Annotated in this window: 54 protein-coding genes (2 of these 54 only partly in view); 29 read left to right on the top strand and 25 right to left on the bottom strand. The window is 48.5% G+C overall.

Going from position 1 to position 57671, the window contains the following annotated elements; all coding sequences use genetic code 11:
* The 5 genes from mutL to DZK30_RS02485 all read left to right on the top strand — a co-directional run.
* On the top strand, positions 1 to 281 hold the 3' portion of the coding sequence (gene mutL / locus DZK30_RS02505) for a DNA mismatch repair endonuclease MutL (protein ID WP_118973375.1). 1549 nt of this gene lie to the left of the window's left edge; only the last 281 of its 1830 coding nucleotides appear in the window; its start codon lies off the left edge, out of view; its stop codon occupies positions 279 to 281.
* 178 nt (positions 282 to 459) lie between these two features.
* Complete coding sequence (locus DZK30_RS02500) at positions 460 to 1305, top strand: MotA/TolQ/ExbB proton channel family protein (protein WP_118972500.1); 846 nt, start codon at positions 460 to 462, stop codon at positions 1303 to 1305.
* A 60-nt stretch (positions 1306 to 1365) separates the two neighbouring features.
* Positions 1366 to 2031 (top strand): ExbD/TolR family protein, encoded by a 666-nt coding sequence (locus DZK30_RS02495; protein WP_118972499.1) that lies wholly within the window; start codon positions 1366 to 1368, stop codon positions 2029 to 2031.
* Between the two features lie 43 nt (positions 2032 to 2074).
* Complete coding sequence (locus DZK30_RS02490) at positions 2075 to 2629, top strand: ExbD/TolR family protein (RefSeq protein WP_118972498.1); 555 nt, start codon at positions 2075 to 2077, stop codon at positions 2627 to 2629.
* A 64-nt stretch (positions 2630 to 2693) separates the two neighbouring features.
* Positions 2694 to 3503, top strand: a complete 810-nt coding sequence (locus DZK30_RS02485; RefSeq protein ID WP_118972497.1) for an energy transducer TonB — start codon at positions 2694 to 2696, stop codon at positions 3501 to 3503.
* A 67-nt stretch (positions 3504 to 3570) separates the two neighbouring features.
* On the opposite strand, the gene DZK30_RS02480 is transcribed toward DZK30_RS02485, so the two are convergent.
* Positions 3571 to 3807, bottom strand: a complete 237-nt coding sequence (locus DZK30_RS02480; protein WP_118972496.1) for a hypothetical protein — start codon at positions 3805 to 3807, stop codon at positions 3571 to 3573.
* Between the two features lie 197 nt (positions 3808 to 4004).
* Between DZK30_RS02480 and DZK30_RS02475 the strand changes: the two genes are divergently transcribed.
* The 4 genes from DZK30_RS02475 to DZK30_RS02465 all read left to right on the top strand — a co-directional run bounded on the left by DZK30_RS02475 (position 4005) and on the right by DZK30_RS02465 (position 6205).
* A complete protein-coding gene (locus DZK30_RS02475) occupies positions 4005 to 4643 on the top strand; it encodes an OmpH family outer membrane protein (RefSeq protein ID WP_118972495.1) in 639 nt (212 codons plus the stop codon).
* A gap of 179 nt (positions 4644 to 4822) precedes the next feature.
* Entirely contained in the window at positions 4823 to 5365 is a 543-nt protein-coding gene (locus tag DZK30_RS02470) for a C40 family peptidase (RefSeq protein WP_118972494.1), read from the top strand.
* A gap of 282 nt (positions 5366 to 5647) precedes the next feature.
* A complete protein-coding gene (locus DZK30_RS26375) occupies positions 5648 to 5758 on the top strand; it encodes an ORF6N domain-containing protein (RefSeq protein WP_240432840.1) in 111 nt (36 codons plus the stop codon).
* A gap of 30 nt (positions 5759 to 5788) precedes the next feature.
* The gene (locus DZK30_RS02465; protein WP_240432839.1) at positions 5789 to 6205 is read left to right on the top strand and encodes an ORF6N domain-containing protein; all 417 of its coding nucleotides are present in this window, start codon (positions 5789 to 5791) and stop codon (positions 6203 to 6205) included.
* 184 nt (positions 6206 to 6389) lie between these two features.
* Here the strand turns inward: DZK30_RS02465 and purH are convergent, their stop codons facing one another.
* Positions 6390 to 7901 carry a bifunctional phosphoribosylaminoimidazolecarboxamide formyltransferase/IMP cyclohydrolase gene (purH, locus tag DZK30_RS02460; protein ID WP_118972493.1) on the bottom strand — a complete coding sequence of 504 codons (1512 nt, stop codon included), beginning with the start codon at positions 7899 to 7901 and terminating at the stop codon, positions 6390 to 6392.
* A gap of 194 nt (positions 7902 to 8095) precedes the next feature.
* Entirely contained in the window at positions 8096 to 9739 is a 1644-nt protein-coding gene (locus tag DZK30_RS02455) for a T9SS type A sorting domain-containing protein (protein WP_162902777.1), read from the bottom strand.
* 192 nt (positions 9740 to 9931) lie between these two features.
* Between DZK30_RS02455 and DZK30_RS02450 the strand changes: the two genes are divergently transcribed.
* The 6 genes from DZK30_RS02450 to DZK30_RS02425 all read left to right on the top strand — a co-directional run bounded on the left by DZK30_RS02450 (position 9932) and on the right by DZK30_RS02425 (position 16056).
* Entirely contained in the window at positions 9932 to 11158 is a 1227-nt protein-coding gene (locus DZK30_RS02450; protein WP_118972491.1) for an HD domain-containing protein, read from the top strand.
* A gap of 22 nt (positions 11159 to 11180) precedes the next feature.
* Positions 11181 to 11891, top strand: a complete 711-nt coding sequence (locus DZK30_RS02445) for a YqjF family protein (protein WP_118972490.1) — start codon at positions 11181 to 11183, stop codon at positions 11889 to 11891.
* Between the two features lie 12 nt (positions 11892 to 11903).
* The gene (gene lpxD / locus DZK30_RS02440) at positions 11904 to 12956 is read left to right on the top strand and encodes a UDP-3-O-(3-hydroxymyristoyl)glucosamine N-acyltransferase (RefSeq protein ID WP_118972489.1); all 1053 of its coding nucleotides are present in this window, start codon (positions 11904 to 11906) and stop codon (positions 12954 to 12956) included.
* Positions 12957 to 13013: 57 nt separating this feature from the next.
* Positions 13014 to 14543 carry a bifunctional UDP-3-O-[3-hydroxymyristoyl] N-acetylglucosamine deacetylase/3-hydroxyacyl-ACP dehydratase gene (locus DZK30_RS02435; protein WP_240432838.1) on the top strand — a complete coding sequence of 510 codons (1530 nt, stop codon included), beginning with the start codon at positions 13014 to 13016 and terminating at the stop codon, positions 14541 to 14543.
* A 102-nt stretch (positions 14544 to 14645) separates the two neighbouring features.
* The gene (gene lpxA, locus DZK30_RS02430; protein ID WP_118972488.1) at positions 14646 to 15449 is read left to right on the top strand and encodes an acyl-ACP--UDP-N-acetylglucosamine O-acyltransferase; all 804 of its coding nucleotides are present in this window, start codon (positions 14646 to 14648) and stop codon (positions 15447 to 15449) included.
* On the top strand, positions 15433 to 16056 hold the full coding sequence (locus DZK30_RS02425) for an ABC transporter ATP-binding protein (protein WP_118972487.1): 624 nt from the start codon (positions 15433 to 15435) through the stop codon (positions 16054 to 16056). Before lpxA ends, DZK30_RS02425 begins: the two co-directional genes overlap by 17 nt.
* Here the strand turns inward: DZK30_RS02425 and DZK30_RS02420 are convergent.
* The gene (locus DZK30_RS02420; protein WP_162902776.1) at positions 16053 to 17018 is read right to left on the bottom strand and encodes a hypothetical protein; all 966 of its coding nucleotides are present in this window, start codon (positions 17016 to 17018) and stop codon (positions 16053 to 16055) included. The two genes, DZK30_RS02425 and DZK30_RS02420, sit on opposite strands and share 4 nt — an antisense overlap.
* 227 nt (positions 17019 to 17245) lie before the next feature.
* On the opposite strand from DZK30_RS02420, the gene DZK30_RS02415 reads away from it, so the two are divergent.
* Complete coding sequence (locus DZK30_RS02415) at positions 17246 to 17455, top strand: class I lanthipeptide (protein ID WP_118972485.1); 210 nt, start codon at positions 17246 to 17248, stop codon at positions 17453 to 17455.
* 66 nt (positions 17456 to 17521) lie between these two features.
* Here DZK30_RS02415 and DZK30_RS02410 read toward each other — a convergent pair whose 3' ends face one another.
* From DZK30_RS02410 to DZK30_RS02385, 6 genes are all read right to left on the bottom strand, one after another.
* Entirely contained in the window at positions 17522 to 18262 is a 741-nt protein-coding gene (locus DZK30_RS02410; protein WP_162902775.1) for a GLPGLI family protein, read from the bottom strand.
* A gap of 33 nt (positions 18263 to 18295) precedes the next feature.
* Complete coding sequence (locus tag DZK30_RS02405) at positions 18296 to 21127, bottom strand: outer membrane beta-barrel family protein (RefSeq protein ID WP_162902774.1); 2832 nt, start codon at positions 21125 to 21127, stop codon at positions 18296 to 18298.
* Between the two features lie 128 nt (positions 21128 to 21255).
* Positions 21256 to 26055 (bottom strand): translocation/assembly module TamB domain-containing protein, encoded by a 4800-nt coding sequence (locus DZK30_RS02400; protein ID WP_162902773.1) that lies wholly within the window; start codon positions 26053 to 26055, stop codon positions 21256 to 21258.
* A 253-nt stretch (positions 26056 to 26308) separates the two neighbouring features.
* Complete coding sequence (locus tag DZK30_RS02395) at positions 26309 to 27889, bottom strand: vWA domain-containing protein (RefSeq protein WP_118972481.1); 1581 nt, start codon at positions 27887 to 27889, stop codon at positions 26309 to 26311.
* A 388-nt stretch (positions 27890 to 28277) separates the two neighbouring features.
* Positions 28278 to 28655, bottom strand: a complete 378-nt coding sequence (locus DZK30_RS02390) for a DUF779 domain-containing protein (protein ID WP_240432837.1) — start codon at positions 28653 to 28655, stop codon at positions 28278 to 28280.
* Between the two features lie 37 nt (positions 28656 to 28692).
* On the bottom strand, positions 28693 to 30237 hold the full coding sequence (locus tag DZK30_RS02385) for an aldehyde dehydrogenase family protein (RefSeq protein ID WP_118972480.1): 1545 nt from the start codon (positions 30235 to 30237) through the stop codon (positions 28693 to 28695).
* 193 nt (positions 30238 to 30430) lie between these two features.
* Here DZK30_RS02385 and DZK30_RS02380 point away from each other — a divergent pair, with 193 nt between their 5' ends.
* The 5 genes from DZK30_RS02380 (at position 30431) to DZK30_RS02360 (ending at position 34986) form a co-directional block, all read left to right on the top strand.
* A complete protein-coding gene (locus tag DZK30_RS02380) occupies positions 30431 to 31354 on the top strand; it encodes an AraC family transcriptional regulator (protein WP_118972479.1) in 924 nt (307 codons plus the stop codon).
* A gap of 409 nt (positions 31355 to 31763) precedes the next feature.
* Positions 31764 to 32924, top strand: a complete 1161-nt coding sequence (locus DZK30_RS02375) for an acyltransferase family protein (protein ID WP_118972478.1) — start codon at positions 31764 to 31766, stop codon at positions 32922 to 32924.
* A gap of 279 nt (positions 32925 to 33203) precedes the next feature.
* The gene (locus tag DZK30_RS02370) at positions 33204 to 33587 is read left to right on the top strand and encodes a hypothetical protein (protein WP_162902772.1); all 384 of its coding nucleotides are present in this window, start codon (positions 33204 to 33206) and stop codon (positions 33585 to 33587) included.
* Positions 33571 to 34260, top strand: a complete 690-nt coding sequence (locus DZK30_RS02365; RefSeq protein ID WP_162902771.1) for a hypothetical protein — start codon at positions 33571 to 33573, stop codon at positions 34258 to 34260. The genes DZK30_RS02370 and DZK30_RS02365 overlap by 17 nt, the downstream gene beginning before the upstream one ends.
* A gap of 180 nt (positions 34261 to 34440) precedes the next feature.
* A complete protein-coding gene (locus DZK30_RS02360) occupies positions 34441 to 34986 on the top strand; it encodes a DUF7935 family protein (RefSeq protein WP_118972475.1) in 546 nt (181 codons plus the stop codon).
* A gap of 288 nt (positions 34987 to 35274) precedes the next feature.
* Here the strand turns inward: DZK30_RS02360 and tamL are convergent, their stop codons facing one another.
* Positions 35275 to 37683: a translocation and assembly module lipoprotein TamL gene (gene tamL / locus DZK30_RS02355; RefSeq protein ID WP_118972474.1), complete on the bottom strand. Its 2409-nt coding sequence runs from the start codon at positions 37681 to 37683 to the stop codon at positions 35275 to 35277.
* 87 nt (positions 37684 to 37770) lie between these two features.
* Here tamL and DZK30_RS02350 point away from each other — a divergent pair, with 87 nt between their 5' ends.
* Positions 37771 to 38511, top strand: a complete 741-nt coding sequence (locus DZK30_RS02350) for a TrmH family RNA methyltransferase (protein ID WP_118972473.1) — start codon at positions 37771 to 37773, stop codon at positions 38509 to 38511.
* On the opposite strand, the gene DZK30_RS02345 is transcribed toward DZK30_RS02350, so the two are convergent.
* The 3 genes from DZK30_RS02345 to DZK30_RS02335 form a co-directional block, all read right to left on the bottom strand.
* Positions 38512 to 38760 carry a matrixin family metalloprotease gene (locus tag DZK30_RS02345; RefSeq protein ID WP_118972472.1) on the bottom strand — a complete coding sequence of 83 codons (249 nt, stop codon included), beginning with the start codon at positions 38758 to 38760 and terminating at the stop codon, positions 38512 to 38514.
* A gap of 357 nt (positions 38761 to 39117) precedes the next feature.
* Positions 39118 to 39501: a hypothetical protein gene (locus tag DZK30_RS02340; RefSeq protein ID WP_118972471.1), complete on the bottom strand. Its 384-nt coding sequence runs from the start codon at positions 39499 to 39501 to the stop codon at positions 39118 to 39120.
* Positions 39488 to 40495, bottom strand: coding sequence for an IS1595 family transposase (locus DZK30_RS02335; RefSeq protein ID WP_118972470.1), 1008 nt, complete (start codon positions 40493 to 40495; stop codon positions 39488 to 39490). Before DZK30_RS02335 ends, DZK30_RS02340 begins: the two co-directional genes overlap by 14 nt.
* Positions 40496 to 40806: 311 nt before the next feature.
* Between DZK30_RS02335 and DZK30_RS02330 the strand changes: the two genes are divergently transcribed.
* Genes DZK30_RS02330 through DZK30_RS02320 form a run of 3 tightly spaced genes read left to right on the top strand, consistent with a single transcriptional unit; the run spans position 40807 to position 42428 of the window.
* Positions 40807 to 41430, top strand: a complete 624-nt coding sequence (locus DZK30_RS02330) for a DUF4468 domain-containing protein (RefSeq protein WP_162902769.1) — start codon at positions 40807 to 40809, stop codon at positions 41428 to 41430.
* A complete protein-coding gene (locus tag DZK30_RS02325; RefSeq protein WP_118972468.1) occupies positions 41427 to 41879 on the top strand; it encodes a hypothetical protein in 453 nt (150 codons plus the stop codon). The genes DZK30_RS02330 and DZK30_RS02325 overlap by 4 nt, the downstream gene beginning before the upstream one ends.
* Positions 41880 to 41936: 57 nt before the next feature.
* On the top strand, positions 41937 to 42428 hold the full coding sequence (locus DZK30_RS02320) for a hypothetical protein (RefSeq protein ID WP_118972467.1): 492 nt from the start codon (positions 41937 to 41939) through the stop codon (positions 42426 to 42428).
* A gap of 244 nt (positions 42429 to 42672) precedes the next feature.
* On the opposite strand, the gene DZK30_RS02315 is transcribed toward DZK30_RS02320, so the two are convergent.
* Positions 42673 to 42927 carry a hypothetical protein gene (locus tag DZK30_RS02315; protein ID WP_162902768.1) on the bottom strand — a complete coding sequence of 85 codons (255 nt, stop codon included), beginning with the start codon at positions 42925 to 42927 and terminating at the stop codon, positions 42673 to 42675.
* A 255-nt stretch (positions 42928 to 43182) separates the two neighbouring features.
* Here DZK30_RS02315 and DZK30_RS02310 point away from each other — a divergent pair, with 255 nt between their 5' ends.
* Positions 43183 to 43401 carry a class I lanthipeptide gene (locus tag DZK30_RS02310; RefSeq protein WP_162902767.1) on the top strand — a complete coding sequence of 73 codons (219 nt, stop codon included), beginning with the start codon at positions 43183 to 43185 and terminating at the stop codon, positions 43399 to 43401.
* Positions 43402 to 43610: 209 nt separating this feature from the next.
* On the opposite strand, the gene DZK30_RS02305 is transcribed toward DZK30_RS02310, so the two are convergent.
* The 3 genes from DZK30_RS02305 to DZK30_RS02295 all read right to left on the bottom strand — a co-directional run bounded on the left by DZK30_RS02305 (position 43611) and on the right by DZK30_RS02295 (position 47255).
* Positions 43611 to 44441 carry a DUF4292 domain-containing protein gene (locus DZK30_RS02305; RefSeq protein ID WP_118972464.1) on the bottom strand — a complete coding sequence of 277 codons (831 nt, stop codon included), beginning with the start codon at positions 44439 to 44441 and terminating at the stop codon, positions 43611 to 43613.
* Positions 44434 to 46071 (bottom strand): tetratricopeptide repeat protein, encoded by a 1638-nt coding sequence (locus DZK30_RS02300; RefSeq protein WP_162902766.1) that lies wholly within the window; start codon positions 46069 to 46071, stop codon positions 44434 to 44436. Before DZK30_RS02300 ends, DZK30_RS02305 begins: the two co-directional genes overlap by 8 nt.
* A 176-nt stretch (positions 46072 to 46247) precedes the next feature.
* On the bottom strand, positions 46248 to 47255 hold the full coding sequence (locus DZK30_RS02295; protein ID WP_118972462.1) for a sugar phosphate nucleotidyltransferase: 1008 nt from the start codon (positions 47253 to 47255) through the stop codon (positions 46248 to 46250).
* A 178-nt stretch (positions 47256 to 47433) separates the two neighbouring features.
* Between DZK30_RS02295 and DZK30_RS02290 the strand changes: the two genes are divergently transcribed.
* Together DZK30_RS02290 and DZK30_RS02285 are read left to right on the top strand one after the other, a co-directional pair.
* Positions 47434 to 47976, top strand: coding sequence for an NADPH-dependent FMN reductase (locus DZK30_RS02290; protein ID WP_118972461.1), 543 nt, complete (start codon positions 47434 to 47436; stop codon positions 47974 to 47976).
* A 70-nt stretch (positions 47977 to 48046) separates the two neighbouring features.
* Positions 48047 to 49744, top strand: a complete 1698-nt coding sequence (locus tag DZK30_RS02285) for a hypothetical protein (protein WP_118972460.1) — start codon at positions 48047 to 48049, stop codon at positions 49742 to 49744.
* A gap of 72 nt (positions 49745 to 49816) precedes the next feature.
* On the opposite strand, the gene ygiD is transcribed toward DZK30_RS02285, so the two are convergent.
* Positions 49817 to 50701 (bottom strand): 4,5-DOPA-extradiol-dioxygenase, encoded by an 885-nt coding sequence (gene ygiD / locus DZK30_RS02280; protein ID WP_118972459.1) that lies wholly within the window; start codon positions 50699 to 50701, stop codon positions 49817 to 49819.
* A 161-nt stretch (positions 50702 to 50862) separates the two neighbouring features.
* Between ygiD and DZK30_RS02275 the strand changes: the two genes are divergently transcribed.
* The gene (locus DZK30_RS02275; RefSeq protein WP_118972458.1) at positions 50863 to 51660 is read left to right on the top strand and encodes an SDR family NAD(P)-dependent oxidoreductase; all 798 of its coding nucleotides are present in this window, start codon (positions 50863 to 50865) and stop codon (positions 51658 to 51660) included.
* Between the two features lie 87 nt (positions 51661 to 51747).
* On the opposite strand, the gene DZK30_RS02270 is transcribed toward DZK30_RS02275, so the two are convergent.
* From DZK30_RS02270 to DZK30_RS02245, 6 genes are all read right to left on the bottom strand, one after another.
* Positions 51748 to 52299 carry a transposase gene (locus DZK30_RS02270; RefSeq protein WP_118972457.1) on the bottom strand — a complete coding sequence of 184 codons (552 nt, stop codon included), beginning with the start codon at positions 52297 to 52299 and terminating at the stop codon, positions 51748 to 51750.
* Positions 52300 to 52484: 185 nt separating this feature from the next.
* Entirely contained in the window at positions 52485 to 53438 is a 954-nt protein-coding gene (locus DZK30_RS02265) for an aldo/keto reductase (RefSeq protein WP_118972456.1), read from the bottom strand.
* A gap of 28 nt (positions 53439 to 53466) precedes the next feature.
* Entirely contained in the window at positions 53467 to 54462 is a 996-nt protein-coding gene (locus tag DZK30_RS02260; protein ID WP_118972455.1) for an alpha/beta fold hydrolase, read from the bottom strand.
* A 35-nt stretch (positions 54463 to 54497) separates the two neighbouring features.
* Positions 54498 to 55574 (bottom strand): NADH:flavin oxidoreductase/NADH oxidase, encoded by a 1077-nt coding sequence (locus tag DZK30_RS02255; RefSeq protein ID WP_118972454.1) that lies wholly within the window; start codon positions 55572 to 55574, stop codon positions 54498 to 54500.
* An 87-nt stretch (positions 55575 to 55661) separates the two neighbouring features.
* A complete protein-coding gene (locus DZK30_RS02250) occupies positions 55662 to 56780 on the bottom strand; it encodes an efflux RND transporter periplasmic adaptor subunit (RefSeq protein ID WP_118972453.1) in 1119 nt (372 codons plus the stop codon).
* 33 nt (positions 56781 to 56813) lie between these two features.
* Positions 56814 to 57671, bottom strand: partial view of an efflux RND transporter permease subunit gene (locus DZK30_RS02245; protein WP_118972452.1) — the 3' end only. Its footprint extends 2412 nt past the window's final position; the window shows 858 of its 3270 coding nt (coding positions 2413–3270); the start codon falls outside the window, past its right edge — the gene reads right to left on this strand; the stop codon is at positions 56814 to 56816.

The following is a 57671-nucleotide window of genomic DNA, read 5'->3' as shown; positions in this document are numbered from 1 at the left end:
CCGTGCAGGGCGCGCCACCCGATGTACCCGCCGGCAGGGAGCAGGTGTTGCTGGAAGAAATACTGGAGCAGTTGAAGCATGAGGCCCAATTGAAGGATCAGCGCCAGGAAAAACTGCTGCGTACGATGGCAAAACGTATGGCACAGCCCACATTGCTGGCAACCGAGGCGGCCGCGGCACTCATCGACGAGCTGTTTGCCTGCGCCCAGCCGCAGTATACCCCCGATGGCGCGAGGGTATTTACGGTACTCCCACGGGAAGGACTGGAAAATTTATTATGAATAATGCGTTTAGATTCAATTTGGGTATAGACGCAGATACCCTTACATTTGACGTTAAATTAACTTAGTGGTAAATTTTTGAGTTGGCATTTGTTTTTTTTGCTCAAAAACATAAATTTGCCGCGACTATTTTAAGTATCAATTTTTTAAAAACAATCAATTCGTAAAAAATCAGATTATGGCAGACGTAAAAACAGCCACAGCAAGACCATCAGGTACTCCTCCTCGTGCAGCGGGTAAGCCCAAAAATTCAAACAACTTTTGGATCAATCTAGTGATAGTACTGGTTTGCGTTATCGTTGGTTGGTGTATCCGGGTATTTGTTTTGGGTAATCCGGACAACTTCTCCGATGCAGAAAAGCATCACCCGAAAAATTTCCTGGGTAACATGTACATGGGTGGTTACATTGTTCCCTTCCTGATTGCCATGTTCCTGGTTATGCTCTCCTTCGTTATCGAAAGAGGAATTACTGTATTAAAAGCTAAAGGCAAGATCAATGGCGGTGAGTTCGTACGTAAAGTACAATATCACCTGGCCAACAAAAATATCGATGCCGCCCTGGCCGAGTGCGACAAGCAGAGCGGTTCGGTAGGTAACGTAATGAAAGCCGGCCTGCACAAGTACAAAGAAATGATCACCAACACTGAGCTCACTACCGATCAGAAGATCCTGAGCATTCAGAACGAGATCGAAGAAGCAACTGCACTGGAGCTGCCGATGCTGGAAAAGAACCTGGTGTTCCTGTCTACTATTACTTCCGCCGCAACCCTGCTGGGTCTGTTGGGTACGGTTGTGGGTATGATCACGGCGTTCTCTTCTATGGCCGATGCCGGTGCTCCCGATACAGGTGGTCTGGCTGCCGGTATCTCCGAGGCTCTGTACAATACGGCTCTGGGTATCGGTACTTCCTTCTGCGCAATGTTGGCTTACAATTTCTACACTACGCTGATCGATGGTGTGAATTATAGCATTGACGAGAGCGGATTTACATTAACACAAAGCTTTGCTGCATCTTACAAATAAGTGCAGAAAAATTTTGTGGAAATGATTCCATTCTTCGTCTAACATTAAATTTACCAGAAGATGCCTAAGATTAAGCTGCCACGCAAAAGCACGCATATAGACATGACCGCGATGTGTGACGTCGCCTTCCTGCTGCTGACGTTCTTTATGCTGGCTACCAAATTCAAACCCGACGAACCTGTAGTGGTTACGACGCCTGCGTCTACTTCCACCAAGCAGATCCCAGAGGGCTTTATGCAGATCACACTGGACAAAGACGGACGCATATTTTTTGCTGTAGACAATATCAATGCCAAGAGAGATATCATCAACCAGATTAACGATGATAAGAAACTGGGCCTTTCAAGTGTTGAAATGCAGAATTTTGTGAACGGATCCGGTGTGGGTGTTCCTTTTTCCCAGCTGAAATCTTATCTCGCCCTTGCACCTAACCAGCGGGCAGATTACGACAAGAAAGCGCCTGGTATTCCTACCGATACCACAGGAGATTTCACCACTAATGAGCTGGCCTATTGGGTGCAGACAGCGCGTTACCATGTAGATAACGGTAAAGGCCGTATTGCGATCAAAGCTGATGGCAAAGCCTCTTATCCCAATATCAGCAAGGTAATCAGCACCCTGGGTAAGCAAAAGGTGTTCCGCTTCAGCTTCATTACCGACATGAAGGGTGTGCCCCCGGGTACGGCCCTGGCTGCTGAAAGAGCAGGCAAGCCGGCAGCGGAATAAGCTCCTGTACATTCAATTTTAACATAATTAAACAAATACAACCATGGCAGAATTAGAGGTAAAAGGCGGGAAAAAAGGTACCCCCCGAATTGACCTTACACCAATGGTGGATTTGGGATTCCTGCTGATCACCTTCTTCATGTTCACTACGACCATGTCGAAGCCGAAAGCGATGGAAATTCAGATGCCTTACAAGGACGACAAGCTGAAGGATGAAGATAAGAACAAGATCAAGAACGATGAGGCCCTCACCCTCTTGCTGAGTAAAGATCACCGTATCTATTACTACAACGGCATCGGCGACGATCCTACTAATCCTCCTAAAGTAGAAGTAACTTACTTCAAGGATAAAGACGGCATCCGGGATGTACTGATCCAGAAGAAAAAGACGGTACAGAGCCTGATTAGCCAGGGCGTATTAGGTGCTAAGGATAAGGTTATCGTTCTCATTAAGCCGGACGATAACAGTACGACCGGTGACCTGATCGATATCCTGGATGAAATGACCATTAACGCGATACCCGTTTATGCGGTAGTAGACATTACACCGGTGGACAAAGATTTCATTAAAGCAACAGAGGCTGTGAATCCCCAATAATGCCGGAACATTGTCTTTATGGAATCCCGGAGATTTCGCATCTTAAATTAAAGTAACATTCAACATGGATATTAATAAAATTTTAAACGCGGATTACCTTGATATCCTTTTTGAGGGAAGGAACAAGCAGTATGGCGGTTATGAGTTGCGCAAAAAGTACCGGCGCCGCGCTACCATCGCCGGGCTCATCTCCGTTTTACTGATTGGAGGGGTATTCGGCTCTACCTTGATCAAGCCCAAAGAGCGCGTAGCAGAAGCGCCACCGGTGATCAAGGATGTTAACCTGGCAGAGCCGCCGCCGGTGGATCCCAAAAAGCCACCACCACCTCCTCCGGTGCAACCCCCTCCCCCGGTAAAACCTACGGTTAAGTTTACTCCTCCCGTGATCAAGAAGAACGAGGAAGTAAAGGAAGAGGATAAGCCCGAACCGCCCAAACCGGAAGAGAACAAAGTGGTAGGTCCCAGCAATATCAAGGGTACCGACAACCCCGACGCGATCGATCCGGGTCTGTCCAGCCCTGGTACCGGTACCGGTAAAGCTGTTGAAGCTGGTCCGCCGCCCGACAAGATCTTTACTTCGGTAGAACAGATGCCCCAGCCACCATTTGATGTGCAGAAATACCTGGCCCAGAATATCCGCTACCCGGCAGCTGCCAAGGAAGACGGTATCCAGGGACGTGTGGTGCTACAGTTCGTAGTAGACCGCGACGGCAGTGTAACCAATATCGTTATCCAGCGTGATATCGGTGGCGGTTGCGGCAAGGAAGCGGAACGTGTAGTAAGGAGCATGCCGAAATGGAAACCTGGTAAGCAGAACGGTCAGCCTGTAAGGGTATATTATACCCTGCCGGTATCGTTCAAGCTGCAGGAGTAATCCAGTATCAAAAGATAGAAACAATAAAGGGTCGCTGCATGCGGCCCTTTATTGTTATCAGTTATTATCAGTTGCAAATGGGTGGTTGCGGATGGGCAACGTAAGCACAATAATCTTTGCAGGTATTACAGCTGGCGCAAAAGGTCAAAACGCTTCTGATTGCCTTTGTGGCAGAACCCAGGGATTCGATCCCGCCGCCGGCCAGTGGCGCTGTTTTTCCCCCAACAGCCAGTGCCCCTGCCTGAAGTGGTACGATTTCCTTTTTGATCAGTGAGCGCTTCGGGGCCGTTTGCTTTTTCTTCATAACAATGTTTCTTTAAAGATACGTTTATGCACAAGCAATATAGGCTTACATATATATACGCAGCGAAAAGATATTTATTTGTACATTTTTAATGAAAAAATGACCCTTAACAGCGATTATTGCTCTTCTTCTTTTCTTTTGCTTCGCCCGGCGGAAACCATTAAATTTGCCACCATTCATTTTTTCACTCAAGTATTATGATGATTCAATCCAACCGCTTATTCAATAGCTTTATCGCCTGCGGCCTTGCTGCCGGCTTTCTGCTCGCTTCCTGTGGCGATAAAAAGGCGACCACTACTTCCAAAACAACGACCAGCGAGACAAAAGCTGCCGAGGCCCCTGCTACTGCACCCAGCGGCAAGATTGCCTACGTAAACCTGGATACGCTCGAGATACGGTATGAATATTTCAAATCGAGGAAAGCTGATTTTGAGAAGAAAACAGCCGCCATGGAAGCAGAAGTGGAAAAGCTGGCCCAGAATCTGCAAAGTGAATATGCCGCTTTCCAGAAAAAAGCGCAGGCCGGCACCTTGACCCAGGCCGAAGGAGAAGCCGGTCAGAAGAAGCTGGCAGCTATGCAGCAGAACATTGAAGGCCGCCGTCAATCGCTGGGCGCCCAGCTGATGAAGGAGCAGGAAACCTTCAATAAAGAGCTGCAGCAGCGCCTGGACAACTTCCTGGTGAAGTATAATACTGATAAAGGATACGATTTCATCCTGTCGTATGTGAAAGGTGGCAATATCCTGTTTGCCAATAAAGCGCTGGACATTACTGAAGAGGTGATTAAAGGCATGAATGCCGAAGACAGCAGCAAGCCGGCAGAAGGCGCTAAATAAGCAGTCTTCGCGACACGACATTGTGTAACGAAAGAAATAACAAGAGGTTCCCCCAAGCCCGGAGGGAACCTCTTGTCGTTTAACGTTTAAAGCTATAAGGGTTCGCTTAACTCTATAAGGGTTTTAAACCTTATAGAGTTAAGCGATAACAGTGTAATTTTACAAAAAACAGGAACGTTATGGCCCGCTACCTGCTTCCCTTTATCCTTGTCACTGCGATCGTGCTCAGCGGTTGCTCTCATTCGCGCAAGCTGGCTTCCGGCAATGCTGCCACCGAAGGCAGGAAAACACCTTTAACAGAAAAGGAATTGCGCCAAAAATATGCCAGCCGCGTTGCTGCATCCCCCGGCGATATCGACAACATCAGCCTGTACCGCTTTATCGACGATTGGTACGGCGTGCCTTACCGCTATGGCGGTACCGGCCGCAACGGTATCGACTGTTCGGCCTTTTCGACCAAGCTATACACCACCATCTACAGTACCAATATTCCACGTACGGCACAGCTGCAGTACGATGCCAGCAAAAAGGTAAAAAAAGGAAAATTGAAAGAAGGCGACCTGGTATTTTTTAACGAAGGCGGCCGCAAGATCACCCATGTGGGCGTTTACCTGCGCAACCACTATTTTGTACATGCCAGCACCGGCAGGGGCGTCATGATCAGCAACCTCGACGATGATTACTGGGAAGAACATTTTGTAAAGGGTGGGAAGATCAAATAGCTGTGTCAAGGACTGCTCAATGCATGCCGCTATTCCGCAGCGAAGTTAGACGCTTTTCTTCGCAGTGACCCGGCGTCCCCACCAGGCAAGGCTACCCATATTCGCTCAGCAGCCATTATCAAGACGAATTTGACTAATGTTATCTAAATCCTGATAATCAGCTCATCTTTTTGATAGGCATATTTTATGCATAAAATCTTAACTTTAGTAATCAGATACATCCGTGCATGGCGATAAAAGATTCTTTATCGTTTCCTTTAAAGCATATAAAAGCAATATCACATGGCAAAAGCGGAACTGCAAATCCTGGTAGCAGAGCAGAAGATACTGAATCGTATTTATGTAATACGCGGTCAAAAGGTAATGCTGGACCGCGACCTGGCAGAGATGTAGGGTGTGGAAACCAAAGTTTTCAACCAAAGTGTGAAAAGGAACCTCGAGCGCTTTCCAAAAGATTTCATGTTCACGCTTAGCGACAAAGAGTGGGAAAACTTGAGGTCACAATTTGTGACCTCAAGTTGGGGTGGTTCCCGGTATAAGCCTAAGGTATTTACAGAGCAAGGAATTGCTATGCTATCCAGCATATTGAACAGCCAAACAGCTATCGAAGTTAATATCCGTATCATACGTGTATTTACCAGGCTCAGGGAATATGCCCTCACTCATAAAGATATCTTGCACCAGCTGGCACAGCTGGAGCAGGAAGTAAAAAATAACACCCGCGATATCGATAATATATTCGCTGTGTTGAAAGAGCTTATCGAAAAGCAAAGCCAACCTGTACCCAGGAATAAGATCGGGTTTAAATATAATGAAGCGAAAGTAAAGCCATCTAAATGATGCTATAAATGCAGTGCAGGACATAAAAAAGAGACGTCTCAAAAGGTCTCAAGCCTGTCACATTGAGCGATTCGAAATGTAAACAGGCTTGAGACGTAATTTTTGTCGTATTTAGACTACGCTCAATATGACAAAAATTACCACTTTTGAGACCGCCTCATTTTTATGATAATCCGTTATTTGATCAATGCCTGAAGTGGCGCATACCGGTGATCACCAGCGCCATACCGTTGGCCTGGCAAAAGGCCACGGTATCTTTATCGCGGATAGAGCCACCGGGCTGGATCACGGCGTCGATACCGGCTTCGTGCGCCATTTTCACACAGTCGTCGAAGGGGAAGAAGGCGTCGGATGCCATTACAGAGCCTTTAAGATCGAAGCCGAAGCTGGCGGCCTTTTCCAGCGCATGACGCAGGGCATCTACACGGCTGGTCTGACCACAGCCTTTACCCAGCAGCTGGCGGTCTTTCACCAGGGCAATGGCATTCGACTTCAGATGTTTGCAAATGATATTGGCAAAGATAAGATCGCTCTTCTGCGCCGCTGTGGCGGCTTGCGCGCCTTCTTCTTTCCATTCGTTGTAATTGCCCTGGTCGGCATCCTGGGTAAGGGTACCGCCCAGCACATTTTTAAAAATAGTCCTGGTATTCAATGGCGCTTTTTGTAGCAGCAGGATGCGGTTCTTCTTGGTCTTAAGGATATCCAGCGCTTCAGCGGTGAAGCCGGGAGCCAGCAGTATCTCGAAGAACAGCTCATTAATCTTTTGCGCCGCAGCGGCATCGATCTCTTTGTTGGTGGCCAGCACACCGCCGAAGGCGCTTTCGGGATCACCTGCCAGTGCAGCATCCCAGGCTTCGGCCAGGCTGCTCCGCTGGGCCACGCCGCACACATTGGTATGCTTGATGATAGCAAATACGGGATCGGTACCGCCTTCAAACTCGGCCATCAGCTGTGCAGCTGCGTCTACATCGACAAGGTTATTGTACGAAAGCTCTTTGCCGTTCAACTGGTCAAACAGCTCATCCAGGCGACCATAGAATACGCCCTGCTGGTGCGGATTCTCGCCGTAGCGCAGCACCTGGCGGCCATGGAAAGGCGGCACAATGGCGCCATTGAAATAATTGTTGATCGCGATATCATAATTCATCACCACATAGAAGGCTTTAGCAGCAAAGGCCCGGCGCTGCTCCAGCGTAGTGGCGCCATTCTGCTCTTTCAGCAGGGCCTCCAGCGCAGCATAATCTTCTTTGGCGGCGATCACGGTGAGGTCCTTGTGGTTCTTTGCGGCTGCACGGATCATGGAAGGTCCTCCAATATCGATCTTCTCGATGATCTGTTGCTCTTCGCTGGTATTCTTTACGGTTTCTTCAAAAGGATAAAGATCCACGATCACAAGGTCGATCTCGGGTATCTTGTATTGCTTCATTTCTTCCAGGTCCTGAGCCAGCTCCCTGCGGCCCAGGATACCGCCAAAGACAGAGGGATGCAGTGTCTTTACCCTTCCACCGAGGATAGAAGGATAAGTGGTCACTTCTTCTACAGGCACACAACGAACGCCCAGGTCTTCAATGAACTTCTGGGTACCGCCGGTAGAGTAAATGGTTACGCCCAGGCGGCCCAGTTCTTTGACAATGGGCTCCAAACCATCTTTGTAGAATACGGAGATCAGCGCAGATTTAATTTGCTTTTGCGACATCAGGAAAAAATGAAAATTTAAGAATGAAGGCGCAAAGTTCCGAAATGCGGGGAATTTATGCAAATGCCACTTATGCGGGGCTGGATCAGGACCGGGAGCGCCTTTTCAGTAGCCGCCGGGACGGAGCCCGGCACCAGCGAAAAAATAAGCGTCGCGGAGTTGCCGCGACGCCTGGTACTGTTGTCTGTGTATGTTTATTGCTTGGTTACCATTTGGGCGCCGATCTTCCGGCTATTAAATGAGGCATTCAGCAGGTATGTGCCGGGAGCAAGCCCGCTTACGTCGCCTACTTTAACCTGGTGTGTTCCTTTATCCATGACAGACTGATATTGCCATACCCTGTGGCCGGTCATGTCGAACAGCTGGAGGTCCAGCGCGCCGCTACCGGGAAGGGTTACGGTGGTGGTCATTTCATTACGGAAAGGATTGGGATAGATAGTAACGTTAGCCGCTGCCGTGCCATTTACCAGTCCTGGTGCCGCCGCTTCCCCTTTAAACACAGGGTTATTCCATTGGTGGAAGGCATGATGGAGCTGATAGTTTCCGGTGGTATTGTTATAATCGAAATAGGAAGCGTACAGGAAGCCCGGCGAAAAGTTGAAGTCGCTGGTCTTACTGAGGGCTATGCCCGTGGTATTGCGATACCAGATGTTGAAGAACGGATATTTGTAAGGGGTAAAGGCATTGGGCAATGCCATATAATCGGGAGCGCTGAGCAGGGTTGTCCCGTCGGCCGACATTTCCATAGCGATATAGCCATGGGTAGCGATGTTATCGGAAGCATACCAGGCTACCGTGATCTGGCCTGTAGACCCGCCAAACGAGCCTGAACCGTAGTGCAGGGAAGGTGAATAGGCTTCGTACCAGGGCATAGTAGATTGGTTGCCGAAGGTGGCGCCGTCATTGACACAAACCGTATTGGCAGAGAATGAAGTCGCATAATCCCGGTACCGCACCAGCACTTTCTGACCGTCTGTAAAGGTATAGGCCCAGTTCGGCGTATTGTTGTTATAGTCCGGGCAATCCAGCACGATATGGGAGGCTATAGTTCCGGCGGCATATACGTCTTCAACAAGTGGGCTTACTGTGCCGGAGCTGAACATCAGCACATTACGGTCGATGGTGGATTCGGTGATGGTACCGGCGCCGGCATCGTAATACGCATAATTCACATACACGGTACCATTCCTCGGAAGCAACGCGATATCGGGCCCGGTCGCGCTAGCGGTGCCGTTCAGCGTAAGCACATTGCCCCAGGTACCGTTATGGCAGGCCTGGGTCTGTATACCAACACCGGGATATTCCCATACAATAGCTGCAGCATATTGGCTATAACTGTCCATGCGGATGCGCCCATAATTGGTTGAGTTGGACAATTGGGTGCTTGAAACGAGTACGGGAGCCGCCGTAGGGACAATGGGCACCGGCACTTCGTATACATCCAGGAAGTGTCCGACACCGAGCTTGTAATACACTACCAGGTAGTTGAACCGGCCGGTGGTTGAATTATAAATGATGCCGGTTCCGAGATCGGCGATACCGGTATAGGTAAAGGAACCCTGGCCTGCGATTGCAGTAGGGTTGCCTATAGCGGTGTACTGCCATACAAATTCGCTGGGCACGCCATTGAGCGGCAGCCCCCAGCCGGCAAGATAAACGTCAAGGCCGCTCAGCTGAACGGAGTAATTGGATACATTCATGGGCCTGATGACAGAAGGGCTTCCGTAAGTAAACTCCTGGGCCGCTGGAGCGGAGAATGCGGGTTGTGCCTGCGTCCCGGGTGCGTTAATGGCGAGCAAGGCGCCCCCAAGGGCAAAGACCTTTAAAGATTTCAGCATAGTCAATGTTTTAGTTTGGTAGTTAAATATAGAATCCGGTAAAAATGCAGCTTCTGTGCTGATCATTATCTTCCTTTTTCAGGAAAGCCGGTCTTTTCTTCACGATCTCCTATATATATTTTATCGGAGCATCTCACAGCGCCGCTATATTTAACCCTCCGATGTAAAACATCTCTGCTACTTTTGCAGCCTATGCGTGGCAAAATCATCAACGACCCGGTATATGGCTTTATCCGGTTCCCGGAACCGGAACTGATGCAAGTGATCGAACACCCCTGGTTCCAGCGGCTTCGCCGCATCAAGCAAATGGGTATGGCACACCTGGTATATCCGGGCGCCGTCCACACCCGTTTCCATCATTCGTTGGGGGCCGCACATCTCATGCATATTGCCCTCAACGAGCTTGGCAGCAAAGGCATAGAGATCAGCAGGGACGAGTGCATTGCCGCCCGGCTGGCCATACTGATGCACGATATCGGGCATGGTCCCTTTTCGCATGGCCTGGAACATACTATCGTACATGGCATTTCGCATGAAGGCATTTCGAAAATGATCATGCAACGACTGAATGAACGCTTCAACGGCATGCTTACGGAAGCTATTTCGATTTTTGAAAATACCCACACCAAGACCTATTTGCACCAGCTGGTATCGAGCCAACTGGATATGGATCGCCTGGACTACCTCAACAGGGACAGCTTCTATACAGGCGTTTCGGAAGGCGTGATTGGCTACGACCGCATTCTGCAAATGCTCACAGTAAAGGATGGCAACCTGGTGGTGGAGGAAAAAGGTATCCATTCGGTGGAGAAGTTCATCATTGCCCGCCGGCTGATGTACTGGCAAGTGTACCTGCACAAAACCGTGCTGGGCGCCGAGCAGTTGATCATTCACATTCTGCAGCGGGCCAAACAGCTGGCCCAATCCGGCGCACAACTGTTCGCCACCCCCGCCCTGCATTTTTTCCTGTATGAAAAGATAACCGGCGACGATTTTGCGGCCGATCCTTCGGTCCTCGACAAATTCTGCTTGCTGGACGATGCAGACATTACGGCTTCCATTAAAGTGTGGACCGACCACCCTGATCCCGTGCTTTCCAGGCTGTGCACCATGATGCAGGACCGGCGGCTCTACAAGGTAAGGCTGGGCACCCAACCGCTCAAGGAAGAATTCAGGCAGATGCAGCAAACGATTATGGCTTCGGGGAAAATAAACGAAGACGAATTACCGTTTTATCTATTTGAAGGCAGCACCAGCAACAGCACCTACAACCAGAATGATGAGCGCATCAATATCCTGATGAAAAAGGGTGATGTGGTCAATATTTCTCAGGTCGACAATGCACTTATCGGTTCCGACCTTACAGTACCCGTGGAGAAATTCTATATTTGCAGCATCGCACCGGAACGCGCATTTTGAACCAAACCTTTTAAAACCCGGAATGACCGCAACTTTTCTCGACGCAGCATGGCGCAAGCTGATCATGGCCAACTATGCGGTCGACCCGGCTCTCCTTTCGCCCTACCTGCCTCATGGAACGGCGTTGGACCTGTACCGGGATACCTGTTACCTTAGCCTGGTAGGCTTTATGTTCCGGGATACGAGGGTAAAAGGATGGAAAATACCCTTTCATGTTCATTTTGAAGAGGTGAACCTGCGTTTTTATGTGCGACGACAGCACGGGGAGACCAGGAGAAGGGGCGTAGTGTTCCTGAAAGAGATTGTACCCCGCCGTGCCCTTAGCTTAGTAGCCCGGACGATATACAACGAGCCTTATATTACAATGCCTATGAGCCATACCTGGCTGCACAGCGAACAGCAATGGAAGGTGACCTACCGCTGGGGTAAGGGATTGCACAACTGCCTGGGGGTCATTACAGGCGATACGCCGCGCGACATTGTTGCCGGCAGCGAAGAAGAATTTATTACCGAGCACTATTGGGGTTATACCCGCCTCAGCGGGCGCAAAACAGCTGAGTACGAAGTGACGCATCCGCGCTGGCAGGTCTACGATACCAAAGATCACCTTATCGAGGTGAATTTCGCAGAAGTGTACGGCGCTACTTTTGATTTTTTGAAAAACGAGCAACCTTTGTCCGTATTCCTGGCAGAAGGTTCTGCCATACAGGTTAAAAAAGGAATTACCCTATAACAAACAACAAACATGCAGTTTACCGCAGCACAGATTGCCGCATTAATCGGCGCCAGGATCGAGGGCGACGCCACTGTCTCCATATCCGATATTGCGAAAATTGAAGAGGGCCGTGCAGGCGCCCTGAGCTTTATCGCCAATCCTAAGTACGAGTCTTATTTATACGAGACGAAAGCCTCCGTTGTTATCGTGAATGAATCGCTGCAACTGGAACAACCGGTAGCGGCCACTTTGCTGCGGGTGCCCGACGCTTACGCGGCTTTTGCTACCTTGCTGGAAAAATACAATGAGTTCCTTACCGCCGATACGGCGAAAAAAGGTATCGAACAGCCTGCTTACATCAGCGATTCGGCAAAACTGGGCGCCGACGTTTACGTAGGCGCTTTTGCTTATATAGGCAATAAAGTGACCCTTGGCGACCGGGCAAAGATCTATCCCGGCGCCTATATAGGCGACGGGGTCACCATCGGTAACGATTCGGTGGTACACGCCGGGGCAAAGATCTATCATCAATGCCGGCTGGGACAACAAGTGATCATCCATTCGGGCGCTGTGATCGGCGCCGATGGCTTCGGCTTTGCGCCCCAATCCGATGGGGCCTACAAAAAAGTCCCGCAGCTGGGCAATGTGGTGATCGAAGACCAGGTAGAAGTAGGCGCCAATACCACTATCGACCGCGCTACTATGGGTTCGACCCTTATCCGGCGCGGTGTAAAGCTCGACAACCTGATCCAGATAGCGCATAATGTGGAGATAGGCGAACATACGGTGATCGCAGCGCAAACGGGAATATCGGGTAGTACAAAGATCGGCAAACAATGTATGATTGGCGGACAAGTAGGCATTGTGGGGCATATACAAATTGCTGACAATACACGTATTAATGCGCAGAGTGGTCTTTCCAAATCCATCACGCAGCCGGGAACAGCTGTAAACGGCACGCCAGCCTTTGACTATAAAAGTTGCTTGAAAAGTCAGGCAATTTTCAGACATTTGCCCGATTGGGTACAAAAGATCCAACAGCTGGAAGATCGCTTTAACGCAAGTTTGGTTAAAGAAGGTTAATACTTTAATAATATTAGCATTTGGGTTATCTTTGCCGGCCGTAAATAGCCAGGGGCTATGTCAACGATAAACCAGCAGCTCTGCATCCGGGCCAGTGCCAGGAGGTTAGCTGCTGCCAAATTATTCAATGTGATGGAGATAATTGCCAAGGGTAAAACCGAAAAAACGAAATCCGAACAAAAGGTAATGATGAAAGAATACCAACAGACCTTGAAGGGAGAAGTGTCGATCAGCGGAGTGGGATTGCATACCGGTAAAGAAGTGACGCTGACCATGAAACCCGCCAATCCCGGATATGGCATTCGTTTCCAGAGAGTAGACCTGCCGGATCAGCCTGTTGTAAAAGCAGATGTGGACTATGTAGTAGATACTTCCAGGGGTACCACCCTGGAACACAATGGCGCCAGGGTCAATACGATAGAACATGTACTGGCTGCGCTGGTGGGCATGAATGTAGACAATGTGCTGCTGGAGCTCAATGCTCCCGAAGTGCCTATTATGGATGGCAGCGCCCGCGAATTCATCGAGGCAATAGAGCGCACCGGCATACAGGAGCAGGACGCCAAAAAGATCTACTACGCCATAGACCAGAACATTCATTTTTACGATCCTGTAAAAAATGTAGATATGCTGGCCATCCCGGCCAATGAGTACCAGATCACCACCATGATCGACTTCAACTCACCGGTGCTGGGTACCCAGCACGCCACCCTGAAGCACATTGGTGATTTTAAAAGAGAGATATCCAACAGCCGTACTTTTTGCTTCCTGCACGAGTTGGAATTCCTGCTCGAAAACAACCTCATCAAGGGCGGCCAGCTCAACAACGCTATAGTTGTCGTAGATAAGGTAGTAAGCGATGCCGAGCTGGATAAGCTGGCAAAAGTGTTCAACCAGCCAAAGGTTGAAGTCAAAAGTGAAGGTATCCTCAACAACCTGCAGCTGCACCACCCCAACGAACCGGCCCGGCATAAGCTGCTGGACATCGTGGGCGACCTGGCGCTCACCGGCTACAACATCAAGGCCCATATCATTGCCAACCGCCCGGGCCATGCCACCAATGTGGAGTTTGCCCGCAAGCTGAAGCAATACATTAAGAAGAACAAACATCTTTCCGATATACCGACCTACGATCCGAACCGTCCGCCGGTATACGATATTGTACATATCGAAAAATCCCTGCCCCATAAGTATCCCTTCCTGCTGGTCGACAAGATAATTGACATGTCGGATAATGAGGTGGTAGGCATTAAGAATGTAACCTTCAACGAACATTTTTTCCAGGGCCACTTTCCCGGCAACCCGGTAATGCCCGGCGTACTGCAGATTGAGGCCATGGCCCAGGTAGGTGGTTTGCTGGCGCTCAACAATTATTCTGATCCTCAGAATTACGACACCTACTTCATTAAGATAGATAAGGTACGGTTTAAACAGAGGGTGGTACCCGGCGATACGTTGATCCTCAAGCTGGAGCTGATCAACCCGATCCGCAGAGGTATCTGTGAAATGAGAGGAACAGCTTACGTAGGCAATAAGGTAGCAACGGAAGCAGAGCTGGTAGCCCAGATACTGCCGAAACAAAAATAAGAAAAAGGGTATCCGGCATTTCTGTTGTCCTACAAAAAAACCCAGACAGACCAGCGACGCAGCTTAATCCGGTTCTCTAATATAAGCATCTAAGAACAGCCAATGATTCATCCACTAACCTACGTTCATCCTGAAGCTAAAATAGCGGATAATGTACAGATCGACGCTTTTGCAGTAATCCATAAAGATGTGGAAATAGGCGAAGGCTCCTATATCGCCTCGCATGTAACCATTATGGAGGGTGCGCGCATCGGAAAAAACTGCAGGATCTTTCCCGGAGCCGTCGTTGCCGCTATTCCCCAGGATCTGAAATACAAGGGTGAACATACGAAGGTGATCATTGGCGACAATTGCACCATACGCGAGTGTGTGACCATTAACCGGGGTACGAGCGACAAAGAGGTGACCAAGATCGGCAACAACTGCCTCATTATGGCCTATTCTCACATTGCACACGACTGCATCGTAGGCAACAACTGTATTTTTTCCAACGATACCACACTGGCCGGCCATATTGTGATCGGCGATTATGTAACCCTGGCAGGGCTTGTAGCCGTTCAGCAATTTGTACGCATTGGCTCACATGCCTATGTTACCGGCGGTTCCCTTGTGCGTAAAGATGTACCACCTTATGTAAAAGCCGCCCGTGAGCCGCTTTCCTATGTGGGCGTGAATTCTGTAGGCCTGAAAAGACGCGGCTATAGCATCGAAAAGGTGAATGAGATCCTGGACATCTTCCGTATCCTTTACGTACGTGGCTACAACGTAGCGAAGGCCATGCGCATTATCGAAGCCGAGATCCCCGTTTCAGACGAACGCGACGAAATCCTTTCCTTTATCCGGGAATCGGGCCGGGGCATTATGCGCGGCTATACCCGCAGGAACAACAATGACGATCTCGCTTAACCAGGTAAGCAAAAGATACCAGAACCACTGGGTATTTAAAGGGCTGAGCTACACCTTTGAAGCCGGCAGGCAGTATGCCTTGCTTGGCGCCAATGGCTCGGGTAAGTCTACACTCCTGCGCATCGTAGGCGGCATGCAGCACGCCAGCAAAGGGCAAATCACTTACAGCGCAAACGGCCAGGCAGTAGCGCCGGAAAAAATATTCTCTTCGATCAGCTACTGCGCACCAGGCATGGACCTTGTCGAGGAAATGGTCCTCACCGAATTCCTGCGCTTTCATTTTACTTTTAAACGCATGCTTCCCTCCTTCTCCATAGCTTCCATTATTGAGCATATGGGCTTGAAAGCCGCCGCACACAAGCAGCTCCACGAATATTCATCGGGTATGAAACAAAGGGTGAAGCTGGCACAGGCTTTCTTCTGCGACAGCCCGGTATTGCTGCTGGACGAGCCCTGCAGCAACCTCGATGGCAAAGGGGTGGAGATGTACAGCCAATGGCTGCGGACCTATGGGAAAGACCGCCTGGTTATCATTGCTTCCAACGACGAACGGGAGTACGAAGGCGTTTCCGCTACCTTGTCTATTGAAGATTATAAGCAGTTTTAACGCCGGTATTGTATTTCCCGCAAGGTCACCGATCTTAGCAGATCGTCGTAATAGGTTTCCCTTCTTATCCAGTTCTGTTGTGCATCGTAGGTATAACGATAGGTAATATTGCTTTCCTCCAGTGCATCGAATACCTTCCCCGAAACAGGCTCAGTCCCGGTATCATAAGTATAGCTACGATGCGCCGTAACCTCCCGGTCTCCGTTAATCTCGTTTTCTTCCCATATCCGGCCTTCCTTGTCTTTAATCCAGGAAGCGCCGCCTTTCATTTTCCCATCTGCACCCATTATCGCAAAGCTACCCTGCTCCCGGCCACCCTCCTGCTTGTTGCTGTAGCGGCGGGTTTCGGTCAGGCGAAAGTTCCGGTCGAAATGCTGCGTTTCCATCAACTGGCCGTTGCCATACTTATACCTGATCATAGCTATCGCCATATTTTCCCTGTCCTTTTTACGGAGCATAGATACCTGGCCACCTTTATAAGTATAGGTGATCTTATATTGCAGCTCATTTTTTCCGTTGAACACCATATAATCGGCCACCCGGCCATTCTTCAGGTAATGATAAGTTACCGAATCCTCCCTTTTCCCGCCTGCACCCGTACTCAGGGCAATTAGCTTTCCCTGCGTATTATAGTAAAAGGCGGTCTGGGTCTCCGCCAGGCCTTTTCGCACGTGCTCATCAGGCTCCCGGTGCTGTATGGAAAGTATATGGCCGGCAGAATCGAATGCCCACATCGCGCTCCGCTCCTGGCTATAGCTGCTGTCGGGCCCTGAGGCGGCCCGATCCCGCAACACCTGCGTTCCGGCAGGAGGGAGCCATTCGCGTTCGGCCACCTGCATCGCGTTACCCTTGGCAGCATAGGCCGACAGTATCTTTTCGATGGCGGGCAAGTCATAATCCTGCGCCGGGGAAATAAAGGGCATCAGGCACAAAGCCAATAACCAGGCTATTATCAATCGCATATATTATAGGGCCACCTTAGCGCAGCACTGCGAATTTAACGCAGAAATCAGGGTTTCAGTCTGTGAAATGAAATGTGGCATACTTTTTCAACACTGCATTACCTGAAGAATATCGGACAAAAAGCGCCACAACCTTTACCAGGCCTGCAATAGCACGCAATGGTACCACTGCATGGTTGCTGCAGTGCGGGTGATTAATTTTGCGGAGCAATTAAAAACAAATCTTTATGAAAAAGAAAACCCTCAACATCTCCAAAAAACTGCTCCTGAACAAGGACCTGATCACAACCCTGAATCAACAAGCCCAGCAAGCCATTGAAGGCGGTATTAGCGGTAAAGTATGCCCTCCACTCTCCGGTACCGGCTGTGGTTGCCTTATGAACACCTGTGGTATTGTTCTCTGCAAGCCTGAACTGGGTCTCGATCCTCAATTTTAAGGTATAAAACAAGGAGCTGTTCCTCCCGGAGCAGCTCCTTTCTACCTTCTTACGGCTACCTATTCACTACAAGGACAACCACCAAACCAGGTTAGCCCCATACTTGCCCCAATCTTTTGTTGATTTCTGCACCGCCGCGATCATTTCGGATGTCGTTGCTTTTTTGCTTCTTTTTACTGGTGTAAAAGGCTTTACCTCTGGCGTATCAAGCGATACCTGCGTAGCAAACCAGGTGGTATACAAGCGGGGCACTGCCAGGCCCAGGATCATACCAGGCAGGCCGCCGAAGCCCTCGGGGCCACCGCTTACCATGATCTGATCGGTATAAAAAGCGACGACGACGACACTGTCGCAGATGCGTGTAACCGCTTTACGGCAAGGATAGCCTGCGATCATACGCATATCACTTTCAATTTTCCACTGATATACGGGTATCTGCTCTTCGATCAGGTAATCGTTTTCATAGACCTGCTTCTGGCTGCGAATGATACGGTTTTTGAAATCGGTATACACTTTATTCTCCCTACCTGGCTGCGGTCCCCAGGAAAAAGTCATGCCTTTGGCTTCCTGCTCTTTTACAAACAGGAACTCGGAGGCATCCCGGTTAAAAGACATCGTGAACTCGGATACGGTGAATTGCGCCACCTTATTGATCATCGATTTCACCCATTCGCTCTCCTCTTCTGTCTGTAGCTGCAGCTTCAGGCTGGTCTTTCGCTCGTATTCGATCTTCCCTGTTGAGATAAACTGGGCCTTCACAGACAAGGTACCCACCAAGAGCATCAGGCAACAACATATCGTTCTCATTTCCTGCATTGTTTTTGTATAGTACAATCGCCGTTAATCACCTATAATAACCTGCTGTTCTGCTGGTGCTTTACTACCGGTACTGGTAAAGTTCCAGGTAAGGCTTAATAAGAAATATCTCCGTATGGTATTGTAGGTGCTTTCGGCAATATAGTCGGCATTATTTGTCCGGGTATAGCCTATATTTTGATCCAGGATATCATAGGCATACACTTTAGCTACAAGCGAGCGGTCTTTAAGGAAAGACTTGCTGACGTAGGCATTCCAGCGGAACACATTGTTGTTCTTATCCTGCTGATCCAGGCGTTGCCGTATGTTCCAGTCAACAGAAGTACCCACCCGTACGTTAAAGGGCAGATTGATGCTACCATCCAGCTGCTGTTCAAAAGCCCAGTACTGTGTTTTCACATCGGTACGTATCGACGATTGATTAAGGTTGTAAGTGGGACGGAAAGAATAGCTGATGTCCATTGTCGTATCCTTGTCGTACCTCAGGTTAAGATTGGGACTTAAGGAGAGCTGGTTGTTGGTGTTGCTGAGGCCGTTGATAAAATTGTTGGCGTGTGAGAAGTTGGCGTCGCCTCCAAGCCGGGCACTCAGGTTATCTATAAGCTTACGACCGTAGCCAAGGTAGAGCCATGCATTGTAATTACCATTGACATTTACATATTGATAGGTACGCCTGCCGGTCTCGTCTACATTCTGCTGCTGGCTGATCGCATTCTGTACCATCGTGAGATTGGCAAAGGCATAAACACTCTGCGAGGTGAGCACTTTATAAGTGTTAAAGCTAAAATTGAAGTTGTGACGAAACTCCTGCTTCAGATCGGGATTACCCAGGGCTACGTTGAGCGGATCGGTATTGTTGCGTAAAGGCTGCAACTGGCTGATCGTTGGCTGACGGGTGCTGCCATTGTACCTCAAGTTGAAGCTGGTCGTTTGCGACTGGTTAAAGGTCAGGCTGGCTCTGGGGAAGAAGTTGACGTAAGAATAGGCGTAGGTAGTATCATTCAGCTTGTCTTCCTGCCGGAAACGGGTGTCGGACACATTTCCACCAAAGGCAAGATTCAAGGTTTTGAATTTAAAGCGAAGATTGGCGCCACCCTGATGCTGGGTAGAATTGAACACATAATGGCTGCTGAACTCAGGATTGAAAAGATCCGTTTCACCACCGGCGCCTTGTTTATCATAAGAACTGTTGTCGGCATTGTTGTTGTTGATGGTCAGCCCGTAATTCAGCTCCAGGTTGGCAATTTTCGACAGCGGCTCGGTATAGGATATCTTACCGCTACCCGACAATACTTCGCTGTTAGTGGCTTTCCGCTGGTTAATCCTGTAAGCGCTATCAATGGCATACAGGTTATAGTAAGAATTGAGTAAGCCGTTGTTTTCATTGTCTGACCAGGCCCCATTCAAGGCTACCGATATCGAACGGCCCTTCTTCCTGAAGCGACGGCGATACAAGAGGCTTGCGTTCACCGATTTACTTTCTCCGTGATTTTGCTGAACGGTATTCATATCGTTCATTAGCTTGCCGGCGCCGTCAGCGGCGGTGCTCATCGTGTTTGTAGTGGCATCGTTGATATTGTAACGGCCGCCCAGGGTAAGCTTGACAGAGGAAGCAGTATCAGGCAGGAATTCGGTCACTACATTAAGGTTATGCTGTTGGCCAACGCTGGTATTGGTACTGTTATTGGTATTGGTATACTGTGTATCGGGCAATATATATTGGGTACGGGAATTGTTGATACCCTCCATGGTGTTCTTGTTATAATTATAGCTGGAACTGAAAGTGAGCGTATCTCCCATCCACTTGTTGCTATAATGAGCGCCTCCGGTCCAGGTCTTCGGAAGCCCTTGCCCTCCGAACTGTCCGTCCCAGGAGCCGCCCATGTCCATATCGTCCACCATATAGCCGGCATCGTCGTCCATAGAGAACGAGCTGTTGGAACCCGAATAGCGACCACGGTCTTCCCATCCCAGGCCATTGGTATTGGTATTAGACATTAATGCATAGGCCGACAGCTTACGTTTCTTTTTAAAGGCGTTGATCATCGCCTGATTTTCCCAGTAAGCAGGCAAGCCGCCACCCGCGCCGATCTTTCCGAAATAGCCCCGCTTGGCGTCGTCTTTCAGTTTAAGATTGATGGTCTTTGTGAGCTCACCATCGTCTACGCCTGTAAACGCAGCCTGGTCGCTTTTCTTGTCAAACACCTGTACCTTATCCACCGCGGCAGCCCTAAGGGTTTGGGCCACTACAGCCGGATCATCACTGAAAAACTCTTCGCCGTCTACCGTCATTTTCTGTACCTCTTTTCCATATGCTTTGATCTTACCATTACGGCTTACTTCGATACCCGGCAGCTTCTTCAGCAATTCATCTACATTGTCATAGGCTCTCACTTTAAAGCTGTCTGCGGCATATTCTATCGTATCCCCTTTGATCACGATCGCGCGGGCATCTGTGATTACCACTTCATCCAGCATTTGCTTCTTTGATGTCATTACAATAGTATCCAATTCAGTAAGTGCCTTATCTACGGTTACTTCATCAATAAAAATCGCAAAAGACGGATGCGAAACCAGTAGCAGGTATTTACCAGGACCAGGTGCTTCTATGTTAAAGCTTCCCTGCTCATCGGCACGGGTGAAGGTCTGCAAAATGGAGTCGGCGGAACGGATCAGGGAAATAGAGGCATAGCCGGTAGCTGAGAAATTACCGGTATCCTTCAACATACCTGTAATGGTAAACGATGCCTTTGCCTGACCACCCATGGCTTCCTTAAGCGAGGAGGAAAGCTGTGCGCTCCCCCTCTGTGGCAACAGGAACAGGGCAGCAAGAAAAAGAAGGATGAGGTATCTCATTCTATGCAGGTGATTTGGGTGTATACTTCGGGCAATAATAGGAAAAATAACGGCGATGTAATAAAAAAATTGCGCATTAAAAATAAACATATGCGCAAGCGATTCCCAACCGACCGGCTATGACATAGCTAACGGCGGATGGATTGCGTAAGGGATTGGCTTGAAGTATCGACACCGCTATTGTCCCGCCGGAGGGTTTGCTGCCGTTGCTGCTTCAGTCGCTCTTCCCGCTCTTTCCTCATTTTTTCCTCGCTCTTGAACAGGTCGAGCAGGCCGTTGAAAGATTTCCGATAGCTTAATCCCACTCCCTGCCTGCCGATCAGCTGGGAAAAAAGGGCGTCATAATTGCTGGTGCGGAATACATTGAAGCGTATCCGGCCGTCTTCAGACAACAGGTATTGCACACGGAAGTCGCCGGCAAAATTGGTGGTAAAATCGCTCTGCGCGTTATTGCGGCCCCAATCGTATACGCCGCCCACTTCAACAATAAGACGGTTGTTGAAGAAATTTTTACGCAGGTTCACACCAGCCTCATTCCGGTTCAGGTAGCTGATCCCGTTAAGCGGCTGGCTGTTGTCGGCCAGGTTATAGTTCTTATACCGGAGGCCGATATAAAGGTCTTCCATTCCCAGTATCTTATTGGCAAAATTGGTGATCTGCGAAGATGCCGTGGACGAGATCAGCTCGCTCAGGTTATTGATGGTGCCGCTGGCAACAGCATTAGAATTACTGATCCCTTCAGGCGGTACAAATTGCTCCAGCAACAACAGGGAGGCTACCTGGTTCAGCAGCTCCTTATCGTCGGAATTGACACGCTGCAGTTTCTGGTAAGCGTAGGTTCCCACCGAACGGTTTTCTGCCAGGTCGAGCTTAAAGCCAAACTCAGGCTCCTTCAGTGAGCCACGCATGTTCATTTGTACATTTACCATCTGCATGATCTGGGCGTCCCTGATCTCGGATTGCGACAATCCTACGCGGTCCACTTCATTGATGATCAGATCGTACAAGCGGGCCTTGATTTGTGCATAAGCCGTAACATCCAGGTCGGCATCGGCAATATCTCCATTCCACTTGATCACACTGTTGGAATTGATGGTGAACTGCCTTTTATAATTCAGCACCTGGAGCTGCTTAAAGGAGAAATTGTACTTCCCTTCATCGATGATATAATTACCATTCATCTTCATCTCTCCCGACGATGGGATCTCAAGTATAAGATTGCCGCTACCCTTTGCCCATATCTGGTCGCCTGTGTTGGGATCCAGTATGATGGTCGCCTCCAGATCGGGTGTAGCAATAGCATCGATGCGGATGTTCAGCTTGTTTTTGCTCACTTCCTTTACCGTCTGTACCTCGCCGTATTGCTTAAAGCGGATGTATTCATAGTCGCTTACGTCGCTGCCATATCCTATGGGAATAAACAAGTGGGAATTTTTCTGGGGCGTGGCAAATATATTGAGATTAAGGTTGTTGGCCGGACCCGAAAGACGAAGTTGTACCGATGCCTTTACATCTCCGTAAAAATTGGGATTCTGGTAGTCTTTCAGATCAACCACTTTTATGTTGTCGCTGCGCAGGTTTAACCTGAAATTCATTTTACTAAGCCGGCTATGCTGTATATTGCCGCTTAGCACGCCTTCCCGGCCATCGTCGTCTGTAACGGTTATAGAGCCGAAATCGAACTTTGTATCGCTTACGCCTATCGTGGCTTCCCGGATGGTATAGTGGGCTCCCGTAATATCGGGGACAAAGCCTACCTGGTCCAGCTCAATCGAGCCCGTGGTCACCGGATCCGAAGCGGAACCTTTCACCGATATGGCGCCGCTGACATGCCCCGTCAGGCTATGTACATAGCCCGACAAGAAGGGTTGCGCCCAGCTGAGGCTAGCCTTTTCGAGATTGATCTCACCATCGATATTCTCCTTCGATTGCGGATCAAAGCTATACGTTCCGGTTAGGCTGGCTCTGGAATCTTTGTAGCTAAGGCCGCTTTCCCGGCTGAGCGTGATCAGCGATTTAGCTACGTCGTAGGAGCCTATGGCCTTTGCTTCCCCAAGGGTATCACTATTGATCCGGAGGTCGGAAGCGGTTACATCGAAGTCGATCTTTTGATCTTTCAGCAGGGAGGTTACTTTCGCCTGGCCATTGATACGACCGTCGAGGTTTATGTCCTCGATGCCCAGCAACGTATGTAAAGGTGCGATGTCAAAGTTTTCGATACGTATATCGGCGTCACCCGGTTGCCCTCTTCCGTCTGTGTTGATCAATATCTTTTGCAGTCCCGATTGTATACGCAGGTTGGTCAAAGAAAGGTAATCTTTCGCCAGCACAATCTGGTTACCGTCGGGGATTTCCCAACGCGATTGGTTCAGGTAAAATTCCGAAGGCTGTATATGCAGGAAAAAGCTGTCCCGGTCGGCATAAGCCATTCCGTTGAGCTTGGCGCTTCCTATACTGGTAGGCGTAGTCGTCAGTACCTGGAAACGGGCAGAATCCTGGAAGATATTGGTTTGCAGCTGAACGGTGGATGCAATATCCATTTCGCCTGCTTTAATGCCATTGGCGGTAGCTTGCAAGCCGAAGCCGGAATAGCTGCCCCGGCTGTCTATCTGTATGTTGCTGAACCGGAAGCTGCCGTAAGTGAAATAAGGTATAATGCCTTTGAACAGCAGCTCCTGGTTGGCCATATTCATCGAGCCGTTAAGGTGCAGGCCCGAACCTACCCTTATAGCAGGGCTGAACAGGGAGAGAAGATCATCTGTATTGCCGGCGGTAATATCGAAACGGATATCCTGGTGCTCGTTCACCTTTTCCGGCCGGGTAACATACTGTGGCAGGTAATAAGAAAGGAACATTTTTGCCGACCCCGGCAGGTCCAATAGTGAAAAACGCCCGCTCACCGTCGCATTCACGTCATTGGTATTCAAGGTAAGCACTTTGGTTCCATCCTCAGCCTGATGAGAGGTCAGCTGCAGGGAATCGATATTGAGCCGTGTACTGTCGCGAAGGATATTAATGTGATAAATAGAGGCTGAGCCAACAAAGTTGTCGATATTGCTGCCGCTGAAATCCAATCGCATTTTCCCTTCTGCCGTGATGCTGTCCTTCGTAAGCTTTAACGCCGTAGCGTTGACATGGCCTATATTGGCATCGACCTGGAATAAAGGACGCTCTCCGGAGAAATCAATCTTACCATCGAAATCCATATCCAGGTTAGGATCTTTGGCCGTAAGTTTCCCGTCAAATTTCTTCGCGGCCAGCGTTCCGTCGACCGTTATATTCTGGTAATGGTAACCGTTCAGATCGGCTGCCTTAATCGTACCTTCAATGTCGATAGCAGCTGTAGCGGCATCAAATCCTTTTCCTTTTACTGCCGCATCCACACTTACCTTACCAATAACATCTGCCCGCAATAAGCGACCCAGGTCAAAATCTTCTGTAGTAAGGTTACCCGAATAGACCGGCTGGGCATTACGGGGAAACTTGAGGTTGATATCGGCCTTGGCATTCCCCAGGTTGGAGCTGAGCGTTCCGTAAGCCACAAAGTCATTGATAAAGCCCGTGAAGCTTCCGGTAAAGTTGAGCGTGCTGAGCGCCGACAAATCGATCGCCTGCTGTCCGCGCAGCTCCGGCACATACACGAAGGCCGCGGCGCCGTTGGTATGCACTTCTCCCCTCTGGAAATCGATGAAGGTACTTTCGATATCCGGCAGGCCGTTCATGTACAGGTCGCCTTTAAGCCGCGTAAAACCATCATTAAGCACCAGGTCCTTTACACGCAGCTTTTCCACTGTACCATTCCCCTTACCACTGACTGCTACAGACAGGTTGCTATAGCGCGACATGGCAGGGGCAAAATAGGCTATATCCTGGATGCCCACCTCCGATTGTTCGAGATCGGCCACCATGACCACATTGGTAAGGTAGTCTTCGAAGTCGGGAAAGCGCTTATAGCGCATAGCATAGTAATGACGCAGGTGGCTGTAACCGGTTTGCAGATCCAGGTCCCTGCATTCCGACAGGTTAGGCGATACGGTTACCTTTGCTGCCATTTTTTTGATCTCGATGCCGCTACGGTCACGGCCTTTAAGCAAGGCTAGGTCGCCGGTAAGGGTATCGCCACGGATCACGATATCGCGCGCATCCAGCTCGAGGCCTTTAACATCCATATGGGTTGCGTCAAAGTACCCACGCTCCGCCTTCGTATCGGGATCTTCGAGGAAAAAGCGACTACCGGAAAGTTTAATCTGTCCCAGCGACACCTTCCACATATCAGGATTGAAGGGTATTGTATCTATTTCCGGAACGGCATTGCTCTTCGGCCTGGCGGGACGGCCACCCTTGTAGTCCCGTATCCCGAAGAGCACCTTATTGCCTTCAATAGAACGTACATCGATGATCTTTTTTTCAAAGTCGATTTGCCGGGCGTGGATGGTAAACGATTCCAGCTCTCCTATCATATCGCTGCCGCTCCATTCATCGACCATATGAAACCGCAGCTGTTCCAGCACTACTTCGCGCAGGTCGAGATTCAGCTTACCTTCTTTCTTCTTTTTGGGTTTACTGCTCTTCGAAGCAAAAGCATCAATAACGAACTGATAATTCCATTCGTCGCTGCTACGCCCCCGGTGCAGGTTGGCATAAGCCTGCCTGAGGCCTACATAGCTGATGACGGGCTTATCTTTAAGAAAGAACCAATCGGTGATCTTCACCTCGGCCTCACCCGCATAAAGCAGGGTATCGCCCTGCTTGTCCTGGATATACAGTCCCTCCAGCGTGGCTGAGTTGAACAGGTTAAGCCGCACATGCTTCAGCGTCACTTTGGTACCCAGCTTATCCGATAAATAGCCGACCGCCTTTTGCGCAACGAAGTTTTGCACAGGCGTAAAATTGACCAGTATTACCAGGATAATGATAATACCGAGCAATGTCAGTAAAGTGTTCCGTAATATTTTAAGAAAGCGCTTCAGCGGCCACAACGATTATTGTGGGCAAAGATAGCTGTTTGGGGTCGTTACAAATGCTAAAATTTTGAAAGATGAACAGGAATAACGATATGTAAACAACATGGATGTAGCCATAGCTTTCCACGACCGGAGGTAAGGACAACAACATAAATATTGCCTTTTTTATTGTGCACTACAGCGGCCCTCGTTTTTTTGTGACGAGGGCCGCCGTGCCTTACTCCTTATCTGCCTTTGCCAGGTCGCTTGCTTTGGTCACCAGTGTACCAAATTCGCTTCGATACCCATTTTCGTCGTCCCCTGTAGCTCCTTTTGCGATCGCAAGCACTTGCGTGTAGCTTGCCTTTTGCTTATATTCCGAATTGCGGAGCAACAGCCCAAATTCTGCAACCGCTGCCGAAAACCTGAAATTATCCGATGTGCTTTTCCAGCTTTCATTACCATCCATAACAGGTACAATGATCTTCTCGCTTACATCTGACTGCGGCGCCTTATACCGCAATTTAATGGTCAGCAATTCACCGCTATGATCGGTGGCTTTAGTTTCACCGGGTTCATCCTGGTATTTCAGCTCATCTACAGACTTAACGAGATCGTCGGTTACGCCTGCAGGTATGATTTCATACAATGCCGTGACGGTATGCCCGCTTCCAATCTCACCAGCGTCCTTTTTATCGTCGTTAAAATCTTCTTTATTCAGCATCCTGTTCTCATATCCGATCAACCGGTATGCCTGCACTTTCGCCGGATTAAATTCCACTTGTATTTTCACATCTTTTGCTATAGTAAATAAGGTGCCGGAAAATTCCTTTACCAGCACTTTTCTAGCTTCAGCGATACCGTCGATATAATAGTGATTGCCATTGCCTTTGTCGGCCAACTGTTGCATTTTACTATCCTGGTAGTTACCCGTTCCCAACCCAAGCACCGATAAGAACACACCGCTTTCTCTTTCCTTTTCTACCAGCCGCACCAGCTCATCTTCACTACTGAGGCCTACATTAAAATCGCCATCGGTAGCGATAATAATACGATTGTTCCCTTGCTGCATGAAATGCTTCCGGGCTTCTTTATAGGCCAGCACGATGCCCGCTCCACCGGCGGTCGAGCCTCCTGCTTCCAGGTTTTCTATCGCCTCCCGTATCGTGCTTTTTTCTGCCCCGCTGGTAGAAGGCAGCACAAGTCCCGCATTCCCGGCATAGGCAACAATCGATACCCTGTCCTCATCGCTTAACTTATCGACGAGCAGCAGCAACGATCGCTTGAGCAGCGGCAGTTTATCTTCAGCCTCCATAGAGCCGGATACATCGACGAGGAAAACGAGATTCGAAGGTGGCAGCCCTGTTTGTTCGATCTCCCTGCCCTTAAGGCCAATATGGACAAGCTTGTGGCTTTCATTCCAAGGGCAGCCGGCTACTTCGGTTACAACACTAAAAGGCTTGCCATCTTCGGGCTTTTTATAGTCATAGTCAAAGTAATTGATCATCTCTTCTATACGAACGGCTCCTGCCGGGGGTAGACGGCCATTGTTCAGGAAGCGGCGCATATTGCTGTAAGATGCCTTATCAACATCAACCGAAAAAGTAGACAAAGGCTGATGAAGGGCGGTTACAAAACTGTTTTCCTGTATAGCAGCGTAACCTTCCGTATTCGGCTCAGGTTCCTCCACTGCAGGCACAGGTTCGCTGAGCGTCATCTCCCGCGACGCGTCAAGCGTGCGGTCTGCGATCGTATTCCGGTTGCCACAGGCAAAAAGAAGCCAGGGCAATATTGCTATTGCAAAAAAAGAACGTTTCATGGTTATATGTTTTCTTGATGAAATGGTGCAGCGTTATCCCCTATTGGAACTCCGGATATTCTCAATAGCGATACGATGCTTGTGTAGCGTCTTTGTTGTTAGATATAGATTAATACAGATTCCACAAAAATGGTAACCCATTGTTTGCTGTTTTTTTTACAAACATTTTTTTTGCTACAAACACGTTGCCCCTACGGGGCAATGTGGAGACAAACATTCTTTTGCTACAGACATGTTGCTCCTATGGAGCAATGGATAACGTTCCCGATGTTCCTTTCGTTTAGCTTCTACAGACATGTTGCCCCTACGGGGCAATCTGTTATCTCGATATATTTCTCAACGGCAGGTAGCAGACATAAAAAAACCGGGACAAGCCCGGCTTCTTCTACTACTCGCTATAGCGCAGCGGTTCCAACTGTACTTCTTCTTCGTCGGTAAATACTTTTGACCGGATAAGGAACCGCAATCCCAGTGGTATTTCCAGGGAGAAACTGGCGCCGCGGCCTGGCGTCACATCTACGGTAAGCTGGGTATGCTTCCAGTATTCAAACTGGTCTTTGCTCATCCAGAAATCACAGCCGGCAACCGTGCCCAGGCATACATCGCTGCTTCCCGTCCTGAACTCGCCTTTTTCAAAACACATGGGAGAGGAACCGTCGCAGCAGCCACCGCTCTGGTGGAACATCAGCGGACCGTGCTTTTCCTTCAGGTCTTCTACTACATCAAACGCTTCCGGCGTGATCAATACCCGGGCTATCATGGGCATGCATTTTTTTTGATGAATAAACCAGGTGAAATTTTATTTAAAAGAAACCCAGCTTCTGCTTGCTATATGATATCAGCATGTTCTTGGTCTGGCGATAATGTTCCAGCATCATCTTATGGTTTTCGCGCCCGAAGCCGGATTTCTTGTAGCCGCCGAACGGTGCATGTGCCGGGTAAGCGTGGTAATTATTGACCCATACCCTGCCCGCTTTAATGGCACGCGGTACCTGGTACAATTCATGCGCATCGCGGGTCCATACACCGGCGCCCAGGCCATACAAGGTATCGTTGGCAATGTCGATCGCTTCTTCTGTTGTCTTAAATGTTGTAACGCAAACCACAGGCCCAAATATCTCCTCCTGGAACACACGCATTTTATTATGTCCCTTGAATATGGTGGGCTGGATATAGTAGCCGCCTCCAAGCTCACCTTCCAGCTGATTTACTTCACCGCCGGCAAGTACTTCAGCGCCTTCTTCTTTACCGATCTGCAGGTACGACTTTATCTTTTCATACTGGTCGCTGCTGGCCTGCGCGCCCATCATTACCGTACCGTCGAGCGGGTTGCCGGTCTTGATGGCCTTGGTACGGGCGATCACACGATCCATAAATTTATCGTAGATACTTTCGTGCACCAGCAGTCGCGAAGGACAGGTACACACTTCGCCCTGATTAAGCGCAAACAACACCGCACCTTCCACGGCTTTATCAAAAAACGCATCGTCGGCATCGGCCACCGAGGGGAAGAAGATATTGGGCGATTTACCGCCCAGCTCCATAGTAGCAGGAATAATGTTTTCCGATGCGTATTGCAGGATCAGGCGGCCGGTAGTGGTTTCACCGGTAAAAGCGACCTTAGCAATACGCGGCGAGGTGGCCAGCGGCTTACCTGCTTCGGGGCCAAAGCCCGTTACCACATTCAGCACACCAGGCGGCAGTATATCGCCGATCAATTCTAGCAGCACCATAATGGAGGTGGGCGTTTGCTCGGCAGGCTTTACCACCACACAGCAGCCGGCGGCCAGCGCGGGTGCTATTTTCCAGGTGGCCATCAGCAGAGGAAAATTCCAGGGGATGATCTGCCCTACTACACCCAGGGGCTCGTGCAGCACGATGCTCACGGTGTTTTCGTCATGCTCGGCTATAGCGCCTTCCTCGGCCCTGATAACGCCGGCAAAATACCGGAAGTGATCGACGCAAAGGGGCAGATCGGCCGCACGGGTTTCACGGATCGCTTTTCCATTATCGATAGCTTCTACTATAGCCAGGTATTCCAGGTTGTCTTCGATCACCTGCGCGATCTTCATCATCAGGTTGCTGCGCTGTGTGGCCGGCGTCTTGCTCCAGGCCGGGAATGCGGCGTGTGCGGCATCCAGTGCAGCATTAACATCTTCGGCCGTACCACGGGCAGCTTGTGTAAACACTTTGCCGTCGATGGGAGAAATATTATCAAAATATTCACCTTTGGCGGGAGGAACAAATTGGCCTCCGATATAGTGGTCGTAGCGGGCTTTGAACTGCGGCTTTTGTGCAAGATTGGCGGAAGCGCTTATTGCTTCCGGGCTTTCGGTTGCGGTAGACATGATTTTGATTTTTTAGGTGAATCAATAAATAATGTTCTACGAAGTAAGCTATTCGTTTTTGCAATGGGCAGCACTATCGTTTCTTTTACCAGCACAATCGTTTCAATTTTGGCACCTGCCGTTTTATCGCCGGATCTGCGTAACTTAGTAGGCCCTTGCCGTCTTTGCCCAACTTCAAAAACCCAGCCAGCTTATGAATGGCCGATTCGCCTCCCAGCCCGTGGCCCTTACCCGGGAAAAAGACCTGAAGACCTTGGTGGAAAACCGCAGGGCCTACACACTGGAGCATTGCGAGCTCAACATCTTCGAGACTTATGAGCATTCGGCCCGGGTACCGCTTACCTTCAACGACCTGGTGGTGACCAGCATGCTAAGGGGCAAGAAAATAATGCATCTTTTTGACCAACCGGGCTTCGACTATTTGCCGGGTGAGACGGTGATCGTGCCGGCCAAGGAGACGATGCGTATCGACTTTCCTGAGGCGGAAAGCGACAACCCTACCCAATGTATTGCGCTGGCCATCGATGCCGCCAAGATCGACCATACCCTGCAGGTACTTAATGAGCGCTATCCCAAAGAAGGCAGCGAGCATTACTGGCAGCTGGGTTACCAGGATTATCATTTCCGCAACGATGCGGCCCTGGCGGCGCATATCCACAAGATGATCCATATTTGTTCCAACGACAACCGGCACAAGGACGTACTGGCCGATCTCGCCCTGCAGGAGCTGGTCATCCGCATTGTACAGCAGCAAAATTTACAAGCCAGCGACAAAGAGAAAACAGCTCCGGCGTTGGGTGTGCTCGCGCATATCGCCGCTTATATCAAAGAGCATATTGCCGAGAAGATCAGCATCGAACAGCTGTGCCGCATGGCCTGTATGAGCAAGGTAAGCCTGCACCGCCTGTTCAAGCGTGAGTTTGGCATCAGCCCGGTGGAATATATCCTGCATGAGCGGGTACGCCGCGCCAAACAATTGCTTGCCGGACAGGAGATGAGCATCAGTGATGTGGGCTATCACCTGGGCTTCATGGATCCCAATTATTTCCAGCGCCTGTTTAAGAAAATGGAAGGCATTACGCCCCGCCAGTTCAGGCTGCTCAGCATTACCGGATAAGGATCGCTATTGCAAGCGAAAGAGCTGCTGGGCACTCTTATCTTTTCGCCAGCCGCTACGACCGGGACCCTGGCCCTGGCGAAGTTTTCCTTAAAGACGACTACAGCAAACCAGGCCCTTCACCGTGCAGACCGCTATGGCGTTCTAACTAGCATGCTATGGGTTGTGGAAACCATTTCGCCGTGCAGACCGTTAGCGTCTTGCCGACCGGCTGGTTGCGGCACTCCGCGAGAAAGAGATTTGGCGTTCGGACCGGCAGGCATATTGCGTATATTTTTAGGCCTTTTAAAGATTTCAAATTAGATTTACCCCCTTATACAACGAATGCCGCTGCAAAAGTGCCTGGCTAGTGCAATTGTCCGGCCATGCATTGCCATCGATACTTACGAAAAAAGAAGCCAGCACAGCGATGAACCCTTTAAGTCCTCTTTTTGCCATCGGCATATTTTTGATTGCTTTGGCAACGGCCTATTTCATCAACTTAAAGTATACCATCACCGATAGTTACCCATCAAGGAACGAAAACATTGATGGATTGAGAGGTTTTCTGGCCCTGGGTGTTTTTATACATCACTCCTCGATATGGTACCAATACGTGCGTCTTAAAAGCTGGGAGTCAGTTCCATCCAATTTTTACATGCACCTTGGTGAGACGAGCGTAGCGTTCTTTTTTATGATCACCGCATTTTTATTTGTCACCAAGCTATTGCAGGCACGGGAACAAAAGATCAACTGGCATACGCTTTTCATCTCAAGAATCTTCAGGCTGACACCCATGTATCTCGTTTCGATACTTATCCTGGTGCTTATCGTAATGCAACTAAGCGACTGGCAATTGAAAGAAACGGTAAGGCGTTTCTTTTCGGAAGCATTTTTATGGGGCACGTTTACGATCGCAGGCGGGCCGCTTATCAACCAATCCACTTATACCCATATTATCAATGCGGGTGTTGTATGGTCGCTCCCGTACGAATGGCTCTTCTATTTCAGTCTGCCGGTTCTGGCCCTTTTTATATCCAGGAAAAGCACGTCGTTATTTTACATTGTGGGCAGTATTCTGTTCCTGGCCGTTTTCTTCACATTCAAACATTTTTTGTGGCATCATCTGGTATCCTTTGCGGGAGGAGCCATTGCGCCATTTCTTATCAAATATGGTTCCCGGAAAGTAAACTATAAATCGCCGCTTTTCAGCATTATCATTATCGCCTGCCTGCTGTCCGTACCTTTTTTTGAAACTTCGGCCAATCCTGTTTGCAAGCTTCTGATCATCGTGATATTCAATTTGATCGCATTGGGCAATAATGTATTTGGCATTCTGAAGAGCCGGGCCCTGAGATTCCTGGGCGACATAAGCTATAGCACATACCTCATCCACGGGATCATCCTATTCCTTGTGTTGTACTATATTTTTGGCCTGGAAGCAGCCGCAGCCCTTTCCCCCACGCAATTCTGCATCACTATATGCTGCATCACACCCATCCTGGTATTGATCTGCTTCCTTTTTTATATAGGCGTAGAGAAGCCTTTTATGGACTATGCCAAAAGAATAAGGATAGGAAAAAAGAAATAGCCTGGCAACTAAAAATGTATCGCCACTCCTCGTTGATGCACCTGCTTTTCAAGACAGGTATACCTGTTCACGTATCATATCGCACAATACCTAAGCTATGGGTAGGACTGTGTACTCATGCAATGATAAAAAATACCTGTTTCCAGTTACAAACAGAGCATATTAAAAAATTTACCTTTACGACAAATTATTTCCATGAAGAGGATTGAAATAATCTGTGTGCTATTCCTTCTCATTTTATTTTTCCCGGCAAAAAGTGCCTTTGCGCAGGATAAAAAAATGAAGGAAGCTTTGGAAGCACGTATAAAAGACGATAAAGAATTTGCGAAAAGTCAAAGATGGAAATACGACGATAATGCGTGGAAGCATTCCTGGGAAGGGGCACAACTCTCTGAATTGTATAAAAAATGGGGAGCGCCAACGCGGTCGTTTGCCGATGGTGATGGCGGGCAGGTAGCCGTGTATGAAAATGTCTCTGTTTATTCCGGAGGCAGCTATACGCCGGGCTATATCGAAACGGCAATCAATGGTTTCGGACAAACGGTAATAACCGACCAGAAAAATGCAAAAGATACCCGGTGGACAAAGGTCTATGTGCGGGAAACCACAGTATATACCAACAGGAACGGACTTATAACTAAGGTAGATGAACATTATAAATAGCCCTTACCCAACGCAACGTATGAAATCTTCGCCAACATCAATATTGATCGTTCTTTTTATCCTGGGCATATGCCCTGCCTTCGCACAGGGAAAATATTTTGAAGTAGTAAGCAAAAAGAGCAACGGATCGAAAACGTACAATGGATATGTAATGCCCGCAAACGGCCAGGGCTATGTAGTGCTCAGCTACCAGGGAAAAACAAAAGAGCAATTGAGATCGGCCGTATTTAATTACATAAAGGCACGGCCCTCATTGTGGATCGTGAAATTATCGGATCGCGACGAACGCATCGAGTATGGCAATTTTGCTACCATTGGCGACACCAGCAAATGCATTGTCAATCTTGTATCCAGCACCAGAGTCGATGTGGAACCCGACAATGGCCAGTTGAAGCTTTATATCGGCATTTTTAACCAGATATATTCTTCCTTGTATGGTACCGCACGTTTTTTGATCAGCAGAGATGGGGTTGTTGTCAGCGAAAACGAGACCCCATTCAATGAATACAAATTTGTCCAACCCGATTCCCGAAAAGAAGCCCTGGCCTATCCTGAAAGCGTTTTTGACACCAATGGTAAAGTAGTAAACCCGGCCAACAAAAAAACAATCGAAGGCTTTTATGACGGCTATGTTGCCGACTTAAAAAGTTACCTGGATAAAAACCTGAAATAAAAGGCAGGCCCCGTTGCTATCTCGCTGCGGGTTTATAATGAGTACTAGCGCGGCTTTGCATCCCCACCCCAAGGAGAATGCTATCCGGGTTTAAATTGCTACCGCGTTCCAAACCAGCAGGCTCCGGAGACAAATAAACGGCCGAAATTGTATATTTGTCCCTGTATCCTAAATAACAACATGACCACTTTACAGACCATCCTGGAAATACTGAAGTATACCATTCCTGCCATTGTAGTGCTGATCACCGCTTCTCTTATCGTAAAAAGATTCCTGGTCAACGAGACCGAACGCAAGCGCATGTCTATTTTCCGCGAAGGCATGGACACTACGCTACGACTGCGCCTCCAGGCCTATGAGCGCCTCGCGCTGTATATGGAGCGCATCCATCCCAGGGTACTGATCCCCCGTGTATATGTAACGGGCATGACGGTGCGTGACCTGCAAACCGAGCTGCTGCAGGCTATCCGTATGGAATACGAGCACAACCTGAGCCAGCAGATCTATGTGTCGGGCCAGGTGTGGAAAACGGTGCAAAGCGTAAAAGAGCAGGAGATGGCGATGATCAACCAGGTAGCCGGAATGCTGCCGCCCGATGGCTCCGCAAAGGAGCTCCACCAGAAAATGATCGACTTTATCGTATCGAATGAGAATGATCTGCCGGTAGAAGTAGCGCTGGAGGTAATCAACAATGAAGCCAAACTGGTATTATCGCATCAGGGTTAAGCACCCCGGATAGTATCCTGACCAATACGGCCGGCTCTCTGCAGAGCCGGCCTTTTTTTTAACGTCGCCTCCACACCAGACACAGTTATGAAATCAAATGACCAAACTGCAGGCTAAAATGGCCTAACCACACATTTGACCTTGCCCGGTAACGGAATGCCACGCATCTTTACCGGCAGTAAGTGCATCCTATGACTGTCAATGGTGCAGCATATGCGACCTATCCTCATGAGAAACAAAAGCCATCCCGAGCGGATGGCTTTTTACGTATACAAGCAGGTTACGTCACTAAAAAGGATAACCGATGGCAATATTGAGGTTCACGTTCTTTTGCCGCCAGTCGGGATCGCCCAGGTCGATATCTTTCAATACCCAACCCGAATTGCTGTTGATGTAAGGCTTCTTTAGGGGTATGGCCCAGTCGAAACGGACGACAAGGAAACCACCCAGGTCGAGGCGCACGCCAGCGCCGGAGCTTACGGCGATATCCTGGTACAGGTTCTTAAACTCAAAGTTGGCGCCGGGAAGCTTATCGTCCTTCCGGGCCAGCCATATATTGCCCATATCGGTAAACACCGCGCCATTGAGACTGATCGCACCGGAAAAAAGCTTGATCATCGCAAAACGGTATTCGGCATTGAACTCCAGCTTGATGTCGCCCGCCTGGTCGATAAAGAGATTGTCGGAAGAATTCTGACGCACAGAATCGTAGTAGCTACCCGGGCCCAGTACCCTGGGGCGCCAGCCCCTGATACTGTAGGCACCGCCCACGAAGTACTGCTTGATATAAGGTAAAATGGTCGATCCGCCATAGGGAATACCAATGCCGCCGTAAAAGCGCATGGCCAGGGACGAATTGCGCCGCAGCAGGTACTGCCTGGCGTCGAAATCCAACCGGAAATAACGGGCGTGAGTGAAGCTGAAAGGGCTACCTATTGCATCGCCGATACCTTTGATGCCACTTAACAGTGCGCCAGCCTCTTCGCCGCCCAGCTTCAGATATGCATAGCGCCAGCGATGCTGCCCTTCGGTGTTGATTACATATTCGACACTTTCCCCTTCTACAAAAGTCTCCTGGTAACTGTTACGGATAGCGGGGATATTGTCGATACGTGTCTGGAAGGTATCGGAGATATTGCGCAGGTGCAGCGTATTGACAAAAATGGGCTTCACTGTCCAGGTCTTAATAGCACTCTCCTTCCAGATATAGCCATAGCTGGCGTTGACGCTTACCAGGTTGAAATACTGGTAACGGTCCAGGGAGTTGATACCCGCGGTCAATACTGTTCGCGGCACGGAGCTCTGGCTGAATTTGTTCTGATTGACGGGCAGGATAAATTTAGGGAACGTAAGCCTGAAATTGATCCCGATGTTTTGCGAGAACAGATAGAACTGTTTGGGATAAGGCACATCGAGGTTCTTGTTCTGCCCCAGCTCGATCCCGTACGATACGGTGGTCGTCAGCTCGTTGGCGCCCTTGAGAAAATTCTTGTCGGTTACCGAAACATTAGCCGCCGTACCAATGGCGTACAAATCGCCGCCCGAAACTTCCACATTGGTACCGAAATCGTACTTTTTATTCTTATTCATCAGGATATAGCAGCTCAACGTGCGGTTGAGGCTGTCCTGCCGGTTGGCAAAGATGAACATACGGACATACTGGAATATGCCCAGATCGTTGAGCTGGCGCAGGGTTTGGTTGTAGTCGGCCTGCGAGTAAAGATTGCCAGGCCGTATAAAGATCTTCTTATCCAGGATGCCGGTACGCACGTAGCGCTCCCGGTAGCGGAACGTAAGCCCGTTCACTTCTTTTTCGGTAAGCGCGGTATTGCGCAGGTCGTTGGTATCCACATAATCGGGGATCACGATCACGTTCTTAAACGTAAAGGGCTTGAACTCCAGACTGTCATCGGTGGGATGTACGATCACTTTTACATTGAGTGTGGGCTTTTTCTTTTGCTTTTTAAGCGTGATAAAATTAATCGCGCTTTCAAACGGATTTTCCAGGTTGCGGAAGTAGGATTTATCCAGGGTGTCCAGCTCGAAATCGATATTATCGGCGCTGAAACGGTAGTAGCCATAATTGCGGATCACGTTAGTAAGCCGGTTACGCTCGGCCCCTGTCAGGGTATTGGAATAGGCTTTATTCTTGTTCAGCAGGCTACCCTCATTGAGCTTCGGGATCAGCTTTGCGATCCCTTCGTCGGCAATATCGTAAGTCACCTCATCAATCAGGTATTCGCTGCCGGTGGCCACCTTATAAGTAATATAGGCTTTTTTACCTTTGATCTTGACCGTATCGCTTACACTGGCGTAGAAATATCCTGAATTGCGCAGGAAATCCTTCATGTTCTTACGGGCCCTCAGGATCATCGCCGTATCCAGTAAAGATGGTTTTTCCACTACTTTGGAAGTCAGCTGAAAGTTGGCGGTGTCCTGTTGGTATTTTTTATATCGTATGTTGTATAACCATAGCTTTACAGGAAATATGCCGAAAAGATAGGAATTGGGCCGTTGCGGCATAAGGCTGTATAGCTGGTCGCTCAACGCCCCCTTTTCAGAAAAGGTACGATCTGTACTGAGCTTGATGTTCACGTTCCTCAGGAGATATTGATCATCCTTAAGGTATTTGGTGGAGGAACAAGCCGGTAACAGCGCTATAGCCGCAAGAAGAAAAAAGGCGTGGAATAATTTCATGAGCAGCTGCTTAAGTGCGGGTGCTGAATCGGCAATTTATAAAAATGAGGTCAGGAATGGTTAGTTTTGCCTGTTTAAATTTTGCAAATGACCAAAGCCCAGATCAAATTTCTTCAATCTTTAGGCCGGCAAAAATACAGAAAAGAGCACAATGCCTACCTGGTAGAAGGCGATAAAAATGCGGTGGAATGGCTAGACTCGTCGCAACAGATACTGGGTATAGCAGCTACAGGGCCCTGGCTCGATGCGCATATTTCGCTGATACAAAGACATCCGGGAGCCGAAATAATGAGGGCGGAGGATTTCGAACTGGAGAAGGTCACTAGTCTGCAACACGCCCAGGAAGTGGTGATCGCAGTCAAGCAACCTGCAGCGGTACCTTATACGGGACAAAAAGAAGGATGGTACCTCTACCTGGACAAAATACAGGATCCGGGCAATATGGGCACTATAATCCGCATTGCCGACTGGTTTGGCCTTTCCCAGGTCATTTGCTCGCCCGATTGCGTGGAATGGTACAATCCTAAGGTTGTACAGGCCTCGATGGGTAGCCTGCTACGCATACCACTCGCCGAAATGTCGCCCGAAGCTTTCCTGGCAACCAATACACTACCCCTCTATGCTACGGCCCTCGACGGCATTGACATACGGCAGACGGCGCCGGCTACGGGTGGCGTGATCGCTATGGGCAATGAATCCAAAGGATTGTCGTCCCTGCTGCTTGAAGCCGCCAGCCATCGTGTGCTGATCCCGGGCAAAGGCGGCGCCGAATCGCTGAATGTTGCTGTCGCCACCGGTATTGTATGCGCTACGCTTACCCTTTCCTGATCAAAGATCTGCCTTCCGGATACAGGCCTTGCAATAGTTATCTCCGCTGCGATCGACCGTCGCGATCTTTTCGTTGGCGTCCGACATAATACAGCCCTGGCTGCTGCAATGCGGCAAGCCCAGGTTGTGTCCTATTTCATGCAGCACTACCGTTCGGATACGATGCCGGAAACGCTGTTCATCATTTGTCGTCAACCTGTGGTCAGCTACCACGCAGGCTTTACCCGGGCAAAGTCCAAGACCGAAAATGCCCCATACGGCATATTTATTTAGGCACTAATATACAAGTTTACACAAAGATTTTTGATTTGTCAGTTGATTTTGTATTTTGTTACTTCACCAAAAACTAACCATTATGGCTAATTTTATTGAGATCGAAGATATGAATGGAGATGAGTTTTCTATTAAGACCCAATATTCTGAGATAGAGAATCATCTTGGATTAAAGTAGTTAGATAAAGAGTTTTCTCCACCTCTTTCAATAAAGTCAATGCTTGTTGAAAAGTTAGCCCTATAAGTGACTTCTGTATTTCTTCTACTTTATGATAGTTTTTTTCTGAGAAAGTGTTCATAATTTAAAATTTGAGTTGAAACAATAAAGCCACCTTATTCGGGTGGCTCTTCTTTAGGTTTAGGGACTTGGAATATTCCTTTGAGGATTTTATCGAAGTCTGTTAGCTCTTTGGGCTTATCAGGCTTTTTCTTTTTGTTTGCTAGGTTCTCGAACTCTTGCCAGTTATCAGATACTTCCATTAACGCTAGTATTTTCAAAGTTTGTTTTAAAATTGGTTCTATCTGTAGCCCATCAGGTAACGAGACAGTGATTAGCTGTTTCATCTTTCCTTTAAGGGCTTTACTCATTTCTTCATCAGGTATTCTATCATAGATATACCTTTGGAAAATCATGTGCCTATCTGATTGACTAAACTCTTTGTTGGTTAGTCTATACAGTTCTTCCAGTAATTTCTTGTATGTTTCATTCACATCCATTAACCAGCATTTTATAACTCAATCTTTTTGTACTAGCGGATTGTAAAAATAGATCAAGTTTTTCTGAAATGGAATTCATTCTGAAGTTAAATCGGAAGGACATTTCATCCGCATACTTCTGTAAGTGTTTCCTACTAGTCTTGTAGTACACTCCAATAATTGATCTTTTCATATGTGACCAAAAGTTTTCACACCTGTTTGTGCTGGCATCACCATTTACATATTGCCCCTTAGAATGGTCTGTAATCTCATGATCATAGTAGGCATCCATTCCATTGTAACCTTGCCATTCGTCAGTGAATAAAGCTGCCCCTGGTTCCACTATTTTTAGGATATGAGGCTGTATTGCGGCAATACCTGTATTCTCAACAACTTGACATTTTACTCTACTTATCTTGTGATAGTTCTTCTCTTTCACTTTCTTACTAGGATCAACTTTATTTGGCCTTTCTACAATGGTATATTCAGAACGTTCTACAAGACCGAGTATGGGTGTTTTGTCTTTAAAGCTTCTACCCTGTGACTTTTCCACTTTCTTATCATGATGACGATTCTTATTCTTCCCACCAAAAAATGATTCGTCAGATTCTACTTCTCCTGAAAGTTGCTCCATAAAGGCAGGATGATTCATTGCATATCTGAGCCTGCTTAATAAAAACCAAGCGGATTTTTGAGTGATACCGAGTTGATCAGCCATAGCATAAGAACTGATTCCGCGTTTCGATGTGGTGAACAAATAAATTGCCATTAACCATGTTTGTAATGGTATTTTGGAGTTTTCATAGATGGATTTTGTACGGACCGTAAAGTATTTCTTAGTATTCAAACAGCGATACTTATTGCCTTTACATTTGTAAACTTTGGAAGTAGGATCAAAAGGAGAAACAACATTTCCATTCCACCTAATAAACTCCAAATGGTCTATAACACTTTGTTCAGTGGGAAAAGCAGCAAGTAATTGCGTAAGCGATTTGAATGGTTTGACAGAGAACATAGCTTTGGATTTGTAAGACAAAGTTAAGCATTTAATTACACAAAGTGTAAAGTACGTCTTAATATTTTTTCACCATTTTCGTTATTTTTGTGTCAAATCCTTCTGCCTATAAGATAACTTAAGATAAGTATTACACCCTGACATCTGCTCTCCAAATTACCACCTTAAAGCGCAGACCTCAATACAGATTAATATGGATGTGATACGCTGTATGGCGTAGCTGTTCCTTTTGTATTGAGTTGGCTGTGGTAAGCCAGGAGAGCAAGAGAGATTCGGCTGCGCTATTTTATTTCTCCAAATTACCACAACCTATGCTCAAACCCCTAATCACCTTAGCACTATTGATGTGCTCATTATTTTCATTTGCTCAAGAAACAGATTATCCCACTGATCCAAAAACAGGGAAAATTACCTTTACCAAGACTGTATCTGTAGAAGTCTCTAAGGAACGGTTATATAAGAGAGCTGAACAATTTATACTCTCTCAAAATTTTGATAGAATAGAGAATATTAGATGTAAGGACAAGTCCAATGTCAAGTTAAAAATTGTCTACAAGCCCATCACCTATTCTGATCCAGTGGATGGGGTCTATACTGGAAATGGCTTTTTCAATTTTGAATATAGAAATAAAAGTAGATTTGTAGTTACCTACAACTTCAAAATTGCAGTTAGCGAAAATAGTTACACCTATAAGCTGACTAATTTTAAAGTAATGGAATTTGTAACCGTTCATCAAAAAAGAGGCAGGACAAAAGGCTCCCCCGAAGAGGGGTTTGCTTCTTCATCAGGTTTTGTAGAGTTTAGTGCTGGTGATGTACGTAAATTCGACCTTGAAGAATTTGTGGAACGCAACAGGTTTGAAGATGATGCTTTCATGGCACAAATCAAACAGATCAAAGATGAATTGAAGAACACTTTAACTGGACAGATATGATAGGTATTGTCTTAGTGATAGCGGTTTTGATAATTGCTTATATAATTCATTTAAAAGTTATCAAATCTTTTGATGATCCTCAATCCGAGCCTCCTAAAACAGAATCTCCATTACCACGTTCTAAAGCACTAAAAGTATCAGAAAAGAGATTTCTTATTGTTTGGATAGGAGTTTGTTCATTTGCCTTTTTTGTTAACCTTGCTGATTTAAAAGGCCACTATACCAGAGGAGGCAATATTTGGACAAGTGGACAAAACCAAGGGGATTTCTGGCCCTTTACCAACTTTACTACTTATGTAGAAGGTGTAACTTTTGTTGGTATTGATCCTAGTTATAGTTATGCTTCTCATACTGGATTTAATGGTATTTTTAATTCTTTTGATCTACCCGAGTTTGTATTCTACTCATTCCTTGGACTAGCAATAGTCTTCATTCCTAAAATCTGGTAAGCTGGTTTTGTTTGGTATTGTGAAATTTGTATTTTGTAGTACCAAACACTTTTTACTATGAAACTATTTAACCTCTTAAAAAGAGAAAAAGATCCGGTTCTTTATGACCATAAGATAATTCCAATATTAAATGCGTTGATTCCGTTTTTAGACATTGGACAAGTTAATGACCTGTATGAAAAGGGAAAAGCATTTCAAATAGAATATGGATTTAAAGATGTTGACACAGACTCATATGCACGAGAAGAATCGACATACAGAGATATAGCTTCCCTATTATTTGATGTAGGTCTAGTCCAAGTAGGAAATCCTTCTTATATTATAGTTCCAAACCACGAGGCTAGAAAACTAAAACAATTAAAAAGTTACGAAAAATTAATCAAGTATCTGGATAATCGCTTTAAAACTGAACAAGCAGAACTTTGGCAGAAGCGTAATTGGTGGTGGATTGATTTTCTCAAATTGATTATTGCAGCTATATTAGGTGCAAGTTTGACATTAGGTGCACGATACATAGCAATTCAAATAGGACTAAGATCCATCCTATAATGCAAATTACTATCCACCAATCAGGAGGTGGAATTTTACCATTATTGTACATATAAAAAGTGTTTTGATTTCCCTTAATGGAAATGTTATCAGAGTTTGTTTTTGATGTTTTAAACATGAATTTTAGTTTGTGAATTAAGGCTTTAAAAAACGTCATAAGGGATTTGTTTAAAATGAAAAAATGGACACTAATTAGTGTCCATAAATATTTTTATGCCGCCGCCTGTATCCAAACCAATATCATTTACTTTGTGTAAACTTGTATATTAGTGCCTTTATTTACGGGCTGCCTGACCTGTCCGCGTGCATCCCGCTTCGTGGTAAAGATATCCTCGTCCGTAAGTCCTACTGCGCATAAGGTAGTATCGGACCACGCATCGGCCAGCCATTCCAGTATCCGGTTGGCATTGTAACGCTTGCCCTTAGTATAGTCAATAAAAGATGAGGGCAGGGCCTTGTCGGGCAGCACAACGACACGCCGGTGGTAAAACTGTTCCAATGTATGCTTTATATAAACTATTTTCTCAGGAGCGTAACCATTAAGAGGCTGCAGCGCGATCGCCCGGTGGTCTTCTCCTTGCCTCCCTTGCCTGCAGGACAGGCAGCAGAGCAAGCATAACAAAACACTGGTAAAAATTCTCATAGACATCTTTAAAAAGCAGGAACCCAATATAACCAAATTACCCGGTTCCGGGGATTGGTCTGCCGGCAAGACACCATTACCTTTGTCCCAACCCTTTAATATGATATGCTTATGAAAAAGAAATCACTCCGGCTCGAAAGGCTTTCTTTGCAAAAAACCACCATTGTCCGTCTGGCCAGCAAGGAAGCGGCTATCGTAAAAGGTGGCGCGTCTGATTCAGGCTGCGAAGTGGCCGTCAGTAATCCCGGCGGCGCTTTAAGCTGTATCGGCCATACCTGTGAATCATGGTTAACGGAAGACCTTACCTGCCGCAACTGCGCCGAAATGTAACGTTAAGATTGATTCTGTTTCTTTAAAAGTAAAAGTGGCGGCCTGATTGGCTGCCATTTTCATATGTCCCTTAAATCAACGAAAAATGTTTATCCCGCTGCGTCGCGGCACTGCAGCGGGAATAGGAAACCGCAATTATCCCAACGCTCCATAGGCAAAAAAAATCCGGCAAACTTAACGCTGCCGGATTACTATACGTAAGATAATACCTATTTTTTGGGAATGCTTTTGCGTTCATAGGAAGCCGGGATCGAAAAGCTGGTTTCTACCGGCACATCGAGCTCCGCTTTGCTGAATTCCATATCCAGCTTGACCTCTTGTCCCTTGTTATTGATAGTAATATAACGATTAAAGGCAAAGGGCTGCTGACCGGTTATCGGTCCGTACTTTTCGTAACGGATGGTGCAGGTAAAGCCGCGCTGCTCCGAGCTTAGCTGTAGTTCCTGCAAGGTGCCGGTGCGTTTATTGTATTGCAGCAACTCTGTAAAATCATCTTTAGCCACAGTGATCAACATCAGGCTATCCTTCGTCTCTGCCTTTTTCACGGGCATATCGTTGATCAGGGGGTTCCCGATTAAGAGGTTTTGCAATACCGGAAATTCCACCTGGGCCTGTATCAGCTCAAGTCCCTCCTTATAGGAGAGTGCATAGGCTTTTTTACCTATTTTGACAATGGCCCTCAGGCTATCGGGGGTAATCGAAGCCCGCGCCACCTCTGCAATACCCAGTGCTATAATAGAAGCCCAGATATCTTTGCTTTTATTCATCCGCAGGTTACCGGTAACATCCTGGTTTTGATCTTTGCTCTCAAAATGCATATCGGCTTTACCGCTGAAGGTATTCCAGGCAATGGTTTGGGCCAGGTATTCCTCTGCCTTACGTTCCTGGCTCACCGGCTTGACCGGTTCGGTGGTGGTCGTTTTCTTAGTGGTGTTACAAGCCTGTGTACCCAGCAGCAACAAGACGGCAGCAGCCAGCGCAATCGTTCGCACATGCGTACGTAACAATTGGAAGGGATATCTTTTCTGTAATTTAGTCATGCAGTTTTTTTTCGTTTATCTTTTTTTGCAGGCTTTCCGAGCGCTCTCCTTTGGATAAGGCAGTATTCCAATATTCGAGAGCGCCTTCCGTATTACCTAATTTGTACTCCACATCGCCCAGGTGCTCCCACAGGGTAGGATCCGCATTATCTTTATTGAGGTCTATCGCACGCTGAATATAGGGTTTGGCTTCCTTATACTTACCCTGCCGGTAGAGTATCCAACCGTAGGTATCCAGAAAGGTAGATTCTTCAGGACGCAATTTCAATGATTTTGCCGACATTTTCTCCGCTTCATCCAGATTTTCACCTCTTACCGATAAGTAATAGCTGAAATTGTTCAGCGCCATGGCGTTGTTGGGCTGCAACTTCAATGCCGCCCTGTAACAGCTATCCGACGATTTGAAGTGCCCTTCCGTATTGTATATATCTCCCAGCGAGAGCAACACATCGGATAACAAATCATCATTATTTTTTGTTTGCTCAACCGCTTTTTTAAAAAAGCGGATCGCCATATCGTTTTTCTTTTCCTGCATGTATCCTATGCCACCCAGGTAAAAGACCATGGGCTCTTTCGGAAAAATGCGTGCGGCACGTTCGCTGAGCGCAATTAGCGAATCGTTCTGCTGCTTCATGGAATGAAGATACATTACCTGCTGCCAGGACGTGTAATTGAGCGAGTCGATACTGATTACCTTTTTGTATTGCTTCAGTGCTTCTTCAAATTGCCCATCCGTCACCAGCACATCGCCGTAAAGAGATATCGCCTGTGGCTGCAGGGGCTCCTGCTGCGCCAGCTTTCGCGTCAGATCGAATACGATCTTACGGGAGGCTGAGTCGGCGCCGCGATACTGAATGAAGGGGGCCAGCAAACCGATACGATCTTCAGTACTCACACTCTGGTTCATCACGGCCTTTCCCAGATAAGCTTCCATGTGTGGCATATCCTTTTTTCTAAGGTAATATTGGACCATGGCCAACTGTACAGAGACGTCATCCGGAAATTTTTCTTCCGCTTCCCGGTAGGCAGCTGCTGCCTTTTCAGGCATATTGTTATTGTCGTAAAGTTCTGCCAGCAATAGCCGGTAGTGCGGTTCAGCAGGATAAAAGGCGATCAGCTTCCGGCCTTCTGCGGCTGCGCCTTCCACATTGTTCATGTTCAGGTAGATCTGCTGGCGCTGTTGCAGCAGGCTTTCGTCATCGGCGCCTATATAGCGGGCCAGCTTGTCCAGGGTACCAAGCGCCTCCTCATAATGTTTAGCCTTTTGGTACAACATTGATTCCCGCATCAGGTATTCTTCGGGCGCACGGTCGCGGGCGGCTATCTTGTCATAAATACGGGCGGCTGCCACATATTGCTCATCAAAAGTGAGCAGATCGGCATATTGTTTCAGTATCCATTTATTGGTCGAATCGCCTTGCAAGGCTATTCGTGCTTCGGTCAATGCCCTGGCAACGTTGTTCCGTTCAAACCACAGCCGGGACAACTCGTAATGTGCCGTTGCATTGGCAGGCTGCGCTGCAGCAAACAGCGAATACTTACGGAAAGCCTCTTCCCGGTTGTCCAGCATTTTGGCTTTTACGGCATCCATAAATAGCTGATCCGCCGAATCCTGCGAAACATGGATCACCGTAGGGATTGCAGCGAGGCCGCTCCTACTTTGCGCAGCCGATTGCGCTGCCTTGCGCGGGGAGCTGCAGGATACAGCCAATATCGCCCAGCCAAGTGTCAAAATAAAAAACCTGGCGGATCGTGAGAATCTGCCAGGCTTAGCTGAAACAAAATTAGGATACAACATCAGATCGTTCATAAAACCACAGAAAAGTCGCCGAGGCTGAGCTCGTCGGCCTTGCTACTGTAAGTTACGTTTTTTCCCAGCATAGAGTTGGTAATGCAGGCATTTTTAACAGTTGCTTGCTCCTGGATAATACTGTTGCTAATCAAAGCGTTTTCAATGGCAACACCAGCTTCCAGCGATACGTGCGGGCCCACTACGGCATTGCGCACCGTAACGCCTTCCCCGATGAAACAGGGCGCTATGATCGTTGCATTTTCCAGGATGGCAGAGGTAGCTACCAGCTGCTCCTTATCTTTCTTAATTTCGAGGATACGCTGATTGGTATATACCGTTGCGTCCTTATTACCACAATCGAGCCATTCCTCTACCTGGTCACTGTAAAAGGCGAGGCCTTTGTTCTTCATATTCTCCATCGCAGTGGTCAGCTGGTATTCTCCTTTTTCAGTAACGCTATTATCGATAAGGTATTGCATTTCCTTACGCAGATTTTCACCGTCTTTGAAATAATATACACCAATGATCGCCAGATCAGAGACGAACTCGACAGGCTTTTCCACAAATTCGGTAATCCTTCCGTCCTCAGCCAGCTTTACCACTCCAAAAGCAGAGGGGTCGGCTACTTTCTGGGTCCAGATGATTGCATCTTTCCCGGTATCGATCTTAAAGTCGGCCTTGAACAGGGTATCGGCAAAAGCAATAAATACATTGCCTTTAAGACTGTCGGCTGCGCATAAGATCGCATGTGCCGTACCCAGTGCCTGTTCCTGGTAGCAGATCCTACCCTTCGCACCCAGGCTTTCGGCCACTTTTACCAGCATTTCTTCCACAGCTTTACCAAAATGCGGTGCGATAATGAAGGCGATCTCCTCCACATTTTCATTGGCAGTAGCAATAATATCTTCTACTAAACGCTGTACTACAGGTTTTCCGGCAATGGGAATAAGCGGTTTGGCCGTAGTGAGGGTGTGAGGGCGCATACGTTTGCCCATTCCGGCCATAGGTATAATAATGTTCATATCTTATGCTTGAAATAATTATTTTCAATAGGTAAAACCGGTCCTGCGGCTTAAACGGCGCGAAGGTATTCTATTTTCCCCTTACAAATGATGAGATTAATTTATCTATAACAAAACCCGGGGGACAAAAAATATTCGCTTATACTTGCACCCGTTATTCCTATCTAAATTTATATTCATGAATATTGAGATCATCGCGGGTAGTCCGCGCCATCCCAGCCTCAATGCAAGGGTCGCCCGGTATGTTCACCGTCATCTGCAATCGATTTCCAGCCACCAGGTGGGATTAATCGAAATGAATAGCCAGACGCTGCCCTTTATCGAAAAGGTATGGACTTCGGCCGACAAAGCGCCCGAAGAATTCCGCCCCCTTGCTGAGCGGATGTTTGCAGCCGATGCCTTTATTATTTCTTCCCCCGAATACAACGGCGGTTATTCACCGGCGATGAAAAACCTGTTTGATCATTTCCCCAAACAGGCGCGAAAACCCTTCGGGATCATTACCTCTTCCGACGGGGCAATGGGCGGCATGAGGGCAGCCCAGCAATTGCTACAGCTGGTGCCGGCATTATTCGGCATTTTATCTCCTTTTATGCTGCTCGTACCACAGGCCGACAAAAAATTCGATGAGCAGTCGCAGCTGCTGGCGCCGGAGTTCCATAAAAACGTTGAAGATTTTTGCAGGGAATTCCTGTGGCTGGCAGAGAAGATCAAAGGCTAAGCCGGCATACAAGCCATCATTTTCCGCTTCGTTTTGTAATTTGCGATCCTTACCAAAAGCTTTCGGCTACATGGACAAACGTTTACTAAGCCTGGGATTATCGTTGTGCCTCTGGGCAACGGCAACGGCGCAAGAAACCTTCCTACCGGGCGGAAGCGACGAGTATCACCTGCTGGAACGGCTGGAAACGCGATCCGGCGCACTGTCTGACGAGCTTTTCCTGAGCACGCAACCGGTATCGCGGAAGGATGCCGTAGGCTTTCTGAAGGAAGAAAAACCGGCCAGCTACGACGGGTCGGCCAGCGCCATAGATGTTTACAATATCAATCGCGCCTTATCCATCAGCGGAGAATGGGACGGCCCTAACGGCGACGGTGCTGCCGACTCCCGGTACAGCCTCTGGAATACGATATACCGGAAGCAGCCCGATTTTATTAACGTGAACCGGGACGGTTTTTTCCTGGTTGCCAATCCTGTATTGAGCTTTCAGGCCGGCTTTGACAGGGATAAACCAAGAAAGTTTGTGTACAGCAGCACGCAAGGCGTGGAGTTGCGCGGCCGCATCAAAGATTGGGTTGGTTTTTACTTTTACATCACCAACAACTACGACGAGCCACCGACCTATGTACGCGACTGGATTGAGAAATGGGGTGCTATTCCCGGCGCAGGGCATTTTACCCGATCGGGCAACGGTTATCAATACCTGCAGATCAGGGGCTATGTCAACGTTCCGCTTATACGGGATCATGTGAGCCTTAGCCTGGGCTACGACAAGCACTTTATAGGCGATGGCCTGCGTTCCCTTTTCCTATCCGACTTTTCGGAAGGTGCAGCCTTCGCCCGCATCAACACCCGCATCTGGAAGCTTAACTATCAGAACCTGTACCTGATGCTAAAGCCACAATCGCTGACCGGGGAACCGGCTACGACAGGCCACAAATACGCGACCGCCCACTACCTGAGCCTGAATGTGACCCGCTGGCTCAATATCGGCTTATTCGAAACCGTTACCTTCACCCGCAGCGATCATTTCGAATTCGGCTATCTTAATCCTATTATTTTCTACCGGGCAATAGAAAGAGGCATGGGCAGCCCCGACAAAGTGGCGCTGGGCTTTAATGTGAAGGCCATTGTGCTGAAGCACCTGAGCCTCTATTCCCAACTGCTGATCAACGAATTTACCACCAAAGAGCTCTTTTCAGGCAATGGTTACTGGGCCAACAAATGGGGTATCCAAGCCGGCGCCAAGTATTTTGACGCCTTTACCATCAGTAACCTGGACCTGCAGGGCGAAGTAAATATTGTGCGGCCCTATACGTACCAGCATTATGCCAGTCTCTCCGGCAATAGCATCGCTAATGCTACAAATTATAATGAGCCATTGGCTCATCCGCTGGGCGCCGGATTTGCCGAGCTGATCGGCAATGTGTATTATCAACCCCTGCCACGCCTGTCGATCAACGCCAGGGCCATGTATTATCGCCAGGGTATCGATACCAACGGCAGCAATAATGGCAGCAATATTTTCCTGGATTACAACACCCGCCCAGCCAATTACGGGGTAAAGCTGATCAATGGCCCGCAGGCCGATTGTATGCTCTTTTCGCTGAACGCCTCCTATGAGTTCAGGCCCCGTCTGTATATCGACATTGGCGGCACTTACCGCCGGTACAAGGTGGAAAATAATTTATTGCCTGAACAAAGCAGCCTGTTCCTCACGGCCGGCATACGGCTTAACCTGGCGCCAAAAAATTACACGCAGTTCTGATTGATACACAGCACAGATAGGGCCGGGTACTTATCCGGCCCTATCGTTTTTTTATGAATACAGGCGTTACAATCAACTTTTCCCTATTCGGAACGAAGTCATGGTAAGCGAACCCATAACCGCTTTATCATTAAAAAAATGAAGCTCATCCTTATTTTCCTGCAAGGCAAGCGCATATAGCATAGGGAAATAATGATCCGGTGTAGGAATGGCCAGATCGAATGCCTTACCCTGATGCGTGAAATCGATCAAGGGACGATGATCTCCGGCGCCGATCCAATATTTCATTTGCTCATTGGCCTCCGTGGCCCAATCAAAAGCAAACCCAGGCTCATCCATTTTCTCCCAGGCGACCATACGGAGATTATGCACCATATTCCCGCTGCCGACGATCAGTATTCCTTTCCGCCGCAACACTGCCAACCGGCGGGCCAGGTCGTAATGGTATTGGGCCGGCTGATGATAATCAATACTCATCTGTATCACCGGAACATCGGCCTCGGGGTACAGATGCTTTACTACACTCCAACAGCCATGGTCCAATCCCCAAGCTTCATCCAGGGCAGCATCGGGAAGCAACGCAACAGTTTCTCCCGCCAGCTCGGGGCTACCGGGCGCAGGATACTCGACCCGGAACAATTCGTCGGGGAAACCGCCGAAATCGTGAATGGTCCTCGGTCGCGCCATTCCTGTGATCAACGTACCCCGGGTAAGCCAGTGTGCCGAAATACAAAGAATGGCGTTTGGACGGGGCAGCGTCTGCCCTATCCGTTCCCATTCTATTGAAAATTCATTTAGCTCAATGGCGTTCATCGGGCTACCATGCCCAAAAAAGAAGACCGGCATCGGCTCTGTGCTCAGCAATGGATCGGCGTATTGCTCCAGGGTGCTTAGCCCTGCAATACTTCCGGATAAAGGTGTAATGGACATCATTTTTAAAAAGTCGAGCCTATTCATAGGAAACGTAGCATTGCAAATTTCGGCATTTAACAGCTGAAAATGTAGCTCATTGCAACCACAAAATGCATACCGGTATCGACAAATGCAATCAGAGACAGGTTCGTTACTTTTGCAAATCCTTAAGGTCTATAAAGCCGGCGGGAAAATAAATACATTGCATGGCACAATTACAATTTGCAGACCGGTGGGTAATGGTTACGGGAGCCTCTTCGGGACTAGGCTACGAGATGGCAATCCAGTTGGCCACCCGGCATAAGGCGCATCTTATCCTGGTCGCCCGCCGTGCCGACAAGCTGGAGGCACTGAAACAGGTTATCGCACAAGCAGCGCCTGCCACGAAAGTAAAAGTCGTTACTGCCGATCTTTCCCGGCTTGAAGATATTGACCGTTGTGTAGCGGCGGCCCTTGAAGAAGACAATCTTTACGGCGCTATTCTCAATGCAGGCATCACTTATTTCGGCGAGCACCTTGAGTTGGAGTGGGCACACTTTGAACAAATGCTGCAAACCAATGTGAGTGGCATGGTACGCATGACCCAGCAATTAGCGGCCTATTTTGAACGCAAGCAAAAGGAAGGTGGTCTTATGATCGTATCGAGTATGGCCGCCGTGTTGCCTACACCCTACCAGGCAGCCTATTCCGGGACCAAGGGCTTTATGCTTAATTTCATAACGGCCTTATCCCATGAGCTTCACAACAAGCGTTTTTCCATGACGGTATACCTGCCGGGAGGCATGGTTACAGAAATGACCGATAACGATAAATTTTCGCCATTGAAACGCTGGCTAATGCCGGTAGCAGCGGCGGCCCGGCAGGGCCTTTACGCCTTCCGCAAACGAAAAAGGACGTATGTTCCCGGCGCAACCAACCGGCTGGGCGCTTACCTTTCCGGCATTATTCCCAAACGGATCATCATCCAAGGCATGGCGCGCACCTATGGCAAAGCACTGAAATGATAACGCGTACCTCTCCGGCCTGTAGAGACGTTGCATGTGTATCCCAGTTTGTAGAGACGTTGCATGCAACGTCTCTACAGGTCGTTTTTAACGTTTATAAAATTTGTCCTTTTTCCAGTTACGTGGATTCTTCACGATGTAATCAGAGATCCGGCCCCATTCCTGTTCATCCCTGATAATATGATCGTGAAACCGGGCCTGCCAGGCGAAGGGAATTTGCTGTTCATTGGCCCAGCGGGTGACAGCGCTTTTGAATGAACGGACGATGACCGCCAGTGATTGAGGTAATGGTGAGATACCGGACATTACGCGGCATTTCAGACTGCCATCATCTTTCACCATATCTCTGACAACAGGAGTATAATCTTTGTTATGCAGCACGATAATACCATGTACATGATTGGGCATGATCACAAATTGGTCTAATGCAGCATTGGGAAAATGCAGGGGTATTTGCGCCCAACAATGCCGGGCATAGTCGCCCAGGAAATTCAGCATCATACTATCTTTTTGAATATCGCCAAAATAGCATTGATGCTCCCGGGTGCAAATGGTCACGAAATAACCACCAGGATTGCGGTAATCCCAACCGTTCAATCGTGCCGATTCTATTCTGTATTGATTCCTGTACAGCGTCACAGGATTGAAAATACGAAATACGGTCGCAGCTAGACCGGATTACAAAAAAATAGAAATATCACTGGAACCTTTACACATTTATGTAATGCATCGCATAAATGTGTAAAGGCGTTGCATTGTATGTGTATTCCATGCCTGTAGAGACGTTGCATGCAACGTCTCTACAGGTAATTTATTATAAAAAATCAACGCCAGGCACTGGCTTCATCCAACAGGGCGATCGCGTCGGCATCCAGGGATAATTGCGCTGCTGCGATAAGATCCTGCAATTGCGTCAGGGAGGTCGCGCTGGCGATAGGAGCGGTTACCGAGGGCCGGGCGATCAGCCAAGCTATGGCGACGCTTGCCGGTTGGGTATGGTAGCGTGCTGCTACCTGATCCAGCGCAGCCAGTATTTTAAATCCTCTTTCGTCCAGGTAGGTTGCTACGCCGCCACCTCTTGCACTCTTCGAGAGATCTTCTTTGCTCCTGTACTTGCCCGTAAGGAAGCCGCTGGCCAGGGAATAATAACTGATCACCCCAAGCCTGTGATCGGTACATATCTGTTCCAGTTCCTTTTCAAATTGGTCACGGACATACAAGTTATAATGCGGTTGAAAGGTCTGATAACGGGGCAGGTCTTGCTTTTCGCTGGCCGTCAAAGAGGCCAGCAGCCGGGCAGGGCTGAGGTTGGAAGCCCCAATCCAACGCACTTTACCTTCTTTGATCAACTGCTGGTATGCTTCCAATGTTTCTTCAACCGGCGTCGTATCATCGTCCCAATGGGTCTGGTAAAGATCGATATAATCGGTTTGCAGACGCCGTAATGAATCTTCCGCGGCTCTAATGATATAGCTACGGGAAAGGTCCTTTTTGCCCTGTCCCATATCTCCGCCTACCTTAGTGGCGATAATCACGTCATTGCGATTGTTCCTCGCCTTCATCCAGTTGCCGATGATCGTCTCCGATTCTCCACCCTCATTATTTGCTGCCCAGCGGCTATATACATCAGCTGTATCGATGAGATTGAAACCGGCAGCGGTAAAGCCATCGAGCACCTCGAAGGAACGGGCTTCATCAATCGTCCAGCCAAAAACATTGCCTCCCATTGTAAGCGGGGCTACCATCAGGTCCGATTGCCCCAATTGTCTTTTTTCCATAAGCATATCAAGTATATTGGTTATTATTCTAGTCTTCCAGGAAGCCAAGCAAGGCTTTCCTGAACTGCCGGTAATCGGACAAATGTGGCGCATGACCAGCATCGTCTATTTCCTTCAGCCGGCAATGCTTTATTCTTTTGGCTGTTTCCCGGCCCAGTCGCGGATAGTTGCCCAGACTTTCCTGCACCGATCTTGAAGCCCTGCCCTTGCCCAGCGCTGTCCTGTCCTTCTGCCCGATGATGAGCAAAGTGGGCGCCTGTATTTGTTCCCATTCGTAACATACCGGCTGTGTAAAGATCATATCATATAACAAAGCCGAATTCCAGGCAATACGCGGATAGTCGGCATTGCGTGTCCAACCCGCCGGTATCTCGATCCAGCGGTCATATTCGGGCTTCCATTCGTGGTTATAATAAAAGTCCATCTGGTATTGCTTCAGGCTTTCGTAAGTCTGCTTCAACTCGGAAGCATACCAGTCGTCCACTGTTTGATAGGACACTACCCGTTTCCAATCTTCCAGGCCAAGAGGATTCTCCAATACCAGTTGCTCCACAAGCTCAGGGAACATCAATGCAAAACGGGCAGCGAGCATACCACCCATAGAATGACCAACCACAATAGCCTTGCCAATATGCAGGCGGTCAAGGATAGCTTTGGTATTGAGCGCCAGCAACTGGAAGCTATACTGGATCCGGTGGGGCTTGGACGATTTACCAAAACCGATCTGATCGGGGATCACCACCCGGTAGCCTTCTTTCAGCAGGTCCCTTACTGTCTGCTCCCAGTAAGCCCCGCAGAAATTCTTCCCGTGCAGCAATAGTACCGTTCTTCCATTAGGCTTTCTGGGCTGTACATCCATAAAGGCCATTTGCAATTGCTCTCCCTGGATCACGAGGTGAATACGGTCTACAGGGAAAGGATATGCTATATTTTCCAGGTTGGTTGCGGTTACCTCATAACAACCCTCCTGGGCCGATGCACCAAAGGACAGCAAAACAGCAAAGACTAGCAGCCATTTCTTCATAGACATTATGTTTTTCCTAAAAGGACAACTGTCTTCTATTTTTCCCTACCCGGCTTCGCTCTTTCATATTGGGGCAGATAAGCCGGCTCGTCACCCAACTGTACGGCCGCACGCAAGGGGAAATAAGGATCGCGCAGCAGCTCCCTGGCCATTAAAACCAGGTCGGCTTGCTCGTCTTCAAGTATTTGCTCGGCTTGCTGCGCGCTATTGATCAGACCTACAGCTCCGGTCATCATACCTGTCTCTTTCCTGATCCTTTCTGCAAAAGGGACCTGGTAACCGGGCTCCAGGGGAATGCGCACACCCGTAACCAGTCCCCCCGTAGAAACATCGATCAGATCGACACCCTTATCAGCAAGTAGCCCTGCCAGCGCTACAGACTGGTCGATATCCCATCCGCCATCGGCCCAGTCGGTAGCGGATATCCGTACAAATAAGGGCATATGCGCCTTCATTTTCGGTTGAACCGCATCGATCACCTCCAGCAATAGCCGCGTTCTGTTATCAAAGCTACCGCCGTATTCGTCTGTCCGTTGGTTGCTCAGCGGCGACAGGAATTGATGCAGCAGGTAGCCATGTGCCGCATGCAACTCAATCACATCGTAGCCCGCTGCTACTGCGCGTCCGGCTGCCATCGCAAAATCAGCAATCACTTTTTCGATACCCTGTTTGTCTAAGGCCAGGGGAAGCTCATCTGCTTCGCGATAAGCAATGGCCGATGGCGCCACTGTAGGCCAGCCTCCTTCGGCCCTGCCGATCTGTACATTACCTTTCCAGGGCGCCCGCGTGCTGGCTTTGCGCCCCGCATGTGCCAGCTGAATGCCCGCATAAGCGTGCTGCCGGTGTATAAAGTCCGTTATCTGCTTCAGCTTAGCGATATGTTCCTCTTTCCAGATACCCAGATCGTCCGGCGATATCCGTCCTTCGGAAGATATGGCCGTCGCCTCGGACAGGATCAATGCCGCGCCACCCACGGCCCGGCTTCCGAGATGCACCAGGTGCCAATCGTTGGCAAAGCCATCTTCCGCAGAATATTGACACATTGGCGACACCACGATCCGGTTTTTCAACAATAGGCCTTTGACCGGCAAAGGAGAAAATAATAGCGACATGTATAGCGTGTTTAGCTGGCGACTACAGGAAAACAAAACTGCCGCCCGGCCACGGGACAACAATCGCAATACCTTTAAAGTTGCCTTTTAGTTAATCTTTAATCTGGGCGCACTGCTGCTGTCGCGCACCTCCTCGCTGGCTTGCTTCACCAGCACATCATCAATTGCGATATTACCGAATATTTCGGTACGGTCGTCCGATGTCCGTCCGGTGGTTACGGGTACCCACAAGGTTTTCCCATTGACCACTTTGATCACATACACGCCTTTGGTCGAATTCAATACCGCTGAGGCAGGCACTACAAAAGTACGGGCATCGCTGTTCATCGGTATCTCCACTTCGGCTACCATGCCCGGCAATAATTGCTTGTCTTCGTTGATCACGTCCATCTCGGTACGCTGCGACCGTAAACGATAATCCAATGCACCGGCCAGGCGGGCTACAGAGGCCGTGAACTTATGTCCTGACGCAGCACGAACGGTAAAGCTGACTTCGCTTTTATTTTTCAGATAGCCGGTGTACGCATCCGGTACACTTACCACCAGCCTCAGCTTCTTTTGCTCCTGCAGGGTGAAGATAGGCATATCAGAACCTTTACCCGCAGGCCCTACATAGGCGCCGGTGCTTACATTACGGGCACTGATCACCCCACTAAAAGGCGCCCTGATCTCCAGGTAACCACGGTTATCGGTCACTTCCTTTTGCGCCGCACGGGCGGCATCCAGCTGGGCCAGGTCGGACCGCTGCTTGGCATAAGCCTGATCCAGATCGTTCTGAGAAACCGTACCCGGTGTTTTGCTGGTCTCCAATAGACGGTCATAAGTAGCTTTGCTTGCCAGGTACAGCGCTTCTTGCGACTTGAGCCTCGACTGCGCGCCCGACAGCTGTGCATTAAGCTCCGGGGCTTCCATTACCGCCAGCAACTGGCCGGTTGTCACCTCTGAGCCCACATCGACGTACAGTTTCCGGACGAAGCTGCTGACCTTGGCATACAGGTCTACTTGCTGAAACGCAACCAGCTCACCGGGAATTTGCATAGAAGTGCTCATCTGTCCTTCCTGCAGCCGAAAAGCCTCCAGTTCCGGCCCTGAGGTCATGGCTCCCTGCTTATGTTCATCGGCCGAGGAGGTGCCGCAGCCGGAAAATATCCAGACACCGGAAAGCGGGATCATCAGGCTCAATGCTATTTTTATTATCTGTTTCATCGCTTGTTTGTTTTTGCGTTTATGGCTATGGTATTATTTCAGAGGAACATAAAATTTACTTTCTTCATCTTCGGGATCGAGCGATACACTTTGCGTAGTAGCTTTTCCCTGTCCCCAGGCAAAGGTGAGCGGGAGAATGAACAAGGCAGCAAATGTAGATGCTATCAGACCGCCGATCACGGCTCTACCCAACGGAGAAGACTGATCGCCGGCCTCGCCCAATCCGCTGGCCATGGGGATCATACCTACCACCATCGCCAGCGCCGTCATCAGGATCGGGCGCAGGCGCAGTGCTGCAGCTTCCTTGGCCGACAACAGCGCATTACCATTGTGTTTGCGCAACTGTTCTGCATTAGTAATAAGCAGTACGGCATTGGAGATCGATACCCCTACGGACATGATCATACCCATGTAAGATTGCAGATTCAGTGTAGAGCCGCAAAGCATAAGCAGGGCGAGCGAACCGAACAAAACGGCCGGCACCGTCGCCAATACTACGGCTGATACTTTAAAGGATTGGAAATTGGCAGCCAGCATCAGGAAGATCACCACGATGGCTACCAGCAGACCACTTTGCAGGCTATCCAGCGTCTCGCCCAAAGTACTGCTCAGACCGATCAGCTCTACGTTCAGGCCGCGGGGCAGCTCTCCCAGCGACTTGATTGCCCGCTGTACTTCAGCGGAAGCCTTACCCAGGTCGACATTATTCAGGTTGGCTGTTACGGTAAGGATCGGCATGGCGCCCAGGTTATCGTTCTCTCCGTAAGTAGTAGATGGCGTAATAGTGGCTACATCGCTCAATACCGGCCGGGTCGCATTTTTCTGCAGGGGTATCTCGCCAATATCATTAACCGTCGTCATCTTACTCTCGGGAACCTGTACCTGTACACT

It is taken from the genome of Taibaiella koreensis, from assembly GCF_003545715.1.
Taxonomy (GTDB): Bacteria; Bacteroidota; Bacteroidia; order Chitinophagales; family Chitinophagaceae; genus Taibaiella; species Taibaiella koreensis.
This window is presented reverse-complemented; position numbering and strand designations above follow the sequence as displayed.

Excerpts from the sequence above, each read along its gene's own strand:
- DZK30_RS02500 (WP_118972500.1), top strand. The coding sequence starts at position 460 with ATGGCAGACGTAAAAACAGCCACAGCAAGACCATCAGGTACTCCTCCT.
- DZK30_RS02495 (WP_118972499.1), top strand. The coding sequence starts at position 1,366 with ATGCCTAAGATTAAGCTGCCACGCAAAAGCACGCATATAGACATGACC.
- DZK30_RS02490 (WP_118972498.1), top strand. The coding sequence starts at position 2,075 with ATGGCAGAATTAGAGGTAAAAGGCGGGAAAAAAGGTACCCCCCGAATT.
- DZK30_RS02485 (WP_118972497.1), top strand. The coding sequence starts at position 2,694 with ATGGATATTAATAAAATTTTAAACGCGGATTACCTTGATATCCTTTTT.
- DZK30_RS02480 (WP_118972496.1), bottom strand. The coding sequence starts at position 3,807 with ATGAAGAAAAAGCAAACGGCCCCGAAGCGCTCACTGATCAAAAAGGAA.
- DZK30_RS02475 (WP_118972495.1), top strand. The coding sequence starts at position 4,005 with ATGATGATTCAATCCAACCGCTTATTCAATAGCTTTATCGCCTGCGGC.
- DZK30_RS02470 (WP_118972494.1), top strand. The coding sequence starts at position 4,823 with ATGGCCCGCTACCTGCTTCCCTTTATCCTTGTCACTGCGATCGTGCTC.
- DZK30_RS26375 (WP_240432840.1), top strand. The coding sequence starts at position 5,648 with ATGGCAAAAGCGGAACTGCAAATCCTGGTAGCAGAGCAGAAGATACTG.
- purH (WP_118972493.1), bottom strand. The coding sequence starts at position 7,901 with ATGTCGCAAAAGCAAATTAAATCTGCGCTGATCTCCGTATTCTACAAA.
- DZK30_RS02455 (WP_162902777.1), bottom strand. The coding sequence starts at position 9,739 with ATGCTGAAATCTTTAAAGGTCTTTGCCCTTGGGGGCGCCTTGCTCGCC.
- DZK30_RS02450 (WP_118972491.1), top strand. The coding sequence starts at position 9,932 with ATGCGTGGCAAAATCATCAACGACCCGGTATATGGCTTTATCCGGTTC.
- DZK30_RS02445 (WP_118972490.1), top strand. The coding sequence starts at position 11,181 with ATGACCGCAACTTTTCTCGACGCAGCATGGCGCAAGCTGATCATGGCC.
- lpxD (WP_118972489.1), top strand. The coding sequence starts at position 11,904 with ATGCAGTTTACCGCAGCACAGATTGCCGCATTAATCGGCGCCAGGATC.
- DZK30_RS02435 (WP_240432838.1), top strand. The coding sequence starts at position 13,014 with ATGTCAACGATAAACCAGCAGCTCTGCATCCGGGCCAGTGCCAGGAGG.
- lpxA (WP_118972488.1), top strand. The coding sequence starts at position 14,646 with ATGATTCATCCACTAACCTACGTTCATCCTGAAGCTAAAATAGCGGAT.
- DZK30_RS02425 (WP_118972487.1), top strand. The coding sequence starts at position 15,433 with ATGACGATCTCGCTTAACCAGGTAAGCAAAAGATACCAGAACCACTGG.
- DZK30_RS02420 (WP_162902776.1), bottom strand. The coding sequence starts at position 17,018 with ATGCGATTGATAATAGCCTGGTTATTGGCTTTGTGCCTGATGCCCTTT.
- DZK30_RS02415 (WP_118972485.1), top strand. The coding sequence starts at position 17,246 with ATGAAAAAGAAAACCCTCAACATCTCCAAAAAACTGCTCCTGAACAAG.
- DZK30_RS02410 (WP_162902775.1), bottom strand. The coding sequence starts at position 18,262 with ATGAGAACGATATGTTGTTGCCTGATGCTCTTGGTGGGTACCTTGTCT.
- DZK30_RS02405 (WP_162902774.1), bottom strand. The coding sequence starts at position 21,127 with ATGAGATACCTCATCCTTCTTTTTCTTGCTGCCCTGTTCCTGTTGCCA.
- DZK30_RS02395 (WP_118972481.1), bottom strand. The coding sequence starts at position 27,889 with ATGAAACGTTCTTTTTTTGCAATAGCAATATTGCCCTGGCTTCTTTTT.
- DZK30_RS02390 (WP_240432837.1), bottom strand. The coding sequence starts at position 28,655 with ATGCCCATGATAGCCCGGGTATTGATCACGCCGGAAGCGTTTGATGTA.
- DZK30_RS02385 (WP_118972480.1), bottom strand. The coding sequence starts at position 30,237 with ATGTCTACCGCAACCGAAAGCCCGGAAGCAATAAGCGCTTCCGCCAAT.
- DZK30_RS02380 (WP_118972479.1), top strand. The coding sequence starts at position 30,431 with ATGAATGGCCGATTCGCCTCCCAGCCCGTGGCCCTTACCCGGGAAAAA.
- DZK30_RS02375 (WP_118972478.1), top strand. The coding sequence starts at position 31,764 with ATGAACCCTTTAAGTCCTCTTTTTGCCATCGGCATATTTTTGATTGCT.
- DZK30_RS02370 (WP_162902772.1), top strand. The coding sequence starts at position 33,204 with ATGAAGGAAGCTTTGGAAGCACGTATAAAAGACGATAAAGAATTTGCG.
- DZK30_RS02365 (WP_162902771.1), top strand. The coding sequence starts at position 33,571 with ATGAACATTATAAATAGCCCTTACCCAACGCAACGTATGAAATCTTCG.
- DZK30_RS02360 (WP_118972475.1), top strand. The coding sequence starts at position 34,441 with ATGACCACTTTACAGACCATCCTGGAAATACTGAAGTATACCATTCCT.
- tamL (WP_118972474.1), bottom strand. The coding sequence starts at position 37,683 with ATGAAATTATTCCACGCCTTTTTTCTTCTTGCGGCTATAGCGCTGTTA.
- DZK30_RS02350 (WP_118972473.1), top strand. The coding sequence starts at position 37,771 with ATGACCAAAGCCCAGATCAAATTTCTTCAATCTTTAGGCCGGCAAAAA.
- DZK30_RS02340 (WP_118972471.1), bottom strand. The coding sequence starts at position 39,501 with ATGGATGTGAATGAAACATACAAGAAATTACTGGAAGAACTGTATAGA.
- DZK30_RS02335 (WP_118972470.1), bottom strand. The coding sequence starts at position 40,495 with ATGTTCTCTGTCAAACCATTCAAATCGCTTACGCAATTACTTGCTGCT.
- DZK30_RS02330 (WP_162902769.1), top strand. The coding sequence starts at position 40,807 with ATGCTCAAACCCCTAATCACCTTAGCACTATTGATGTGCTCATTATTT.
- DZK30_RS02325 (WP_118972468.1), top strand. The coding sequence starts at position 41,427 with ATGATAGGTATTGTCTTAGTGATAGCGGTTTTGATAATTGCTTATATA.
- DZK30_RS02320 (WP_118972467.1), top strand. The coding sequence starts at position 41,937 with ATGAAACTATTTAACCTCTTAAAAAGAGAAAAAGATCCGGTTCTTTAT.
- DZK30_RS02310 (WP_162902767.1), top strand. The coding sequence starts at position 43,183 with ATGAAAAAGAAATCACTCCGGCTCGAAAGGCTTTCTTTGCAAAAAACC.
- DZK30_RS02305 (WP_118972464.1), bottom strand. The coding sequence starts at position 44,441 with ATGACTAAATTACAGAAAAGATATCCCTTCCAATTGTTACGTACGCAT.
- DZK30_RS02295 (WP_118972462.1), bottom strand. The coding sequence starts at position 47,255 with ATGAACATTATTATACCTATGGCCGGAATGGGCAAACGTATGCGCCCT.
- DZK30_RS02290 (WP_118972461.1), top strand. The coding sequence starts at position 47,434 with ATGAATATTGAGATCATCGCGGGTAGTCCGCGCCATCCCAGCCTCAAT.
- DZK30_RS02285 (WP_118972460.1), top strand. The coding sequence starts at position 48,047 with ATGGACAAACGTTTACTAAGCCTGGGATTATCGTTGTGCCTCTGGGCA.
- ygiD (WP_118972459.1), bottom strand. The coding sequence starts at position 50,701 with ATGAATAGGCTCGACTTTTTAAAAATGATGTCCATTACACCTTTATCC.
- DZK30_RS02275 (WP_118972458.1), top strand. The coding sequence starts at position 50,863 with ATGGCACAATTACAATTTGCAGACCGGTGGGTAATGGTTACGGGAGCC.
- DZK30_RS02265 (WP_118972456.1), bottom strand. The coding sequence starts at position 53,438 with ATGGAAAAAAGACAATTGGGGCAATCGGACCTGATGGTAGCCCCGCTT.
- DZK30_RS02260 (WP_118972455.1), bottom strand. The coding sequence starts at position 54,462 with ATGAAGAAATGGCTGCTAGTCTTTGCTGTTTTGCTGTCCTTTGGTGCA.
- DZK30_RS02255 (WP_118972454.1), bottom strand. The coding sequence starts at position 55,574 with ATGTCGCTATTATTTTCTCCTTTGCCGGTCAAAGGCCTATTGTTGAAA.
- DZK30_RS02250 (WP_118972453.1), bottom strand. The coding sequence starts at position 56,780 with ATGAAACAGATAATAAAAATAGCATTGAGCCTGATGATCCCGCTTTCC.